The organism is Nocardiopsis sp. ATB16-24, from assembly GCF_030271535.1.
In the GTDB taxonomy this organism is placed as follows: Bacteria; Actinomycetota; Actinomycetes; order Streptosporangiales; family Streptosporangiaceae; genus Nocardiopsis.
Window position 1 is genome coordinate 1 of sequence record NZ_JASCXJ010000011.1, and the last position, 57,671, is coordinate 57,671.

45 protein-coding genes, 1 pseudogene and 2 CRISPR repeat arrays (1 of these 48 running past the window's edge) are annotated in these 57,671 nt (G+C 70.3%); of the genes and pseudogenes, 20 read left to right on the forward strand and 26 right to left on the reverse strand.

The window, feature by feature from the left end; genetic code table 11:
- Positions 1–1,055 precede the first annotated feature (1,055 nt).
- From PFX91_RS23140 to PFX91_RS13510, 5 genes are all read left to right on the forward strand, one after another.
- A complete protein-coding gene (locus PFX91_RS23140) occupies positions 1,056–1,217 on the forward strand; it encodes a hypothetical protein (protein ID WP_352231675.1) in 162 nt (53 codons plus the stop codon).
- 255 nt (positions 1,218–1,472) lie between these two features.
- Positions 1,473–3,029 carry a TIGR02677 family protein gene (locus tag PFX91_RS13495; RefSeq protein WP_285731866.1) on the forward strand — a complete coding sequence of 519 codons (1,557 nt, stop codon included), beginning with the start codon at positions 1,473–1,475 and terminating at the stop codon, positions 3,027–3,029.
- Between the two features lie 35 nt (positions 3,030–3,064).
- Positions 3,065–4,378, forward strand: coding sequence for a TIGR02678 family protein (locus PFX91_RS13500; protein WP_285731867.1), 1,314 nt, complete (start codon positions 3,065–3,067; stop codon positions 4,376–4,378).
- A complete protein-coding gene (locus PFX91_RS13505; protein WP_285731868.1) occupies positions 4,375–8,532 on the forward strand; it encodes a TIGR02680 family protein in 4,158 nt (1,385 codons plus the stop codon). Before PFX91_RS13500 ends, PFX91_RS13505 begins: the two co-directional genes overlap by 4 nt.
- On the forward strand, positions 8,529–9,794 hold the full coding sequence (locus PFX91_RS13510; protein WP_285731869.1) for a TIGR02679 family protein: 1,266 nt from the start codon (positions 8,529–8,531) through the stop codon (positions 9,792–9,794). The genes PFX91_RS13505 and PFX91_RS13510 overlap by 4 nt, the downstream gene beginning before the upstream one ends.
- Before the next feature lie 121 nt (positions 9,795–9,915).
- Positions 9,916–10,310: direct repeats of the CRISPR family, unit length 29 nt; unit sequence GGGACCATCCCCGCGTGCGCGGGGAGCAC.
- 209 nt (positions 10,311–10,519) lie between these two features.
- Here the strand turns inward: PFX91_RS13510 and PFX91_RS13515 are convergent.
- The 6 genes and pseudogenes from PFX91_RS13515 to PFX91_RS13535 all read right to left on the reverse strand — a co-directional run bounded on the left by PFX91_RS13515 (position 10,520) and on the right by PFX91_RS13535 (position 18,226).
- A complete protein-coding gene (locus PFX91_RS13515; protein ID WP_285731870.1) occupies positions 10,520–11,707 on the reverse strand; it encodes an FUSC family protein in 1,188 nt (395 codons plus the stop codon).
- Positions 11,708–12,031: 324 nt separating this feature from the next.
- Positions 12,032–14,698: an aconitate hydratase AcnA gene (acnA, locus tag PFX91_RS13520; RefSeq protein ID WP_285731871.1), complete on the reverse strand. Its 2,667-nt coding sequence runs from the start codon at positions 14,696–14,698 to the stop codon at positions 12,032–12,034.
- 49 nt (positions 14,699–14,747) lie between these two features.
- A complete protein-coding gene (locus PFX91_RS13525; RefSeq protein WP_285731872.1) occupies positions 14,748–15,872 on the reverse strand; it encodes an MFS transporter in 1,125 nt (374 codons plus the stop codon).
- A 19-nt stretch (positions 15,873–15,891) separates the two neighbouring features.
- A pseudogene (locus tag PFX91_RS23145) lies at positions 15,892–15,951 on the reverse strand (hypothetical protein); the annotation flags it as partial.
- A gap of 52 nt (positions 15,952–16,003) precedes the next feature.
- On the reverse strand, positions 16,004–16,903 hold the full coding sequence (locus tag PFX91_RS13530) for a macrolide 2'-phosphotransferase (protein WP_285731873.1): 900 nt from the start codon (positions 16,901–16,903) through the stop codon (positions 16,004–16,006).
- A gap of 146 nt (positions 16,904–17,049) precedes the next feature.
- Positions 17,050–17,322: direct repeats of the CRISPR family, unit length 29 nt; unit sequence GGGACCATCCCCGCGTGCGCGGGGAGCAC.
- 421 nt (positions 17,323–17,743) lie between these two features.
- Entirely contained in the window at positions 17,744–18,226 is a 483-nt protein-coding gene (locus tag PFX91_RS13535; protein ID WP_285731874.1) for a MarR family winged helix-turn-helix transcriptional regulator, read from the reverse strand.
- A gap of 236 nt (positions 18,227–18,462) precedes the next feature.
- Here PFX91_RS13535 and PFX91_RS13540 point away from each other — a divergent pair, with 236 nt between their 5' ends.
- The 4 genes from PFX91_RS13540 to PFX91_RS13555 all read left to right on the forward strand — a co-directional run bounded on the left by PFX91_RS13540 (position 18,463) and on the right by PFX91_RS13555 (position 23,247).
- Positions 18,463–20,280, forward strand: coding sequence for a flavin-containing monooxygenase (locus tag PFX91_RS13540; RefSeq protein WP_285731875.1), 1,818 nt, complete (start codon positions 18,463–18,465; stop codon positions 20,278–20,280).
- A 95-nt stretch (positions 20,281–20,375) separates the two neighbouring features.
- Complete coding sequence (locus PFX91_RS13545) at positions 20,376–21,413, forward strand: SMP-30/gluconolactonase/LRE family protein (protein ID WP_285731876.1); 1,038 nt, start codon at positions 20,376–20,378, stop codon at positions 21,411–21,413.
- Positions 21,414–21,539: 126 nt separating this feature from the next.
- Positions 21,540–22,214 (forward strand): HEAT repeat domain-containing protein, encoded by a 675-nt coding sequence (locus PFX91_RS13550; RefSeq protein ID WP_352231676.1) that lies wholly within the window; start codon positions 21,540–21,542, stop codon positions 22,212–22,214.
- A 1-nt stretch (position 22,215) separates the two neighbouring features.
- Positions 22,216–23,247 carry a HEAT repeat domain-containing protein gene (locus PFX91_RS13555; RefSeq protein WP_285731877.1) on the forward strand — a complete coding sequence of 344 codons (1,032 nt, stop codon included), beginning with the start codon at positions 22,216–22,218 and terminating at the stop codon, positions 23,245–23,247.
- Positions 23,248–23,488: 241 nt separating this feature from the next.
- Here PFX91_RS13555 and hsaA read toward each other — a convergent pair whose 3' ends face one another.
- Complete coding sequence (gene hsaA / locus PFX91_RS13560; protein WP_285731878.1) at positions 23,489–24,673, reverse strand: 3-hydroxy-9,10-secoandrosta-1,3,5(10)-triene-9,17-dione monooxygenase oxygenase subunit; 1,185 nt, start codon at positions 24,671–24,673, stop codon at positions 23,489–23,491.
- Between the two features lie 782 nt (positions 24,674–25,455).
- On the opposite strand from hsaA, the gene PFX91_RS13565 reads away from it, so the two are divergent.
- Complete coding sequence (locus PFX91_RS13565) at positions 25,456–25,908, forward strand: hypothetical protein (RefSeq protein ID WP_285731879.1); 453 nt, start codon at positions 25,456–25,458, stop codon at positions 25,906–25,908.
- Positions 25,909–26,745: 837 nt separating this feature from the next.
- On the opposite strand, the gene PFX91_RS13570 is transcribed toward PFX91_RS13565, so the two are convergent.
- The 8 genes from PFX91_RS13570 to PFX91_RS13605 all read right to left on the reverse strand — a co-directional run bounded on the left by PFX91_RS13570 (position 26,746) and on the right by PFX91_RS13605 (position 34,633).
- Positions 26,746–27,624, reverse strand: a complete 879-nt coding sequence (locus PFX91_RS13570) for a sulfite exporter TauE/SafE family protein (protein ID WP_285731880.1) — start codon at positions 27,622–27,624, stop codon at positions 26,746–26,748.
- A 196-nt stretch (positions 27,625–27,820) separates the two neighbouring features.
- On the reverse strand, positions 27,821–29,236 hold the full coding sequence (locus PFX91_RS13575; RefSeq protein WP_285731881.1) for an MBL fold metallo-hydrolase: 1,416 nt from the start codon (positions 29,234–29,236) through the stop codon (positions 27,821–27,823).
- Between the two features lie 172 nt (positions 29,237–29,408).
- Entirely contained in the window at positions 29,409–29,981 is a 573-nt protein-coding gene (locus PFX91_RS13580; RefSeq protein ID WP_285731882.1) for a rhodanese-like domain-containing protein, read from the reverse strand.
- 280 nt (positions 29,982–30,261) lie between these two features.
- Positions 30,262–30,513 carry a metal-sensitive transcriptional regulator gene (locus tag PFX91_RS13585; RefSeq protein ID WP_285732017.1) on the reverse strand — a complete coding sequence of 84 codons (252 nt, stop codon included), beginning with the start codon at positions 30,511–30,513 and terminating at the stop codon, positions 30,262–30,264.
- A 287-nt stretch (positions 30,514–30,800) separates the two neighbouring features.
- Positions 30,801–31,802 (reverse strand): SEC-C metal-binding domain-containing protein, encoded by a 1,002-nt coding sequence (locus PFX91_RS13590; protein ID WP_285731883.1) that lies wholly within the window; start codon positions 31,800–31,802, stop codon positions 30,801–30,803.
- A 217-nt stretch (positions 31,803–32,019) separates the two neighbouring features.
- Positions 32,020–32,640 (reverse strand): TetR/AcrR family transcriptional regulator, encoded by a 621-nt coding sequence (locus PFX91_RS13595; RefSeq protein ID WP_285731884.1) that lies wholly within the window; start codon positions 32,638–32,640, stop codon positions 32,020–32,022.
- 776 nt (positions 32,641–33,416) lie between these two features.
- Complete coding sequence (locus tag PFX91_RS13600) at positions 33,417–33,785, reverse strand: cupin domain-containing protein (protein ID WP_285731885.1); 369 nt, start codon at positions 33,783–33,785, stop codon at positions 33,417–33,419.
- Between the two features lie 143 nt (positions 33,786–33,928).
- Positions 33,929–34,633, reverse strand: a complete 705-nt coding sequence (locus PFX91_RS13605) for an MgtC/SapB family protein (RefSeq protein WP_285731886.1) — start codon at positions 34,631–34,633, stop codon at positions 33,929–33,931.
- 204 nt (positions 34,634–34,837) lie between these two features.
- Between PFX91_RS13605 and PFX91_RS13610 the strand changes: the two genes are divergently transcribed.
- On the forward strand, positions 34,838–36,904 hold the full coding sequence (locus PFX91_RS13610; RefSeq protein ID WP_285731887.1) for an N-6 DNA methylase: 2,067 nt from the start codon (positions 34,838–34,840) through the stop codon (positions 36,902–36,904).
- 48 nt (positions 36,905–36,952) lie between these two features.
- Here PFX91_RS13610 and PFX91_RS13615 read toward each other — a convergent pair whose 3' ends face one another.
- The 3 genes from PFX91_RS13615 to PFX91_RS13625 form a co-directional block, all read right to left on the reverse strand.
- Entirely contained in the window at positions 36,953–38,230 is a 1,278-nt protein-coding gene (locus tag PFX91_RS13615; protein WP_285731888.1) for a purple acid phosphatase family protein, read from the reverse strand.
- 193 nt (positions 38,231–38,423) lie between these two features.
- The gene (locus tag PFX91_RS13620; protein ID WP_285731889.1) at positions 38,424–40,013 is read right to left on the reverse strand and encodes a hypothetical protein; all 1,590 of its coding nucleotides are present in this window, start codon (positions 40,011–40,013) and stop codon (positions 38,424–38,426) included.
- A 146-nt stretch (positions 40,014–40,159) separates the two neighbouring features.
- Complete coding sequence (locus PFX91_RS13625) at positions 40,160–40,618, reverse strand: YchJ family protein (protein ID WP_285731890.1); 459 nt, start codon at positions 40,616–40,618, stop codon at positions 40,160–40,162.
- Between the two features lie 137 nt (positions 40,619–40,755).
- Between PFX91_RS13625 and PFX91_RS13630 the strand changes: the two genes are divergently transcribed.
- Positions 40,756–41,547: an SAM-dependent methyltransferase gene (locus PFX91_RS13630; protein WP_285731891.1), complete on the forward strand. Its 792-nt coding sequence runs from the start codon at positions 40,756–40,758 to the stop codon at positions 41,545–41,547.
- Positions 41,548–41,679: 132 nt separating this feature from the next.
- Here PFX91_RS13630 and PFX91_RS13635 read toward each other — a convergent pair whose 3' ends face one another.
- The 4 genes from PFX91_RS13635 to PFX91_RS13650 are packed head-to-tail and all read right to left on the reverse strand — an operon-like array spanning position 41,680 to position 45,987.
- Positions 41,680–43,083 carry an MmgE/PrpD family protein gene (locus PFX91_RS13635; protein WP_285731892.1) on the reverse strand — a complete coding sequence of 468 codons (1,404 nt, stop codon included), beginning with the start codon at positions 43,081–43,083 and terminating at the stop codon, positions 41,680–41,682.
- A complete protein-coding gene (locus tag PFX91_RS13640; RefSeq protein WP_285731893.1) occupies positions 43,080–43,892 on the reverse strand; it encodes a cyclase family protein in 813 nt (270 codons plus the stop codon). Before PFX91_RS13640 ends, PFX91_RS13635 begins: the two co-directional genes overlap by 4 nt.
- Positions 43,889–44,761 (reverse strand): HpcH/HpaI aldolase/citrate lyase family protein, encoded by an 873-nt coding sequence (locus tag PFX91_RS13645; RefSeq protein WP_285731894.1) that lies wholly within the window; start codon positions 44,759–44,761, stop codon positions 43,889–43,891. Before PFX91_RS13645 ends, PFX91_RS13640 begins: the two co-directional genes overlap by 4 nt.
- Entirely contained in the window at positions 44,758–45,987 is a 1,230-nt protein-coding gene (locus PFX91_RS13650; RefSeq protein WP_285731895.1) for a CaiB/BaiF CoA transferase family protein, read from the reverse strand. The genes PFX91_RS13645 and PFX91_RS13650 overlap by 4 nt, the downstream gene beginning before the upstream one ends.
- A gap of 393 nt (positions 45,988–46,380) precedes the next feature.
- Between PFX91_RS13650 and PFX91_RS13655 the strand changes: the two genes are divergently transcribed.
- A complete protein-coding gene (locus PFX91_RS13655; RefSeq protein ID WP_285731896.1) occupies positions 46,381–47,790 on the forward strand; it encodes an FAD-dependent oxidoreductase in 1,410 nt (469 codons plus the stop codon).
- A 12-nt stretch (positions 47,791–47,802) separates the two neighbouring features.
- Positions 47,803–49,266: a dihydroorotase gene (locus PFX91_RS13660; RefSeq protein WP_285731897.1), complete on the forward strand. Its 1,464-nt coding sequence runs from the start codon at positions 47,803–47,805 to the stop codon at positions 49,264–49,266.
- 169 nt (positions 49,267–49,435) lie between these two features.
- Here the strand turns inward: PFX91_RS13660 and PFX91_RS13665 are convergent, their stop codons facing one another.
- Together PFX91_RS13665 and PFX91_RS13670 are read right to left on the reverse strand one after the other, a co-directional pair.
- Entirely contained in the window at positions 49,436–50,641 is a 1,206-nt protein-coding gene (locus tag PFX91_RS13665; protein WP_285731898.1) for an FAD-dependent oxidoreductase, read from the reverse strand.
- Between the two features lie 80 nt (positions 50,642–50,721).
- Positions 50,722–51,498, reverse strand: coding sequence for an IclR family transcriptional regulator (locus tag PFX91_RS13670; protein WP_285731899.1), 777 nt, complete (start codon positions 51,496–51,498; stop codon positions 50,722–50,724).
- Positions 51,499–51,637: 139 nt separating this feature from the next.
- On the opposite strand from PFX91_RS13670, the gene PFX91_RS13675 reads away from it, so the two are divergent.
- The 6 genes from PFX91_RS13675 to PFX91_RS13700 all read left to right on the forward strand — a co-directional run bounded on the left by PFX91_RS13675 (position 51,638) and on the right by PFX91_RS13700 (position 57,126).
- Positions 51,638–51,934: a Dabb family protein gene (locus tag PFX91_RS13675; protein ID WP_285731900.1), complete on the forward strand. Its 297-nt coding sequence runs from the start codon at positions 51,638–51,640 to the stop codon at positions 51,932–51,934.
- Entirely contained in the window at positions 51,931–52,590 is a 660-nt protein-coding gene (locus PFX91_RS13680; RefSeq protein ID WP_285731901.1) for an isochorismatase family protein, read from the forward strand. Before PFX91_RS13675 ends, PFX91_RS13680 begins: the two co-directional genes overlap by 4 nt.
- Positions 52,587–53,498, forward strand: coding sequence for an isocitrate lyase/PEP mutase family protein (locus PFX91_RS13685; RefSeq protein WP_285731902.1), 912 nt, complete (start codon positions 52,587–52,589; stop codon positions 53,496–53,498). Before PFX91_RS13680 ends, PFX91_RS13685 begins: the two co-directional genes overlap by 4 nt.
- A 1-nt stretch (position 53,499) precedes the next feature.
- On the forward strand, positions 53,500–54,243 hold the full coding sequence (locus tag PFX91_RS13690; protein WP_285731903.1) for a maleate cis-trans isomerase family protein: 744 nt from the start codon (positions 53,500–53,502) through the stop codon (positions 54,241–54,243).
- A 53-nt stretch (positions 54,244–54,296) separates the two neighbouring features.
- The gene (locus PFX91_RS13695; RefSeq protein WP_285731904.1) at positions 54,297–55,982 is read left to right on the forward strand and encodes a carbon-nitrogen hydrolase family protein; all 1,686 of its coding nucleotides are present in this window, start codon (positions 54,297–54,299) and stop codon (positions 55,980–55,982) included.
- A gap of 331 nt (positions 55,983–56,313) precedes the next feature.
- Positions 56,314–57,126 carry an IclR family transcriptional regulator gene (locus PFX91_RS13700; RefSeq protein ID WP_285731905.1) on the forward strand — a complete coding sequence of 271 codons (813 nt, stop codon included), beginning with the start codon at positions 56,314–56,316 and terminating at the stop codon, positions 57,124–57,126.
- Positions 57,127–57,180: 54 nt separating this feature from the next.
- Here the strand turns inward: PFX91_RS13700 and PFX91_RS13705 are convergent, their stop codons facing one another.
- Both PFX91_RS13705 and PFX91_RS13710 read right to left on the reverse strand, forming a co-directional pair.
- Positions 57,181–57,465: a hypothetical protein gene (locus PFX91_RS13705; RefSeq protein ID WP_285731906.1), complete on the reverse strand. Its 285-nt coding sequence runs from the start codon at positions 57,463–57,465 to the stop codon at positions 57,181–57,183.
- Positions 57,466–57,517: 52 nt separating this feature from the next.
- On the reverse strand, positions 57,518–57,671 hold the final stretch of the coding sequence (locus tag PFX91_RS13710; RefSeq protein ID WP_285731907.1) for a class I SAM-dependent methyltransferase. The gene runs 902 nt beyond the window's last position; the window shows 154 of its 1,056 coding nt (coding positions 903–1,056); its start codon lies beyond the right edge, outside the window; it ends in the stop codon at positions 57,518–57,520.

Consider the following 57,671-nt stretch of genomic DNA (forward strand, 5'->3'; position numbering starts at 1 on the left):
GGCCTTTGACACCCCGCTCGGCCGGGCGGGTCTCCCCGCACGGCTGGGGCCTGCTACCGGGCGCTCCGGCGCTTACCCGGACGGGACTTACACCCGCTGGCCTGACACAGCTTTCAGGACGCACCATGCGCCCACGCTACGGGAGAGGGATCCGAGCGGGGCGTTGCCGGTGGAGAAGCGCGCCCTTTCCCCGTGATCTTGCTCTTGGTGGCACTGCCGGGCGCCCCCAGTGACGCTGGGAGCAAGATCCACTGGTTGATCATGGTGGTGTCAAGGAGGGTTTCGACAGCGGCGCCGGGGTGACTCCAGCAAGATCTGTCGGCGATGACCTAGCGGTGACCTGTCCACCAGCGCTCGCGTGCCCGGACGGCGGAAGCGCCGGCCACTGGGAGGGGCCCGAGGGCTCGCCGCCTCCAGTTCCGGTCGCCCGGCCTTCTCCCGGTTCCGGTCGTCACCGTGGCCCGCTCGCCTGGCGGCCCCTCCCGGTTCCCCGTCGGGAATCGCAGACGGGCTTCCTCTACGCCACCCGGGTGGAGAAGCGCGCCCTTTCCCCGTGATCTTGCTCTTGGTGGCACTGCCGAGCACTCCCAGTGACGCTGGGAGCAAGATCACGGGGGATGCGACAGGCCGAGGAGGCTCACCGGCCCGCCGCCTGACAGAGAGGCGTCACCGGGTCGATCAGCGTGGAGGACCTCGACGGCGCCGTCTTGGCAGCACTGGAACGCCTGCGCGGGTAGACGCCCAGAAGGGGATCGGTTCCGAGGAAGAGGTACGTGCGCCGGCGTTCGCTGGTCTCCACCGGCAGGAGGAAGGGAGCGGGGGAACCGGTGGGGCCGGAACACGAAACCCATCGGTCATAGGGGACGTACATGATGGATCCCATGGAACGCTGCGATTTCTGCGAACTCCCCCTCGGCGGCGGATGTGCGTGCTCTCTCGACCGGAACGACCGGAGCGCCCGCGTTCAGGAGACCGGCGCCGCGTCCGGGGACGCGCTTTTTCCGAACGACGCCATCCTCATCTCACCCCGGGGCGTGGCCCACCGTCCGGGTTGCATGCACCAGTCCGAATCCGAGATCAAGGCGCCACGGTGGGGGTGGATCCCCGCCCCCGACCCACAACTGTGGCGCCGTCTCGGTGAGTCCTCCCCCGCACGGGCCACGCACGGCAACACCGAGCGGGTCGCCACACGCCGCTGCCAGAGCTGCGACACCTGAGCGCACCGAAAGTCCGGGAACCGGCTCCGACTTTCCTTCGTGGCCGGTTCCCACCACCTCTGATGGCGTCCGTCCCGCTCCGTCCAGGGCGGCGGCCATGGCGGCGAAAGAGCCGATCGAGACCCGAGTCGAACCGGTGGGGGGCCTCACCCCTTCACTGGCACCGCCGGCCGGAACCGGTCGGGGTACCGTGGCGGCCTTCACCCGTGGGTACCGTGGTCGAAGACCGCCGGTAGGAAGAGGAGGCGTCCAAGGGTGCACGGCTTCGAACGGCTGCCGGCGCGGATCTTCGACTTCACCTCCGGGAACCGCCGCGACCTGTACTTCGCGATCCTGCACGTGTTCAACGACGCCAACGAACGTCTTGAGACGGCTCTGCCCCTTGAACAGGTGCACACCCGCCTGCCGGAGACCGGGTACGCCGAGCCCACCGGGGAGGACGAGGTGGAGGCGGCGCTGCGCCACCTGGAGTCGCTCGGCCTGGTGGAGTCCTCCCAGAGCTACACCGCGGCCTACGCCACCGCCGCCGAGTTCGAGCGCAAGAACGTCCAGTACACCCTGACCGCGCGGGGAGAGGCGGAGTTCGCGGGTGTGCGGCTGGTGTTGGAGCGGCTGAGAGAGCGAGGCGCCCTGCAAACGGCGGTGTTGGACGCCATCGCCGACCGTTTGGACGCCTTGTACGTTCTTGCGGCCGACGAGGACCCGGGGGCGGACAGCCGGGTCTTCACCACCCTCCAGGAACTGGAGGGCCACCTGGACTCACTACGGGACAACACCAAGCGCTTCAACAACGAACTCCAGCGGCTGCTGCGTGCGGAGGGCACCGATCTGGGCACCTTCCACGAGGTCAAGCGGGCCACGGTGGGATACCTGGACGCGTTCGTGGACCACCTGGAGGAGCGGGCCCGCACCATCGCCGACGCGTTGGCCCGGGTGGAGGGCCGGGGTGTGGAACGCCTGCTGGAGCGGGCGTTGTCGGGGGCCAATCTTCCTCCGAGCGCGACCGAGCGTGTGCGTGCGGACTGGTTGGAGAGCAGACGCGCCAGGTGGTCGGGGCTGCGGTTGTGGTTCGAGCCCACGGCCGAGGGCCAGGAGGGGGTCCGCCGGTTGCACGAGGTGGCGCGGCGGGCCATCGGTGCGTTGTTGGAGGCGTTGGAGCGCATCACCGAGTCGCGGCGGCGGTCCTTCAGCACCGTCGAGGACCTGCGGACGGCGGCCCGTTGGTTCGCGGGGGCCGGATCCGAGGAGGAGCTGCACCGGCTGTGGTCGGCGTTGACGGGCCTGTCCCCCGCACGACACGCGGTTTCGGGGCACGCCGACGACGAGCTGGTCGCCCCAGGGACACCATGGGCACAGGCCGAACCGGTTCCGGTGTCGCCCAATCTGCGCTCCTCGGGCAGGTCGGGGCGCGTCGCCCGGACCGCACGGGTACGCGACGTCGAGGAGACGGCCAGGCGCCGCAGGGAACATGCGCTCGCCCAGCGGGCGGAGGTGGAGAGGGCCCGGCGCCTGCTGGCCACCGACGGGCCAGTGCGGCTGTCGGCGTTCGGTGCTCTGGACCATGACCTGTTCGAACATCTGCTGACGCTGCTCGGTCAGGCGTTGTCCGAACCGGCGGGCGGCGACGGTACCCGGCGTGCTCTGACCTCGGACGGGCGGTTGGAGATCGTGCTGTACCCGCCGCCGGACGGCCGTGAGGCGAGGCTGCGCACCCCGCGCGGGGTCCTCACCGGTCCCGACCACGTGGTGTCGATTCACGTGCCCGGTGCCGGCGCGGCCGGTGTGGTGGCGGGGAAAGGCGGTGGGGTGTGAACGGCCGGCCCCCGACCCGGTCCGCCAACCGGCGGGTGACCCAGACCAGGGACGAGATGGCGTTGGGCATCCGGGCCTTGCTCGCCTCTCCCCTGCTGACCCGGGAGCACGACGAGGCGGCCTTCACGGCGGTGCGACGCAGGCGCACCGAGCTGACCGCCTGGTTCGACTACTTCTGCGGGTGGACCCTGACGGTGGAACCTCGCCAGGGCTACGCGCGACTGGCCAAGGTGCGCTCGGACGACTCCCATGTGGCGGTGCCGCGTCCGGCACGTCGCGTCCGTGGGTCGGGGATGGCCTTCGACCGGCGGCGTTACACACTGTTCTTCCTGGCCGCGGCGGAGTTGACCGTGTTGAGCCGGACCACCATCGGGTTGCTGGCCCAGAGGGTGGCGCACACGTGCGCGGTGGAGGAGGCCATCGCCGACTTCGACTCCTCGCTGCGGTCCGAGCGCGCCGCGTTGGTGGACGCGCTGCTGTTGTTGGAGGACCACGGTGCTCTGACCGCGGTGGACGGCAGCACCGAGTCCTATCTGGCCGGCGAGGACGCCTTGGTGCTGTACCGTGCCGACACCGCACGGCTGGCCCGGCTGATCAGCGCACCGGTGTCTCCCTCGCGCCTGGGCGGGACGCGCCCGAACCTGAGGGGGTTGGTGGCCGAGGAGCGATACGGCTTCCCGGTGGAGGGTCCCGTCGACCGGGGTGACGCCGAGGGCCGTGGTCAAGGCGAAGAGGAGACCGTGGGCCCCACCCACCACCAACGGCTGTTGCGCGCACGGCACTCGTTGATGCGGCGCCTGTTGGACGATCCGGTGGTGTACACGGCGGACCTGAGCACGGAGGAGGCCGAGTACGCGGCGACCCTGACCGGGCGGGGGCTGTTGCGGCGAGCGGCCGAGGAGGCCGGGTTCCGGTTGGAGGAAAGGGCCGAGGGGTACCTGCTGGTGGATCCTGAGAGCCGGGCCACCGACGACGTGTTCCCAGGCGAGGGCAACGTGAAGCAGACCGCCCTGCTGCTGCTGGACGTGCTGCTCGACGCGGCCGAGCCCCTGCCCTGGCCCGCCCTGGTGGGGAAGGTGGAAGGGTTGTTGGCCCGCAGACCGGCGTGGGCGCGCAGTTTCCGAGCAGAGGGCGGGGCGGCGCAGCTGACCGGGGCGGCCCTGGACGTGCTGGTCGGGCACGGTCTGGCCAGGGCCGTGCCGGACGAGGACACCGTGGAGACCGGGGTCGGCTGGGGCGGCCCCCGCTACCGGCCGCTGCCCGCGGCCCACCGCTACGCCGTCGACCGGGCCGCCTTCGACGGCCCGGCATCCGAACGGGATCAGGGACAGGAGACGGGAAAGGCATGACCGGAACCCCTGCGGAGGACGGCATCGACCGGTGGCGCCCCGCTCGTGCGGGCATTCTCAACGTCTGGCGGTACTACCGGGAGGTCTTCACCTTCCATCGGGGTCGTCTGCTGCTGCGCGGTCGCAACGGCACCGGCAAGTCCAAGGCCCTGGAGCTGCTGCTGCCCTTCCTGCTGGACGCGAGCCTGCGTCCCAACCGGCTGTCGACCTTCGGCGGCAACGAACGGGCCATGCACTGGAACATGATCGGGCACGGCTACCCCGGGGCGACTCGGGTGGGGTACGTGTGGTTGGAGTTCGAACGCCCCGCCGGTGAGGGCACCGAGTATCTGACACTGGGCGCCCGGTTGCAGGCCACACGCGACGTCTCCTCGGTGAAGCCGACCTACTTCACCTCGACCTCACGGGTGGACGAGGACTTGTCCCTGCTCACCCCCGAACAGCAGCCGCTGACGGTCAAACAGCTCAAGACGGCGATCCAGGAGCCGGGGCACGGGACCGTCTACTCGGGACCGGAGGAGTACCGGTCGGCCGTACGCGCTCTGCTCTATCCCCGCCTGGACCAGGCTCGCTACGACGCGCTCATCACCGCACTGCTGCAATTGCGCACACCCAAACTGTCCGAGCGTTTGGACCCGGGACTGCTGTCCTCCCTTCTGTCCAGCGCGCTGCCCCCACTGGGCCAGGGGGAGCTGGCCGACATCGCAGGTGGGTTCGAGCGGTTGGACCGACACCGCGAACGGCTGCGGAAGCTGACCAAGGAGGTGGAGTCCGCCAAGGACCTGGCCGCCCGGCAGCGTGTGTACGCCTCACGGGTGCTCCGGGGCGCCGCCGCCGAGCTCACCGCCGCCACAGCCGAGATGGGCCGGTGCGCTGAGCGGCTTCGGACGGGCCGGGCCCGGGCGCACGAGACCGAGGAGGAGCTCTTCCGACTGGGTGAGCGGGAGGTGGAGCTGGAGGAACTGCTCGACGCGGTCTCCAGCGAGCGACAAGGACTCAAGGACAGCGAGGCCTACCGGGCGGGGTCGGGGATCGACCTCCTGCGGGAGCAGGCCGGTCGGGCCGCGGAGGAGTCCGCCGGACTGGCCCGCGAGAGTGAACGGCGTCGGGCCGCGGCCGAGAAGGGGACGGACCGGGCACGGGAAGCGGCGGACGTGGTGGCTCGGAGCGAGCAGAGCGTGTCCCGGGCCCGTTCTCGGGCCGAGCACGCCGCGCTGCGGGCGGACCTGGCCGGGGCGTTCGAGGAGACGGAGCGGGCGCTGGCGGCCGAGGGTCGCACGGGGGTGACCCAGGCGCGCCGGCTGATGCGCGCCGCCGTCTCCCACCGAGAAGAGCTGATCCGCGAGGTCCACACGGCCTGGAACACCCACCGGGAAAGGTTGCGGCGCCGCCAGGAGCTGGAGTCGGACCTGGGTGAGGCGGGTGAGGAGTTCGCCGAGGCGAAGGAGGGCGAGGCACGGGCGGAGTCCGCCCACGAGGCCCGAACGGCCGCTCTGGCCGAGGCGTTGACGACCTGGGCCCGCGCGTGTGTCGAGCTTCCCGTGGGAGATCCCGAAAGGCTGATCGCGGCGATCGACCCCGAGACGGGGGCCGGTCCCCACGCCGGGGTGACCGCCGCACGGCAGCGGGCCGGGGAGGAGCTGGCGATGTCGCGACAGCGGGTCCGCCAGCGCGCCGAGGAGTGGGAGAAGCAGCGGAAGGAGGTGACCGGGCGGATCTTCGCCCTGAACGAGACGACCGTGGTCGCCCCTCCGACTCCGCACACCCGCACCGCCGACCGCGTGGGGCGCTCGGGCGCGCCGCTGTGGCGGTTGGTGGGCTTCGCCGACGGGGTCCCCGAAGGTGTCCGTGCCGGAGTGGAGGGAGCACTGGAGGCCTCGGGCCTGTTGGACGCCTGGGTCATGCCCGACGGGTCGGTGCCCGAGGTGGTCGGTGACACCGCCCTGGCGGCCCCGGCACACTCGGGCACCGGCCCCGACCTCATGGAGGTGCTGGTGGTGGAGGAGGACACCCCGGTCCCGGCCGAGCATGTGCGTGCGGTGCTGGCGGGAGTGTCCTACGAGGCGGACGGGGCCACCGTGGCGGGGCTCGGCCACGGCGGGGTACACGGCACCGACGCTCCCGTGGTGGTGTGCGCGGACGGCCGGTGGCGGTTGGGGCACCTGCACGGCCATGCGGCCAAGGAGGCGCCGACCCTCATCGGAGCACTGGCCCGGGAGCGCAACCGTGCCCGGCTGGTCGCCGAGCTCACCGCGAAGCTGGCTGAGATCGAGGCCGCGCAAGAGGCCGTGGAGGAGGAGGGCCGTGCCCTGGACGAGCGGCGCCGGCGACTGGACGCCGAGGTGTCCGCCCTGCCCTCCGACGCGCACGCACGGCGGTCGGCGCGCGAACTGAGGTCGGCCCAGGAACTGGTGGCCCTTCGACGCGCGGAGACGGAACGGCGACGCGAACGCCTGGCCGACCACGAATCCCGGGTGGCGTCGGCCGAACGGGAACTGCAAGCGGTCACGGCGCGGCACCGCCTGCCCGCGGACCCCGACGCTCTGGAGAGCGCGCGTTCGGCCCTGGGGTCCCTCAGTGAGGCGGTGGAGACCTGGTTGGACGGCCGTGCGGAACTGTTCGTGCGGACCGAACGCCTACGACAGGCCCAAGGAGACGCCACCGCCGCGAAGGAGGAGGCGGTTCGGGCGGTGAGGGCCGCCACGGCCGCCGAACGCAACGCCAAAGACCTGGGGGCCCGCCTGGCCGCGGTGGAGGCCACCGTGGGTGTGGAGCACCGCAGGGTCCAGGAGCGGGTGGCTCTGGCCGAGCGACGGTTGAAGGTCCTGCGTGAGGACCTGGACGCGGTCCGGTCGGAGCAACGGGCGCTGCAAGGCCGACACGGTGAACTGGTCGCCGAGGTGCGTGTGCTGGACGAACGCAATACCGCGGCGATCGCGGCCCGGGACACGGCGGCCGACCGTTTTCGAGAACTGCTGGACACCTCCCTGTTCGAGGACTCAGGGCTGGACGTGCCCGTGGACGAGGTGTCCACGGTGCGAGGTGTGCTGGACACGGCACGGGCGGTCTCGGCCACCTCCCAGCGGGCCGACCACTCCCCCGAACGGCTCAGCGGAGCGCGGGCCAGGGTGGTGGAGGCCGTGCACGGCGCCCGGGACGTCCTGGCCGGACGCACCTACCTGGAATTGGTCACCGTGGGCGAGACGCAGCGGGTCAGCGCCCTGTTGGACGGGGTGCGCATGGGCGCGCGAGGCCTGTACGAGGCGTTGGCCGAGGAGCACAGGGTCCGGTCCGCCGACCTGACCGAGGAGGAACACGGATTGTTCGACCGGGTGTTGACCGGGGACACCCGGCGTCATCTGGCCGAACGGATCCGCCGGGCGACCGGTCTGGTCGAGGGGATGAACGAGCGCCTGGGGCGGGTGCGGACCGCCTCGCGGATCTCGGTGCGCCTGCGATGGGAGGTGGCCCCCGACGCACCCCACGGCACCGAGCGTGCGCGCGCCCTCCTGGTCCGAGATCCGCGCAACCTGGACGACACCGAGCGGGAGGTACTGCACGCCTTCTTCCGGGAGCGGATCGATGACGCACGCGCGGAGGACTCGGCCGCCGGGTGGGAGGAGCACTTGACACAGGTGCTGGACTACACCTCCTGGCATCGGTTCACCGTGGAGTTGGACCGTGACGACGGCCGGGGGTGGCAGCGGCTGACCCGGCGCGAACACGGCGGGCTCTCCGGCGGGGAGAAGGCGATCGCGCTGCATCTGCCGTTGTTCGCGGCGGTGGCCGCGCACTACGCCACCGATCCCGGAGCCCCCCGGTTCATCCTGCTGGACGAGGTGTTCGTGGGGGTGGACACCGCCAACCGGGGACAGATCTTCGCCCTGCTGGTCGACCTTGGACTGGACCTGGTGTTGACCAGCGACCACGAGTGGTGCACCTACGCGGAACTGGACGGCATCGCCGTCCACCAGCTGATCCCCGCGGGCCCCGACGAGACGGACGACGCGGTGACCACCGCCCGGTGGGTGTGGACCGGCTCCGCATTGGCCGAGGCCGAGCCCGCCGGGGAGGGCGGGAGCGCATGGGAGGGTTCCGTCGATGGTGCCGCAGAGGCGCCGGGGACGGCCTCCCTGGCCGGGGAGGAACGATGAGCGGAACGGAAGAGGCCGTACCCGGCCCGGCCGGGGTTCCGCCGGTGCCCTCGCATGTGGTGGAGGAGCCTCTGCTGCCGTTGTGGCGCGCGGTGCACGACCGGCTGTCGTCGGGGCGTCCGGTACGTTCGGTGACCCTGCGGGGGTTGGACGAGACCGCGCAGGCCGCGCTCGCGGACCTGCTGGGACTGACCGCCTATCCCGGCCCGCGGACCACCGTCCGCATGGACCGGTTGGACGCGGCCCTGGCCCCGCTCGGAGTGGACGGCCGGACCGTGGCGGAGTCGGTGGTCGGACCGCTCGGGGACCGTGCGGCGGAACGGGCACGGGCCGCCATGGAGCGTTCCGAGCTGTGGTCGTGGTTGGAGGCGCATCCGGTGGTCGCCCATCAGCCCGCCCTGTCGGAGTGGGTGGCGCGGGTGCGCACTGACGGGATTCCCCGGGATGGCGCGGAGCGGCTGCGGCGGCGGTTGGCTCAGGCTCTGGAGATATTGGCGTTGTTGCCGCTGGCCGACAGCCGACCCCTGCCGGCGTTGGCCGCCGAGGTCACCGGTGATCCGCATGCCCTGGACGGAACCGGAGCACTGCCCTCCTTGGTGCTACGGGCCCTGGCGACCCTGCGGGACGCACCGTTCCCCCAGGACGCACGGGGCAGGCGCGACCTGTGGGCCGGATTCGGGGTGGACTGTGACTCCCATTCCACCTCCGTGTTGGTACTGGGCCTGCGTCCGGAAGGGGAAGGCCCCTTGGCCACGACCCTGCGAGTGTGGGCGGGGGCCGGACGCGCGGCGTCGGTGACCCTGGATCAACTGTCCGACGCCATGGAGATGAGGGTGCCCGGCCCGGTGGTGCACGTAGTGGAGAACCCATCGGTACTGGCGATCGCCCAGCGTCGTCTGGGGGAACACTGCCCTCCCTTGGTCTGCGGCTCCGGGTGGCCCAACAGCGCCGTCGTGGCCCTGCTGCACCGGTTGGCTCAAGCGGGCGTCGAGCTGCGTTATCACGGGGACTTCGATGGGGAGGGGTTGCGGATCGCCGCCCACCTGATGGCTCGGACCGGTGCCGTCCCTTGGCGGATGGGGACCCAGGACTATCTGGACGCGGTCGAGGACGGCGTTGCTGGATCCGATCCGGGAAGGATGAGCCCCGTGCCTTGGGACGCGGAACTGGCCGGGACCATCGCCGAGCGAGGGGTGGCCGTCCCCGAGGAGAGGGTCGCCGACCTATTGATCGACGACTTGGCGACCATGGTCGACCACTGACCTCACGGACCCGACATCGGATTCCCCTGTGGGTCGGTACGGAGGACCGGGGATGGGGTTCTTGGTCTTCTCACCCCCACCGAACCTCATCTAGGTGTGTGGCTCTCGGCTTTCCTGCCATCGCATCATCCCCGCGTGCGCGGGGAGTATGCGGCCTTGAGCCGCTCGTTGAGGTCGGCCAGGGGACCATCCCCGCGTGCGCGGGGAGCACCCGGAGACGGTGGAGGCGATGGACAGCACCGCGGGACCATCCCCGCGTGCGCGGGGAGCATACGGTCGCTCTGGCCCCGGTGTTCTGGCTGGGGGGACCATCCCCGCGTGCGCGGGGAGCACGGGGTGACCTTCTGGGGACGCAACGAGCCGATGGGACCATCCCCGCGTGCGCGGGGAGCACGGCGTGGATCAACCCGCGAAGGTCGCCGAGGCGGGACCATCCCCGCGTGCGCGGGGAGCACGAAGACCCGGCGATCCGCCACGTCGCGATCCGGGGACCATCCCCGCGTGCGCGGGGAGCACACTTCTTGACTTGCACCTTTACCTCAGGCAGCGGCCCGTTTTTACAACTTCCCGAAGAACAGACAAAACAGACAACGTCTGCGCTCCCTGAAAACCCATGGTCCGAGGTTACCGACAAACGACGGAACACCTCTCCCCGGTGAGCCTCGGACCGACCGGCCGACGGCGTCGAGCCCCTCTCCCACCACGGAACACACTTCACCCCCGTGTCAACGGCGACGGCGTCGGAACGCCCGGCGGAGCCCGGAGACGGAGGGCTTTCGGTGCAGCCACGGAGGCCACGCCTCCGTGCGCGGGTGGGGGACCCACAGTTCCTCGTCCTCGCCCGACAGTGCCTGTACCACGCTCTCGGTCTCCTCCACTCCCGCGAAAAGCATGATGTCGGTGGCGACCATCTGCACGGACAGGTGGGCCGCAGCGGTCACCGGGTCATCGACCGAACTCTCGCTGAAGGGCTGGGCCGCGTTGAGCGCCAGGTCGACCGCGCGCTGACGCGCCTCGCGGTCGGTGAGGTCACCGGCGAGTACTGCGAGGACCGCTGCCATCTCCCACACCACCGAGGCGATGCGCTGACGCTCCTCCTTGTCCATGGCGGCCGTCGTCCGCGCCAGGGACAGGCAGCTCTCGCTGAGGATGATGAGCCGGTCCACCCTCTCGTCCTCGTACTCCAGCGGTTCGGAGCTGGCCCAGCGTGCGGTGGTCCACCGCACGCTGCGGTGGCTGGTCTCCTTCGCGCGGCTGAGGTCGGCCATCGGTCGGCTCAGCGCGCTCAGGCGGTCCACCGTGCTCAACGAGGGGTCCTCGTCCTCCTTCAGCGCATGACCGGTCGCGTTGAGCAGACGCACGATCTCCTGCAGGGTCTCGGTCTCGATGCGCCGCAATCGGGCAGCCGGACGCGCGGGGAAGAGCACCTGGCTCATCGTCAACGCCACACCCGCCCCGATCAGCGCGTCGGTGAGCCGACTCATCCCCACCTGGCCGTCGGCGAAGGCCAGGGTGAGGATCGCCCCGGACGCGGCCTGGGCGATCACCAGGCGTGCGGCGCCGAAGGCGACCCCGACCGTCATCGCCACCGCGATGGCGACCACCATGGTCCCGTAACCTCCGCCGGTGAGGGCGATCGATAACTCACCGACGACGATCCCGATGACCACGCCCAACAGCATCCGCACCGCGTTGGTCCCGCGCTCACCGCCCACGGTGTTGAGTGCGATGACAGCGGCGATCGGCGCGAAGAACGGCGCGTGGTCCTTGACCAACCCGCCCGCGATGATCCACGCCAAGGTGGCGGCGATGGCGCACTGCAACACCAACCACATGTTGTCGCTCAGGTGCTCCAGGACCACCGAACCCTTGCGGAACAGCCACCGCCCTGCGGCGTGGAGGTGGTTCAGCATCCGCTCGCCTCTTCACCGGCTCTGCGTTCGGCGGACCACCGCATACCCCGGTGGCGACCACCACTGTCACCGTCATTACGCATACAGACAGATATGTTACTCTCCGCACCCGAAAATTCGCTGGTCCGGGCGGAGCACGCCCTGCCTTCTGCGGAACCGAGCCGCCCGGTGGGATCTCGGTCGGATCCGGAACCCGCCTACCCGAACCGAAGGGGGTCACGCGGTCGGCGCCCCCTCCCGGATTGCCGACGCACCCCCTCTTCGCGGCCGTTTCCGGCGCCGAAAATGGCTCTGAGGAGGGGGTGCGTCGCTTTCGGGCCTCCCCTACCGAAGGCCGGCACGCAGAACGTACGGGAGGATGCCTCCGTGGCGGATGTAGTCGGCCTCCACCGGGGTGTCCACCCGGACCTCGACGGTGAACGACACCGTCCGCCCGTCGGCTCGGCGGGCCTGGACGCGGGCCGTCTCGGGATGGCCGCCGTCGGTGAACTCCGCCAGTCCGGTGATCGAGAACTCCTCGGTCCCGTCCAGGCCGAGCCCCTCCGCCGACTCGCCTTCGAGGTACTGCAGGGGCACCACGCCCATGCCCACCAGGTTCGACCGGTGGATCCGCTCGAAGGACTCGGCCAGCACCGCGCGGACCCCCAGGAGCCGGGTGCCCTTGGCTGCGTAGTCGCGGGCGGAGCCGGTGCCGTACTCCCGGCCCGCCAGCACCAGCAAGGGAACGTCGTGCTCGGCGTAGCGGGTGGCGGCGTCGAAGACGGTCATCTCCTCTCCCCCCGGCAGCAGCCGGGTGAACCCGCCCTCGGTCCCCTTGACGAGGTCGTTGCGCAGCCGGACGTTGGCGAAGGTCCCGCGCACCATGACCTCGTGGTTGCCCCGCCGCGAGCCGTAGGTGTTGAAGTCCCGGCGCGCCACACCCCGGTCCAGCAGGTAGTGCCCGGCCGGGCTGTCGGCACGGATCTGTCCCACTGGACTGATGTGATCCGTGGTGACGGAGTCCCCGAGCTTGACCAGGACCCGCGCCCCCTTCAGATCCTGGACGGGTTCCGGTTCGAGTCCGACCCCTTCCAGGAAGGGGGAGCCACGCATGTAGGTGGACTCCGGATCGAAGTCGTAGGTGGGGCCGGAGGGGACCTCCAGATCCTCCCACTGTCTCGATCCGGTGTGGGCGTCGCCGTAGTTGTCCAGGTACATCCGGCGGGTGACGACCTGGGCGAGCTCTCGGTCGACCTCCTCCGGGGAGGGCCACAGGTCGTCCAGGTGGACCTCGTCGCCGTCGCCGTCCCGTCCGAGCGGGTCCTTCCGGATGTCGATGTCCATCGTGCCGGCCAGCGCGTAGGCGACGACGAGCGGCGGGGAGGCCAGGTAGTTCATGCGCACGTCGGGGCTGATCCTGCCCTCGAAGTTCCGGTTCCCCGAAAGGATCGAGGCGAGGGTGAGGCCCTTCTTCCTGACGGCGTCCGAGACGGGGGCGGGCAAGGGTCCGGAGTTGCCCATGCAGGTGGTGCACCCGTAACCGACGACGTGGAAGCCCAGCTTCTCCAGGTACGGCAGGAGTCCGGCCTTCTCCAAGTACCGGGTGACCACCTGGGATCCCGGGGCCATCGAGGTCTTCACCCACGGTGGGACCGCCAGGCCGCGTCGCACGGCGTTCTTCGCCACCAGGGCCGCCGTCATCATCACCTGGGGGTTGGAGGTATTGGTGCAGCTGGTGATCGTGGCGATGGCCAACGCGCCGTGGTCCAGGGCCACCGGTCCCTCGTCCAGTTCCACCTGGACGGGATCGTCGGCGGAGCGGTACGAGTTCACGACCGCCAGGTCGGCGTGGAACCGCTCCTGGGCCCGGTCCAGTTCGATCCGGTCCTGGGGCCGGTAGGGGCCGGCGATGGACGGCACCACGGTGGACAGGTCCAGTCGGAGGTACTCCGAGTAGCGCGCCGGCGCACCGGTGCCGCCATTCCACAGTCCTTGGGCCCGGGCATAGCCCTCGATCAGTTCGACCTGCTCCGGGGAGCGGCCGGTCAACCGGTAGTAGTCGATCGTGGCCGCGTCCACCGGGAACATGGCCGCGGTGGAGCCGAACTCCGGGGACATGTTGGCGATGGCGGCCCGGCCGGCCACCGGCATCTCGGCCAGCCCGGGGCCGTGGAACTCGACGATCTTGCCGACCACCCCGTGCTCGCGGAGCATCTCCGTCACGGTCAGCACCACGTCGGTCGCGGTCGCCCCGGCCGGCAGGGCACCGACAATCTCGACCCCGACCACCGGGGGGATGAGCGTGGACAGCGGCTGACCGAGCAGCGCGGCGGCGGCCTCGATGCCCCCGACGCCCCAGCCGAGCACGCCGAGGCCGTTGACCATGGTGGTGTGGTTGTCCGTCCCGATGCACGTGTCGGGGTAGGCGAGGGTCTCCCCGTCCTGCTCCACGGTCATCACGCCCCGGGTCAGGTGTTCGATGTTGACCTGGTGGATGATGCCGACGCCGGGAGGGATGACGCGGAGATCGTCGAAGGCGCCCTGGGCCCACCGCAGGAAGCGGAACCTCTCCCGGTTGCGCTCGAACTCCAGTTCCGCGTTGCGTTGGAACGCCGACCGGCTCCCGGAGCTGTCCACGATCACGGAGTGGTCGATGACCAGGTCCCCCGGGATCAGGGGCTTGATCCGTGAGGCGTCACCTCCGAGTTCCTCCATCTTCTCCCTGAGGGTCACCAGGTCGTGGACGACCGGCGCACCGGCCATGTCCTGCATGACCACCCGGGCGGGACTGAACGGGATCTCCACGTCCGACCGCCGGTCCTGTTCGTCTCGGCTCAGCAGCGCCTGGACGGTGTCGGTCCCGCCGCCGTGGCGGATGACGTTCTCCAACAGCACCTTGAGACTGAACGGCAGGGAGTCGGCGCCGTCGATGGCCGACAGGTCGATGTACCGGATCTCCCGGCCGCCCACGGTGAGGGTGGACGTGATCGCGCCGTCAACGGTGGATGTCATGGTCTTCCTTTCCTTCTCCCTGCCGTACGGTCTCCTCGCGCGGACCGCTCTACCTGGTGGAGGGCTCGGCCCGTGCCCCTTCCGACTCCCCGTCCTGCGGAGCCGACTCCGTCCGTGTGGACAGGCGGGGCACCATGCCGGCGGTGGCGAGGATGATGAGGGCCAGCAGGATGTACAGCGCGATGGGCGTCCACCCGACGTCCAGCAGTCCGCCGACGACGATCGGCGCGAGGATGCTGCCGATCCGCCCGAATCCCATGGCCGCGCCCACACCGGTCGAGCGCAGGTCCGCGGAGTAGGTCATCGGCGCGAGGGCGTAGAGGGAGGCCATGCAGCCGTTGATGAACACGCCCAGCAGCAGGCCGAGGGCCAGTGCCAGGAACAGCGTCGACGTGGTGCCGGCGAAGGCCACCATCAGTACCGCGCTGATGAGGGCGAACCACGCCATCACCCGGCGGGCGCCCCAGCGGGCCGAACACGTCCCGTAGAGCACGTTGCCGACCAGACCGCCGGCCATGATCACCAGGCCGCCGAAGATCCCTTCCTCGGTGCTCAGTCCCGCTTCCGTCAGGAGCTTGGGAGTCCAGGAGCTGACGAAGTAGAAGGTGGACATGACCATGAAGTAGACGGCCCACAGCACCATGGTGTTCTTCCGGTTCTCACGGGAGAACAGGGTGGCGTAGACGTTCCTGCCGCGCTCCGGTGCGGCACCGCCGACCTCGCCGAGGGTGACCGACTCCTGGATCCCCAGTCGCCGGGCGATCCTCTCGGCCCGGTTCAGGGCCTGTTCCCTGCCCGAGCGCAGCCGTGCGGCCAGGTGGTCGATCGACTCCGGGATGAAGAGGGTGACGGCGACGATGGCCCCGAGGGTCACGAAGCCGCCGACGGCGAAGACCCCCTGCCAGCCGAAGGTGTTGATGAGGGGAACCGCGGCCAGCCCGCCGAAGGTGGCGCCGAGCGGGAAGCCGGCGGAGTAGATGCTCAACGCCAGGGCCCGGTACTTGGCGTTGGCGTACTCCGAGACCAGCACGATGCCGGAGGTCATGATGCCGCCGATGCCGAGTCCGGTGATGAGGCGCCAGACCAGGATCTCGGGCATGGACGAGGCCAAGGCCGTCATGAACATCCCCAGGGCGTTGGGGGTCCGTGGCCAGTTCCGGACGGCCGATGACACGGCACAGCTTCTCGAACTGCTCCTGCTTGTTGGCGGAGATGTCGAACTCGCCGTCGGCCGTGGTGAAGGTCCCCGACAGCGCGGCCGTCCCGCCCCGAGGAAGGTGCGCCGCCTGGCGACCCGGCGGGTCGTCAGGCCTCGGGGTTCAGCATCGACGCCGCGGTGACCAGGTCGGTCTCGGCGCCGGTGATCAGCGCGTACAGGGCGTACCCGATCGGGGAGGCGTCCCACAGGTGCTTCGCCTGAGCCGCCAGCCCGGAGTGCACATGCCCGCCCGCCTGCTCGTACGCGGTGAGGGTGGCCCGCAGCATCTCCTCACCCGCGGCGCCGTACTGGGCCGACAGGTCGCGGGCGGGATCGTCCACACGAGCGGTAGTCCAGTCCAGGACCCCGGTGATCGTGCCCTCCTCGTCGAACAGCACGTGCGCGGGATAGATCTCGCCGTGGGTCATCACGGTCCGCTCGGGCCAGCAGGTGTCGTCTTCGAGCCAGGCCCGCCAGGCCTCGGCCAGAACCGGGGAGACGGTGAAGGCCTCGCTCACGCGAGCGACGTCGTCCCTCCACGCCTGGCGTACCCCGGCCGGGGTGCGGACCTCGACGCCCGCGGCCCCAGCCTGCTCCGGAGTGATGGAGTGCAGACGGGCCAGCAGGCGCCCCAGGCGTTCGGCATAGTCCGGACTGGCGGGGTCCATGTGCCACTCGGGCTCTCCGGCGCCGGTCAGCGTCAAGCCAGGGGCACCGGGCAGGGCCGGGTAGGCGATCAGCTCGGGGGACCGGACCTGCCAGTCGGGGACCGCGACGCCGTCCTCGGCCAGGACGGGGGCGACCAGGTCGAGGACGCGTGTCTCGGCGGCCATGCCCTCGGAGACGTCGGCGCGACGTGGTACGCGCAGCACCCATTTCCGACCGGTCGCGTCGGAGGCCATGACCACGCGGTAGTCCAGACCCGCCTCGTTCACGGTGGCGCCCCGCGCGGACAGGTGTCGACCATGGGCGGCGGCCAAGGCGATGGCGTCATCGATCGTGCTCATGGGGCCACGCTCCCACCCACACCCGCGTCGCCTCCACTTCTTTTGGCCGCCGGCCCCACAGAAACGCGCGCCCCACCCGAGGTGAGGCCCCGATCCCGGGTGCGCGGGGAGCACCTGGAGCAGCTGCCCGGCGGCCCGTGGCAGATGGGATCATCCCCGCGTGCGCGGGGAGCACGCCCTGACGTGTCAAGATTCCGACGGACCAAAGGGACCATCCCCGCGTGCGCGGGGAGCACAGGGCCTTGCGGACTTTGTCTCGGCCTCCGAGGGGACCATCCCCGCGTGCGCGGGGAGCACGGTCGAGCAGTAGGGCGGGGTGTGCGCACACCGGGACCATCCCCGCGTGCGCGGGGAGCACACCTGGATCGCGGTGTCGACGTTGGTCTCGACGGGACCATCCCCGCGTGCGCGGGGAGCACACTTCCTGACCTGCGCTTTCATCTGGGCCGACAGCCCGTTTTTCCAACTTCTTGAAAAACAGACAAACCAGACAATACGCACATCCCAGAAAAAGCCACGGTTCGAGAATACCGGCAAGGGACCGACCGCCTCTCACCGATGATCTCCAGCACACCCGACTACGGCCACCTTCCCCTCCCCGAGCAACCTTCTTCCGCCCTTTCCCTATGGCCCATAAAACGGTGATCTTGCTCTGGGCGTCACTTTCGACCGCCGACAGTGACACCCAGAGCAAGATCACGCGGAAATCCGCACGGCTCTCTCCGCACAGGGCACCTCGCCCACGCCCTTACCTCCGCACAGGGCACGCCACTCCTACAGGGCACCTCACCCATACAGGGCACATCTCTCATGCGGAGCATCCCCACTCACACAGCAGGCTCAGCCCTGCTCCCCCATTCTGGAGATCTGTGTGCTCACGGCCCGGAAACCCTGCTCGAGCGCGCGCAGGTCCTCCATCGGCAGGCTCATGAGGATGTCGCGACGAAAAGGCCGGGCCACCATCAGACGCCGCACGACCGAGGTGCCCAAAGGGGTGGCGTGAACGCGGCGGACGCGCTGGTCGTCGGCGTCGGCCGACCGTGTGGCGAGGCCCTGGGCCACGAGCCGGTCGAGCACACCGGACATCGAGGCCATGGAGACGCCGAAAGAGGTGGCCAGGCCGCTGCCCGTCGCTCCCTCCTTCGTAGTGACCAGGACTATCAGCACCCTGAGCTGCTGGATGGTGAGGTTCATCGAGAGCAGGTGCTGAAAGAGGGCGGCCAGCACCTCCTCCTCCAGAGCCCCGTTGAGGGTCTGGATCTCGTGCACGATGCGCTCGCGTTCGCGCTCGTGTTCACCCTGGTCGATCGCCTCTTGCCGCATGGCGCAATGATAGGTCGCCGCGGCCGAGGCACCTCACGGAGAAAATGCTTAGGGTGATGCTAACCTTTCGCGTGCACGGTTCATCGACACCTCATCGACACCGCCGCCGCATCGGGACGGTGGTCGCCCAGAGCCGGTCCCCTTGCGGGGCTCGCCACGGCGCCACGCCCGCCCTCGCACGGGTTCGGGCACCGCGTCCGCGTCGCGATGCACCGGCCAGGAAATGGGAACGGCACATGAGCACACCCCCCGACACGAGCCCGAACCCCGACGACCGCACCGAGGAGATCGACCTCGAAGCGCTGAGGGCCAGGTACGCCCGCGAACGCGACCGCCGTATCCGCCCCGACGGCCTGGCCCAGTACCGCTCCGCCGCGGGCGAGTTCGGCTACTACGCCAAGGACCCCTACACACCCCGCACCGAGCGCGAGCCCAAGACCGACACCGTGGAGGTGCTCGTGATCGGCGGCGGGTTCGGCGGCCTGCTGACCGGCGCCCGACTGCGACAGGCCGGCGTCGAGTCGATCCGGATGTTGGACGAGGCCGGCGACTTCGGCGGGACCTGGTACTGGAACCGCTACCCGGGCATCCACTGCGACATCGAGTCCTACTCCTACATGCCCCTCCTGGAGGAGGTCGGCTACGTGCCCGAGTGGCGTTATGCGCCTGGCGAGGAGATCCGTCGGCACGCCATCGCGATCGCCGAGACCTTCGGCTTGTACCGCGACACCTTGTTCCATACCCGGGTCACCGCTCTGACCTGGGACGAACAGACCGACGAGTGGGTGGTCGAGACCGACCGCGGCGACCGGATGCGCGCCCGGTTCGTCATCACCTCGTCCGGCACGCTGACCCAGCCCAAGCTGCCGGGCATCCCCGGCATCGAGACGTTCCGCGGGCACACCTTCCACACGAGCCGGTGGGACTACGGCTACACCGGCGGTGACCAGAACGGCGGCCTCGAAGGTCTCGCCGACAAGAGGGTCGCGGTCGTGGGCACCGGGGCGACCGGTGTGCAGGTCATCCCGCACGTGGGGCGCGACGCTCGGCACCTGTACGTGTTCCAGCGCACTCCGTCCACGGTGGACGTGCGCGACAACCGGCCCACCGATCCAGAGTGGGCGGCCTCCCTACGGCCCGGCTGGCAGCGCGAACGCATGCGGAACTTCCTGGAGATCATCGCCGGTGAGGAGGTCGAGAACGACCTGATCCGTGACGGGTGGACCTCCACCGCACGGCTCCAGCGCAAGATGATCACCGGGGCGGTGGACACCAGCGTGTCCCCGGAGGAGCGCGAGCGGATCGAGGAACTCGTCGACGCGCGAAAGATGAACGCCATCCGGGCGCGTGTGGACGAGGTCGTGGAGGACCCGGCCACGGCCGAACTCCTCAAACCCTGGTACCGCTACATGTGCAAGCGGCCCTGCTTCAGCGACCACTACCTCCAGACGTTCAACAGGCCGAACGTCACCCTGGTCGACACCGCCGACCACGGCGGTATCACGCGCATGACCGAGGACGCGATCGTCGTCGGTGAGACCGAGTACCCCGTCGACTGCGTCATCTTCGCCACCGGGTTCGACCTCGGTGTCTCGGGGGTGCTGTCCGGCACGATGCCGGTCCGCGGCCGTGGCGGGCGGGAACTGCTCCAGGCCTGGGGCATGGGACCTCGCACGCTGCACGGTTTCTACAGCGACGGGTTCCCCAACCTCTTCCACCTGGGTGCGCTGCAGAACGCCAACTCGGTGAACTTCACGCACATCCTGTCGGAGCAGGCCGAGCACATCGCCGCCGTCATCGCGCGGGGCCGCAAGGCCGGTGTCCGCGCGATCGAACCCTCCACGGAGGCGGTCGACGCCTGGATCCGGACCGTGCGGGAGACCGCGCACGACACCTCCGCATTCCAGGCCGAATGCACACCCGGCTACTACAACCTGGAGGGCGCCGGCCTTCCCGCAGGTGTCACCTACAGCCCCGGGCCCGTGGCCTTCCACCGGCTGCTCGCGGACTGGCGTGAGAACCACATGCACGAGGTCCTGGGCACCGAGGGGTAGCCCGAGGCGTCCACCTTTCGTCCGGAGCGCGGGGCGCTCCGTGCCCCGCGCCCCGGACCTCCCTTCCCCACTCCCCTCCGACCCGAGGATCCCTCATGGAACAGCCTGGCCACAGGCCACCACGTAACGCCACCATCCATGTGCTCGCGGCGCTCACCCTGGTGGGGGTGACGGCCGGATGCTCCGCCACGGCCGACGCCGACCCGGAGCCGGAACAGTCCGCGGACCTGACCGCGCGACTCCTGACGCGGGTGAGCCCCGTCCATGAGGAGATCGGGATGGCCCTGCTCGAAGGCCCGACCTTCGACGCCGACGGTCGCCTCGTCGTCGTCGACGTCACCGCCCCCGCCGGCGAGCCCAAGGTGTGGCGGGTGGACACCGACTCCCAGGAGGTGGAGCCGGTGTTCACCGACGACGCCGGCGTGTACACCTCAGCGCAGTTCAGCCCGTTCGACGACCGGCTGTACCTGACGGACTTCGCCGGCGGAAGGATCGTCAGCATCACCCCGGAGGGGGAGGACGAGACCGTGTTCTTCTCCGAGGAGGTCGACGGAACACGGATGCACCCGGACGACCTGGCCTTCGACGAGGCCGGGAACATGTACGTCAGCGACTCCCTCGGCTTCGACGCCCCCGCATGGGAGGCCCGGGGCCGAGTGGTCAGGATCGATCGGGAGAGCGCGGAGGCCACCGTCCTGGCCGAGGAGTTGCCCGCGCCGAACGGCATCTCCTTCGACGAGGACTTCGCCGGCCTGTGGGTCGGCCAGTACGCCGCGAACCGTGTCGACTACTACGCGCTCAACGAGGAGGGGACCGAGGTGGAGAGCTCGCACACCGCCCTCCACTTCGACGGCGGCAGGAGCCGGATCGACTCCATCGCGGTCGACGCCGGCGGGAACCTCTACCAGGCGGTGCACGGTCAGCCGAGCATCTTCGTGTACAGCTCGACCGGGGAGCACCTGGGGACGGTCACGGTGCCCTCCGAGGCCGCCGAGGGACTGGACACGGCGACCAACGTCGCCATCAAGCCGGGGACGACCGACGCCTACATGACCGTCAGCGGGAACGACGGCGGGTTCGTCTACACCTTCGACGCGCTCGACGAGGGGATCCGCCAGTCCAACGGCGGGTAGAAGGTTCCTCCCTCCCCGGCGACCGTGCTCCTGTGGTCACTTTCGGCTCCGAAACCGACCGCAGGAGCACGGTCGTCCTCGTGGAGCGCACATTTGACATTGACACTGTGACAAGGTCTTGGCTGGGTGTCGGAGGTGGTTCCCATCAACACGTCGCACACGAACCCACAGCACACTCACCTGGTCGAGGCCCTGTCCGCCGACGCCTCGTCGACGCGCCTGAAGGCGGCCCTCGCGGTCGGTTCCGCCCCCGACCCCGCTCTGGTCGACGTCCTTCTGGCACGGTGCGCGGTCGAACCCGACTTCTTCGTGCGGGACATGCTCACGTGGGCGTTGACCCGTCTGCCCTCGGACGTCACCGTTCCCGGGCTGCTCGCGCAACTGTCTTCGGAGAACCCGCAGGCCCGTGCCCAGGCGCTGCACACACTGTCCAAGGTCGGGGACGCCGGCGCATGGCCCGCGATCACGCGTTCCCTGCTGCGCGACCCCGACGACGAGGTCGCCCGGAGCGCATGGCGTGCCGCCGTCACCCTCGTGCCCGACGGGCGGGAGAAGGACTTGGCCGAGGAACTGGTCACCCAGCTCGCTCGTGGCGACCGGGAGGTGCGGTCGAGCCTGAGCCGTGCCCTCGTCGCGCTCGGGGAGGCGATCGAGCCGATGCTCGAAGCGGCGAAGGAGAGCGATGACCCGGACGTGCGCGCGCACGCGAGCGCCACGGAGCGGCTTCTGCACGATCCCGACGCCGGTTTCGAGCTCTCCGTCGAAGAGGCGAAACGGTCCTACGCGCTCGGTGGGCGTTAGCGTGCTGATCGGTGAGGTGGCGCGCCGCTCGGGTGTGAGCACCAGGATGCTCAGGCACTACGACGCCCTCGGTCTGGTGCGGCCGACCGGCCGCACCGTGGGCGGTTACCGCGAGTACTCCGAGGAGGACATCCGGCGGCTCTTCCACGTGGAGAGCCTGCGGACCCTGGGCCTGTCGCTGCGCCGGATAGGACGCGTCCTGGAGGATCCCGACTTCACCCCGTCCGCGCTCATCGGTGATCTCGTGCGAGAGACCGAGGAGCGGTTGAGCCGGGAGCGGGAACTGCTCAAGAGGCTTCGCGCGGTCGACGCCTCGGACCCCTCCCGATGGGAGGACGTCCTGCGCATCGTCGAACTCCTGCGCGGGCTCGGCTCACCGAACGCCGCGCGGCGGCAGCGGGCCGTGTTGGGCCCGAAGGCGAACGTGCCCGCCCAGGTGCTGGCCGAGAAGCTCTTGGCCGAGTCCGATCCGAACGTCGCCGGGGCTCTGCGGTGGGCGTTGGCACGGGCAGGCCATGACGCCGTGGCGAGCCTGGCACCGGGCCTTGCCTCGGAGAACGTCGATGTTCGGCGACGTGCGGTGACGGCGCTCGCCGAGATCCCCGGTGAGGAGTCGACCGCGGCGCTCGCGGACGCGCTCCAGGATCCGGACGCGACGGTCCGCGGGCACGCCGCCTTGGCGTTGGGAACGCGTGGTGTGCCCGCAACGGTGCCCGTGCTCGTCGGCATGGTGGTGGCCGGCGCCAACGACGTCGATGCGGCCGAGATCCTGGGGACGTTGGCACGGGACGCGGAGAGGACCGACACGGTCAGAAAGGCGCTGGTCGACGCTCTCGCCGCCTCCGGCGCGGATTCCGCGGTGCGGATGCGTCTGGTCCAGGCGCTCGCGGAGATGCCGGGTACCGTCGCGCTGGACGTTCTGCGGTCCTTGGCCCACGACGACGACCGGGTCGTGGCCCGGACCGCGTCGTTCTTCGCGGACAGGATCGAGGAGCGGGAACGCGACCGCGCCGCAGACGGCACAGAGTGGTGACCCCGGCCCGGGAGGCGCGCTCCAGAACCGGGCATGGGCCGTTCAACGTGGGCGAGGGTGTCCTGGCCTTCCCATCTCGAAAACGGCACGGGTGGATTCTTGAATTCCGCTCCGAGAATCCCGAAAGGGAAAAGGGGTGCGAGGAGCCTCTTTCCCGGGCGCCGCGATGCTTGCGCTCCACCGCCCTCTTTTCGGCGGGCACCGAGAGGAGAGCGGTGGAATCCCGGTCAACGACCCCGACTCACAACATGGGGTCCTGGACGCTCAGACCGAGTTCGAGCTTTCCGAACAGCCTCAGAACCCGCTCGTAGTCGTTGAGAGCGTGCGCCCCGCCCGCGTGGACGTCGCGCCACAGACGCTGCACGACGCCGGAGGAGTCGAGCACACGCCCTCCGGATCCGTCGAACACCCGGTCGGCGGCGCGCACCGCGCGTCTGACGGAGGCGGCCAGATCCCGTCGAACGACCGTGCGCAGGGACATCGGTACGGGCTTGGCCTGTTCGACCAGGGAGAGCATCTCTCGGAGGTTGTGCTCGATCAGCACCCGGGCGGCGTCCAGGTCGTGGGCCGTCTCGGCCACCCTCACCTGGACGAGGGGGTCGTCGACCGCGCTCAGGCCCTTGCCCGTGGTCTCACGGTGCGCGGCACGGACGCGGGTGCGCGCGTACTTCACGTGTTCTCGGTAGGCGCCCATGGTCATCCCCACCAGGGGGACCGTGACCGCGTGGGGGAGGAACGTACCGAAGGGCAGACGGTAGAGGGGTGCGTCGTTCACTTGGTGTCCGGGGACCCTGCCCACCACGGTGAGCCTGCTGCTGAGCACCCGGTGGGAGGGCACGAAGGCGTCCTCGACCACCAGGTCGTGGCTGCCCGTGCCGTTCAGCCCGACCGCGTCCCACACCGCGTCCACCTTGTAGTCCCCCAGGGGGACCAGGAAGGTGCACATCTCCGGGGACTTCCTCGAGGCGTGGTGGACGAGCCCGCCCAGCAGGGCCCAGGAGGAGTGCAGACAACCGCTGGAGAAGCTCCAGCGCCCACTGATCCGGTAGCCGCCCTCGACGGTTTCCACCTTGCCCGTCGGCGCGTAGGAGGAGCAAACCCTCGTGTCGGGGTCCTCGCCCCACACCTCGTCCTGGGCCTGTGCCGAGAACAGGGCGACGTGCCAGGGGTGCACCCCCAGGATGGAGGCGACCCACCCGGTCGAACCGCACGCGCCGGACAGCTCCCGCACCGCGGTGAAGAAGTCCAGGGGCGAGGCCTCCAGCCCCCCGTACCGTGCGGGTTGCAGCATCCGGAACAGACCCGCCTCGGCGAGGTCGTCGATGGTGCTGTCGGGGACGACGCCCTTCTCCTCCGTCGACGCGGCCAGGCCGCTCACCGTGGAAAGCAGTTCGCGGACCGCACCCAAAGCTTCGGTCGACATCATGTCCCTTCTCTCGGCCTGGGCTTCGGAGTCCGACACCGACCGGTGATCACAACTGCGCGAACCCTGTCTGCGGAGAGGTCGCACCCCATGCCTGTGGGCGTGGATCGCCGGCCCCCACCACAGGACCGACACGGGCGATCCATGACCGCCCCGCGCCCGCACAGGAGGTTCTTACGGCTTGGAGGCGATCCGGCGACCACTTCGGGTCGTGCCCCAGCACGCCCCGGCCACACGAGGGCCCCGCCCCTATTCCGGTGACCTCCCCGCACCTCGACGCCGCGGTGGGAGGAGGACACGGCACCCATGTGAAGAGCCCCGGCGCACGTCACCATGAGCGGCATGAAGTCTCCTTGCCTCTCCTTTTCACAGATGATCGCACAGGAAACGGCCCCCGTTCCACCGGCAGAGGCGTTCTTTATTCGTTCTCCCGAACTGCCCGTGAAACTACCGCATCACACGGGAATTCTTCTGTATCCTGCCCTGGCAACATAGGTATTCGTCATTGCTTCACAGTGGCACGGATACGATTTCTTTCTTCCATGATCCCAGGGCTGCCCATCCACGGTGGAGGGTGTCTGGCAAGGTCCAGGGCGGCGCCCCGTCAGTTGACACAGCAGGATCGGCCTCACCGTGAGGCGGGGCTGCTTCAGGCACGAACCTCCAGCAGGCAGGAGGACCGAAAGGAAGAATTAAGCTATTCATAAACGCTCCGTGATGTGGTGTCCCGGGCAACGTAGATGCACAGTTCCTCGAACGGCGTAGCCCGACCGCAAAGGAGCGCTATGGGCATCACGAAGAAGATAGTGACGGTGGTAACGGTATTCGGGATGGCAATGGGCCTGAGCATCGCCACTGCCTCTCCTGCGTCCGCAGACCCGTGGATCGAACAACCCCAGATCCTGGAAATCAGCAACCGAAAAACCGCATATTCGGTGAAAACGCCGATCGGAACCGTCCAGGTCCGCTACGGTACCCATCAAGGACGCCAGTACGGCTGGGGGCGGACCTTGAACGTATCGCCACCGACAGGCGGACGCCATCTGCTCTTCGAGGTGGACACCAATGGCGACAGGATCCCCGATGATCAGGTCCTTGTCCTTGCCGGAAAAAACGGATCCAATTGGACCAAAGGTTACCGTACCTCCGCCAGCAGCGCCCGGGCCTTTCGCGCCTGTATTCTGGATTTCCTTGAGAGCGCCTGCGCGGACACGAGCAACCGTACTCCGTGGTGGTAGATCCATCTCCCCTTGAGAAGCCGCCTTCGCATGAAGGTTGCAGATATCGCTGATGATCGCCCTTGTAGGTACCGCCCGTATCTCGTCTGGGGGTCACGTCAGGATGAATCTCTTAGCACGACCCTTTGTGGGGGTGAGGTGGTGAGCGGCTACAGCAGATTGGCGACCAGCTGGTGGGCCAGTGCCCCGATCTGGACGGCCAGGGTGTGGCCGCCCAGATGCCAGGCCGTGCGGCTCGGGCGGCTGGGTTTGCGGTGGCTGCGCGGGCGGCCCGGGCTGCGGCGCGGCAGCGGTGGAAGCTCCCGGCGAGGACGGGGTAGGAACGGGCCGTCATCCGGGGCGGGACGGGTCGCGGAGCCACGGGTAGGGGCCGACGTTCCGGTGCGGGTGCGGACTTGCGCGGACCTTCGGGGGTGAGGGCGTCGCGTTCGGCCAATCGAGCGGCGTGCAGGCGCGTCCACAGCGGCAGTGGGCCGTGGGCTTGGCGGTAGGCCACCCGGGGGTCGCCCTGCATCTGGGCCGGCAAGCGCTGTTCGCGGGTGCGTCCAGCACCGTACGTATCCCGGTCGAGACCGGTGCGGCGCTCATCGCGCGGTCTCGTCACCGGCTCCGCATTCGGCGGACCACCGCATACCCGGCTGGAGACCACCACTGCCACCGTCATTACGCATACAGACAGAGATACTACTTTCCGCATCCGAAAATTCGCTGGTCCGAGCGGAGCACGCCTTGGCGTCCCGAGGTCGATCCGCGCTCGCCTTCGCCCCCTCTACCCGGGAACGAGGGATCTTTCGTCCCACCCCGCTGAAAGGAGCGGTGTCCGGATTCTCCGTCCCGTCATGTCCGCGGCCGCAGAAGCGGCATCAGCGGACAGTACGCACCGGCCAGGAGGCAGACGCCGGCCAGGCCCGCGAGGACGGCCGTGACCGCCACGGCGACCAGTCCGAACGGCGAGGGAAGCTCCTGGGTGAGCACGAGAACGCCCATGAGCAGCACGAAAACACCGAAGCCCTTGCGCAGGGCGGTTTCGGGAACCCGAGAGGCCAGGCGTACACCGACGAGCGAACCGGCGACGGCGGCGCTGGTGACCATGGCCACCAGCGCCCAGTCCAGGCTCACGGTCGTCAGATACCCGACGAGTCCGGCGAAGGACTTCATGGTGATCACGAGCAGGGACGTCCCCACGGCGGCCGGCATGGCGAGGCCGCCGAGCAGCACGAGGGCCGGCACGACGAGAAACCCGCCCCCGGCTCCGACCAGCCCGGTGACCGCTCCGACCACCAGGCCGTCGAGGACGATGCGTTTCAGGGGGAGTCCTTCGCCCTGCGCCTCCCCACCCCCGGTGGAGGGCTTCTTCCTCCCCCGGATCATGGTCGCGGCGGTGGCGACCATCATGAGGGCGAAGGCGATCATCAGGAGGGTGCCGGGAAGATGGCCGCCCGCCAGGCCGCCGATGAAGGCGCCCACCATGCCCGCCGCTCCGAAGATCAGGCCGGTGCGCCACCGGACGTTCCCCGCGCGTGCGTGCGTGAGCGCGCCGGTCAGCGAGGTGACGCCGACGACGAGCAGGGAGGCTGCTATGGCCTCTTTCGGCTGCATACCGGCGACGTAGGTCAGCAGCGGCACCATGAGAATGGAACCACCGCCTCCGAGCAGTCCCAGCGCGATCCCCACCACCACGGCGAGGACCACGACGAGGATGAGCTGGAACTCCATGCTTGCCTCTTTCCGTGGCTTGTATCTGGGTGCGGGCCCGGTCGGCGGCCCGGCCCCCGGGTCAGGACCGGTACGGGGCCGTCCATGGATGCCGCCGGCGCCCTTCGGCCGGGCGGGCGCCAGGGGCGGTGGACCGTCCCCGGCACCCTCGGTGGGACCGGGGTGCGCCCGGCCGAGCGCACCCCGATCTGCGTGCTCAGCCAGCGACGTCCGCCACGGCGCCCTGGCTCTGCCTCCACTGCGTCCAGCCCGCGTAGTTGCCGTCGAGTTCGACGACGTCGTATCCGGCGCGGCGCAGGGCGCTGGCCGCGACGGAGTTGCGGGCGCCGGACTGGCAGTAGCTCACGATGGGACCGTCGGCCGGCAGTGCGTCGAGGTGCCACAGGACCCGGCCGGCGCTGAGCTGTCGGGAACCGGGGATGTGCCCCTCGGAGTGTTCGGTCTTGTTGCGCACGTCCAGCACGAGTGCGGCGCCGAAGCCCTCCAGGTCCTCCGGGGCGATGACGGGCGGCACGGTCACCGGCAGGCCGTCCATGGTCGTGGTGTAGCCGGCGACGTGGTCGATGCCGACGCGCAACAGGTGGTCGCGCACCACCTGGGCGGTGTCCCCGTCGGGTGTGAGGAGCACCAAGGGGCGGCTCTCGTCCTCGGGATCGTAGGCCCAGGCTCCGAAGCTCGCGGCCTTGGCCGGGCCGGGGATGTTCAGCGCCCCGGCCACGGTGCCCCCGTGCACGTCGGTGTGGGGCCGGGTGTCGACGAAGACGATCTCCTCCTTGCGCAGGGATTCGCCGATCTCCTCGTTGGTGAGTTCGGGCACCGGGGCCAGCGGCCCCAGGACCCGAGGCCCCTCCTTGTTCTGGCGCTTCATCCGGGCGAAATAGGCGTGGGCGTCGGGCTGCCCGTCGAGCAGTTCGGCGATGAAACCCTCCTCGTCGTCCTCGCGCAGGTACGGAGCCCACCAGGCGTTGAGGCGCTCGTATCCGACCGTGGTGGCCGGGAGTGCGCCGAGGGCCTTGCCGCACGCGCTGCCGGACCCGTGCCCGGGGTAGACCTGGACATGGTCGGGCAGTGTCAGGAAAACCTCGCGCAGGCTGGCGAACAGCCGGCGCGCGCCCTCGAAGCGGGTGTCCACCCCTCCGGCGGCCTCGTCGAGCAGGTCGGGGCGGCCCAGGTCCCCGGCGAAGACGAAGTCCCCGGAGAGCATGTAGCCCGGGTCTGCGCTGAACGCGCCGTCGGTGACCAGGAACGACAGGTGCTCGGGGGTGTGCCCGGGAGTGTGGCGTGCCCGGACCTCGATGTTGCCGATGGTGATGGCATCGCCGTCGAGGAGCCGCTCGGCGTCGAAGCCGTACTGCCAGTCCTCGCCGCCCTCGCCGGAGACGTACACCGTGGCGCCCGTCGCCGCGGCGAGCTCTCGGGTACCGGAGAGGTAGTCGGCGTGGATGTGGGTCTCGGTCACGGCCACGATCCGCATGCCGTGCGCGCGTGCCAGGTCGAGGTACCCGCCGAGGTCCCGGCGGGCGTCGACCACGATGGCCTCCCCCGTGGCCTGGCAGCCGATGAGGTAGCTGGCCTGGGCCAGGTCGTCGTCGTAGAAGCGTTCCAGCAACATGACATCTCCTTGTGGGTGCTGTGTTTCCGCCGCTTCGCCTTATACTCCGGGGAGTATCCGGCGGAGAGAGTGCGGCCATGGTCGTCGGGTGGTGGGGACCGCCTCCGGCCCGGAGGGGCGCGCCGATGCGACGCGCACCCCCCAAGGCCGACCGGTGATCAGCCGAGGGCGGTCATCGGCGGCCGCCGATCCGGGTGAGTGCGCCCTCGATATCGGTGTGGTTGCGGGGCTGGTTGTAGGGCAGTCGGGACAGGGCCATGCCCATGGCGCAGGTGTCGGTGATCGCGGCGAAGGTCAATCCGGCACCGATGAGTCCGGCGACCACCACCGCCGGGGGCCACAGCAGTGAGGCCAGCACAGAGGTGAAGACGATCCCTCCGGCCACCAGACGGACCTGGCGTTCCAGGGACCACCGTTGCCGTCCGCGTACGAGGGGGGCTCCCTGGGCCTCCCAGGCGTTCATGCCGCCGTTCATCACCGCCGTCTCCCGCAGACCGGCCGCGGCCAGCCTGTCCTGGCACTGGCGGGCTCGGTTCCCCGACTGGCAGACGAGGACGAGGCGGCCACCGGCATCGGCGACGATGCGCTCCAGATGGGTGTCCACCTGCTGCAGCGGCAGGTTGACCGCGCCGGGGATATGGGAGTTCTCGTACTCGGCGGGAGTACGCACGTCCACCAGCAGGGTGTCGGGATCGGTCTCGACCAGGCTGCGCACGGCATGTACGTCGAGGCTGTTGTCGGTCATGTCTCTCCTTGGACGACATCGGACTCCGATACCCCGGGGAGTATCGGGAGGGCAGTCGGGGCCCTCGGATACGGAAGAGCAGGTGGGCGAGCGGCGCAGCGGCTCACCGCCGCATCCCCTCACACGGTGCCGGGCTTCGCGCGCCTTGGCGCCCGAGAGCCCTCACCATACTGGGGGGAGTATATGGAATTCACAGATGCGCCCTTGCGTCGAGCAACGAGGCATCCGTTGGAGCTGAAAACGTAGGGCGTCCGACACCACGGTCGGAGCCCGCAGGACCCTAGGCCAAGGCCAGGAAGAGCTTCTCCAGCTCCTCCTCGGTGAGCTCGGGGTCCTCCCCCCGCTCGCGGGCCGTGTTGCAGTGCCGCATACCGCTCGCGACGATCTTGAACCCGGCCCGGTCGAGGGCGCGGGACACCGCGGCCAACTGCTGGAGGACGGCTGCGCAGTCCTCGCCCTCCTCGATCATCGAGATCACACCGGAGAGCTGCCCCTGAGCGCGCTTGAGTCTCGTGAGGGCGTCACCCACCATCTCAGGCTTCATGTGGCTCCTTTCCACCTACCCGCCTCAACATACCCCCGGGTGTATCTGTTCCGCCAGTCGCGTGAGACGCACCACACCATCCGGATCGACCGGCACGCCTTCCTCTCCACCTCGGGTACCGCGCGAACTCCCGGCCTCGGCCGCGGTCTCGGGGGGACACAAGGAGGCCGGGGTGTCCACAAGGCCGGGGTACATGGCCCGCGGCTTTCCGCGGCCCCGCACCGCCCTCGCCCTGGGGGGCCGAAAGCGCGACAACGCCGAGGTGGACAGGCTCCTCAGCGTCCGGCCGGCGAGCCGCAGCACTTCTTGTACTTGCGGCCCGAGCCGCACCAGCAGGCCTCGTTACGGGCGGGCGGCCACGGCCGGAATCGGGGGTCCTCGGGGGTGACCTCCTCCTGCGCCCAGGCCGCGACGGTGTCGCCGTCCGCCGGGTCCAGGTCGAAGCGCCGAGCGAACTCCTCGATCTCCTCCACCCCGTGCAGCACCACGCCCCGCCGCGCTCCGGGTTCCTCGCGGTCCCGCTCGCGCAGGGCCGTCTCGGAGGCACGGTAGTAGGCGTCGGCCCCCTGCTCCGCAGACTCCTCGGTGAGCAGTTTCCGAGCGCGGGCCTGCTCGAAGGCGTCCCGGGAGTAGAGCGCCTCCACGTCGGTGCGCTCCCGCCCCGGGTCCTGGGCACCCGGGAACTCCATGAGGCTCTTCACCTGCCGTTGGGCCACGGCCAAGGCCACCTCGTCGTGCGCGTCCATCGACAGCCCCGACTTCATCCGTGCCAGCAGGCGGTTGACGATCGGCGCCAGAAGAAGGTCGTCCTCCTCCTCGGCGAGCTCTTCGGGCGGCACGGCCAGCAACCGCCAGGCGGAGATGTTGTAGCAGTGCAGCGCGTCCTCCCAGCGCTCCAGCTCCTGCAGGTGCTCGCCCAGGACCTGGGCGGGCCCCTCCTCCAGGGCACCGGGGGCCAACAGTGCGGAGGTGATCCGCTCCGCCTCGTCCCTGTCCGCCGCGTCCTGGCTCTCGCGCAGGGCCCTGACCAGTTCGACCGAGGCGTACTGACCGTCCTCGAAGGTGGGCGCGTGGTCGCGCAGGGTCCGCAGCACACGGCGGGCCTGGTCTTCGTGTCCCGCCTCCCCCAGGTTCGCGGCGAAGCCCATGAGGATCCCGCCCGCGTCGCCGGGGCGGGCGTCCAGGCCGTTGCGGATGTGGTCGGGCAGGTCCAGTTCCCCGAGCGCGCTCATCAGTGAGGCGGTGGCGGGGGTCGTTGCGGCTCCGTGGTCGGTCATGGTCCCCAGCCTAGGGTCGACGGGCACGCGGGGTGGCCCCCTCGTCGGAACCGGTGGTGTGACCTGACCCCGTTCCCCGCCGTCGAAGGTCGGCAGTGCCTCTGGCGTCACCGTCGACGGCCGGCGGTGACGCCGGGAGCAAGATCGGCCCAGGTCGGAATCGGTCGGTTCGCACGTGGGCCCGGCGGGGGCCGTGGGGCTCGTGCCCAGGTGCCCCTCAGTCCGCTCCGACCGCCTGGCGCGCGAGTTCGACCAGGGCCTCGGCGATCTCGTCGGTGGTGAAGGTGCGGGCCGATCCCGGTCTGCTGGGCCAAAAGCGCACGTTGTTCACCATGCCGATGAGGAAGCGGGCGATAAGCCGCACGTCGAGGTCGGCGCGGATGTCGCCGTTGTCCTGGGCCACCGTGACGAGGCTCTGGACGTGCGTCTCGAAGGCGCGTCTCCAGCCGTTGGCCGTGGCGAGGCACTCGCCGGTCAGATGGCGGCGCTCGGTGAAGAGGATGTGGGCCCGTTCGATGTTCTCCAGGTACCACGTCGTGGAACGACGCAGGTACTCCATCAGCTCCTCCAGAGGTTCCAGACCCAGCCGGGAGACCTCCGAGGCGATCTCGGTGGTCTCCTCGTGGGAGGATTCCACGATCCGGAAGAGCAGCTCCTCCTTGGAGCTGAAGTAGTGGTAGAGGCTGCCTTTGAGCACTCCCACCCGGTCGGCGACCTCCTGGATGGAGGTCGCCGCGTAGCCGCGCTCGGACATCACCGCGATGGCCGCCTCCATGACGTCGGCGTCGCGCTTGCGCGGCGCACGCCGACGTCGGGGGGTCGAGGCACTCCGTGGCACCCTGCGCTCCTTCTGTGCCCGGTCCGCGGAACGGCGCGATCCAGGCCCCACCGTCCCACGGGTTCATCGATCACACGTCCGTTCGACATTAGCATTCCGCCACCACGCGACGACTGCGAGGAATGCGGGCCGTAGCGACGTGGTGGACGACCGGGGGCCACCGCCGCCCCCTGTTCGAAGGAGGTCCCCGTGACCGAACCGACCACGTCCTCCGTGTCCTGAGGAGGCGCCGTCCGGGAGGGGGCCCTCACTCGGCCCTCGGCCACCTCGCACGCCTGCGACCTGGCGGTCCGACCGGGACACGGCATGAGCCACCGCGCGGCGCACCCGCCCTTCTCCCACGTGCCGGTCAAGAAACACGGGGAGGGCCCTACCCGGTCAGCGTCTCCTCGGCGATGGAGCCGCTGACCATGGGGCCCATGGCTGCCGCTTGGGGGGACCCGGCCGCCCGGTGGACGGGGAGGTCCTCCTCTGTCGACCCATGACGCCGGCCGACGGTTTCGATGCCCAGGAACTGTGGTCGGTCGACCGGCCGTGTCCCACCCGGGGATCGATCGTGCCGTTCCGCACGGGGACGGCAAAGGCACGGCTCCGACCGCTGTCTCTGTGTGGGCGTGGGACCGCCGGTGTCCCGCCTCAGGCGGGACACCGGGGAGACCACGCGTGATGGCCGCATGACCCGGACTCCCCATGATCGACCGGACCGTTCGGCGGATCGTGTGTCACGGTCCTCGGCCGCCCATGCGACGAACCCTGGGCCCCGCCCCGATCGCCCGCTACCGCTGGTGAATCTGGCTGCGAGGGTCCAACAACATCACCAGGATCTGGGCGGGCCCGACGGGGGTGACCGCGTGGGGCATGGACCGGGCCACGTGGATCATTCCGCCCGGCCCCAGGTCGTGGCTGTGTCCCTCGACGTCGAACCGGACCCGTCCCTCGATGACCTGCACCAGGATCGGCGAGGGGGCGGAGTGCTCGGTGAGCTCGGAGTCGGCGTCGAAGACCATGTGCACGACCCTGACGTCGTCGTTGGAGAACAACCGCGCGGGCGCGACCCTGCCCTCCTTGCCGGGATTGCGTTCCCTGATCTGGTCGAACCCCGTGGTGATGAGCGTGGCCGTCACACCGTCGTCACTCGTGTGCACGTTCTTCCTCCCGTCCTTGGGCGGGCACCGGACGCTCCGGCGCACCCGCGTACGGCCCAGCCTGGCACGCGCGGTCCTGGGCCGCACCGGTTCCGCGCCACGGGAGTTTCCGGATCAGGCCGACTCCGAGAGGGCGACCGCACTCATTCGGACCGCTCCTCCAATTCCCGCCAGTGCACCGAGAACACCTCCGGTTCCAGGCTGAGCCTTCTGACCAACTGCTCCAGCGCCTCCTCCCGCTGCCCGTTGGTGGAGATCTCCACCAGCACCGACACCGATTCCCGGTCCTCCACCAGACGACCGCTGTCCACGGAGCGCAGTGTGAAGTCGGCGTCGGACAGCGCCTGCAACAACAGGGCCCTGACGTGGGCGTCCTGGGAGTCCCTGCACACGACCCGGACCTGGTAGGCGGTCTCCACCTCGGAGGAGGACGAGGGACGCTTCTGCAGCTTCCGGGCGATCGGCCGCAGCAGGATGTTGGCGGCCATCACCGCCGCCGCGCCCATCGTCGCCCCCAGGTACAGACCACTGCCCGCCAGGACCCCCACGGCCGCGGCACACCAGATGGTCGCGGCCGTGTTGATACCGCGGACGTTGACACCGTCGCGCAGGATGACGCCCGCGCCGAGGAAGCCGATACCCGACACCACCTGGGCCGCGATACGGGTGGGGCTGACCTCCTCCACGGTGTTGGCGGCCAAGAGCACGAAGAGCGCCGATCCCACCGAGACCAGCACGTTGGTCCGCAGACCCGCCATGCGCGCCCGCCACTGGCGTTCGACACCGACCAGCGCGCCCAAGGCGAAGGCGCAACCGAGCCGGAGCGCGAACTCCCACCATTCCAACATCCACGGCCCTCCCGGTACATGCGCCGTCGTGTACGGCCCATCGGTACTGCCCGGCTACCCCGAGGCGGCCTCACATACACCCCCATGGATGTGAACCAGCCCAACCACATCTCATTCTCCGGCGTTCATCGCGCCACAGGTGCGGAGGAAAGGGCGGTGTGTATAGTCATGACCGGTCGGCTGTCGGCGCGGAGGGAGGGGCCCATGGGCACCGGTGACGTGGAGGTGAGCTCGGCCGACATCGCCAGGATCGCGGGGGTCAAGCCCACAGCGGTGAGCAACTGGCGGCGGCGTCACGACGACTTCCCCGAACCGGTGGGAGGTACCGACCGCAGTCCCCGTTTCGACCTGGGCCAGGTGGAGGAGTGGCTGGCCACCCACCGTCGGGTGCCGGCCATCGACCCCGACCAGCGGCTGTGGCAGGCACTGGACTCCCTGCGCTCCGCGGTGTCCGCCGACGCGGTACTGGTCTGGACGGGGGTCCTGCTGCTGTACCTGCGGCACGAACCCGACCTGCTGGAGTCCGACCACGACCCCGCCGTACTGCTCACCCGGGCCGGGCGGGCCTTCGAGGAATCCCTGCGCCAGGCGGGACTGACCGCGTTGGCCGAGCGACCGCCCGAAAGCCTGCCCGACACCCAGGTGGCGCCGCTGGTGGACGCGGCCGTGCGCGCCGCGCGCCAGAGCGGCCCCCAGACCTCCTTCGGACGTCTTCTGAGTCGCCTGGACCAGCGCTCCCCCTCCGGTTCGCACACGCTCCCACCCGAGCTGGCCGACCTCATGGTGCGCCTTTCCGGTGACGGGGACGGTGTAGTGGATCCGGCCTGCGGACGTGGGGAACTGTTGCTCGCCGCCGCGCGCGGGGGCCGCCGCGTGCTTTTGGGACAGGACGGCGACACCGCGTCGGTGTGGCTGAGCGCCCTGCGCCTGGCCTTCGCCGACGTCCTCTCCCCCCAGGTGGACCTACGTGTGGCCGACGCCCTGCGTTCTCCGTCCTTCTCCGAGGAGAGCGCGGACGCCGTCCTGTGCGCCCCGCCGTTCAGCGAGCGCAACTGGGGCGCCGAGGAACTCGCCGACGATCCCCGGTGGAGGTACGGGGTGCCTCCGCGGCTGGAGTCGGATCTGGCCTGGGTCCAGCACTGCCTGTCCCAGGTACGCCCCGGTGGGTCGGTGGTCATGCTCATGCCTCCAGGCGCCGCCCAGCGCCCGTCGGGGCGGCGTATCCGCCGGTCCCTGTTGCGTGCGGGCGCCTTTCGCGCGGTGATCTCCCTACCGCCCGGGTTCGCCGCCCACTACGCCGTGCCCCTGCAGTTGTGGGTCCTGCGCCGTCCCGGACGCGATGAGGCACCCGCTCCCCTGCTGTTCGTGGACACCGCGGCGCACGAGACGGCCCAGACGCCCCCCGCATCCCAGGTCATCGCCGTGGTCGACCGGTCGTGGGATGGCTATCTCGCCGATCCCGTGGGTTTCGCCGAGCAGCCGGGGACGGCGCGTGTCCTGGACGTGGCCGACCTGCTGGACGAGGACGTCGACCTGACACCCCGTGCCCATCTGCCGGTACCGCGTGCCTCGGCCGAAGACCTGGATGTGTTCGCCGAGCGCCGTGGCAGCTGGGAGAGCATGCTGAGCGCACTGCGCACATTGGTGCCCGAGGTCCCGCGGATCGAACCCGACGGTGAGACCAGCGGGTTCGTCACCCTGGGGGAACTGGCCCGGGCCGGTTCGGTGACGATCCGGCGGCCCCTCCCACGACGTTCGCCGGAGGAGGAGGGCGTCCGTATCAACGCCAGGGTGGTCACCGGCGAGGACGTGGTGCGGGGGACCTCCCCCTCCCGTACGGAGGAGGTGGACGCCGACCCGATGCGCAATCCGCCCATCCAGGAGGGTGACGTGCTCATCCCCTCCCTGGCCCGCAGACCCATCGCCCGCGTGGCGACCGCCGAGGACGCGGGCGCTCACCCGGGCAGTGGCCTGTACGTGGTGCGCACCAACCCGGCCGCCGTCGACCCGTGGTTCCTGGCGGGCCTGATCACCAGTTCGGCGGAGGCGCGCAACATCGCCCGGGTGGGCAGCAGCATGCGCGGCCACCTGCGGGTGGATCCGTCCCGGGTGCGGCTCCCGGTGCTGACGGTGGAGGAACAACGACGCCACGGGGAGCTCTTCCGTCAGGTGGCGCGGTTCCGTGAGGCTCTGGTCGAGCTCCAGGAGCTGGGCGGGGAGCTGGCCGACCAGGCCGTCGACCTCATCGCCGGACAGTGGCGGGCCCCCTGATCCGGTGCGGGCCGCGCGATCCCGGCCCGCCCTCCCACGCGCACGTGCTCAGAAGGTGTCGGTGACACGTTTGCCGTCGTCGTCCTTGACGATGGTGAAGGAGTCCACGGTCCGGCCGTCCTGGGTACGGGCGCTGTACTCCAGGCGCCCGCCGTCCACCTCGACCACCTGGAAGGTCGAGGCCCCCTCGTCTTGCGCACGGACCTCGGCGCCGTGCTCGGTCCACCCCTCCTCCCGGGCCTCGTAGGCCTTGGGGCCGGTCACCGCGACCACGTAGACCGGCCCGGTGTGCCGGTCGGGGTCCTCGGTCCGGTGTTCGACCAGGTTGCCGCGACCGTAGGAGTGGTCGTGCCCCTGCAGGACCAGGTCCACGTCGAACTCCTCCAGGACCGGCAGCCACTCCCGACGCAGGAGTGCGTTGTCGTGGTCGGGGTGGTTGGAGAAGACCGGGTGGTGGAAGGTGACCACGGTCCACCGGTGGGGGTTGTCGGACAGCACCCGTTCCAACCACTGACGTTGTGCCCGCAACCACTCCTCGGCGCTGTGCGGGGTGGCGTCGCGGTAGTTGGAGTTGAGCACCACGAAGCGCACACCTTGGTAGTCGGTGTGGTGGACGGTCCGGGACAGGCCGCCGGATCGGTCGGGGCCGTCGGCCGAGCCGGGGAACTGTCTGGTCCAGCGTCCGCTCAGCCCCTCGTCGGTGTACTCGTGGTTGCCGGGAGCGGCCAGGTGGTTCATGTTCGCGGTGGCCGGGCCGAAGGCCTCGAACCACTCGTCCCAGTCCGTGTCGCTGTCGGCGGAATCGACCAGGTCGCCGGAGTGCAGGGCCAGCGCGGCGTCGGGTTCGGTCTCCAGTCCGGCGCGGATGACGGGGGCCGCCCGGTCGGCGATGTCGTTCTGGACGTCGCCGAAGTGCAGGAACACGAAGGGTTCGGCCCCCTCCGCGGCGGTGGTGAAGGTGTGGTGGCCGCTGACCGCGCCACCGTCCCCGCTCTGGTCGCCGATCCGGTAGTGGTAGGCGGTGTTCGGTTCCAGCCCGGTGGCCGTGCCCACGTAGCCGGTCCGACCGCCCTCGTCTCCGGTGGCGTGCGCCTCGAACCGCGTGATCCGTTCGGGGTCCTTCTGTGGGGCGACCTCCAGGAAGAGGTCCATCTCGGCGTGCTCGGCCCACCAGGTCAGGGTCTGGGAGGTGGCGGGATCGGTGCCGGGCGACAGGACGAGGTGTTGGACCGGGTCCTCGTCAGGGCTCTGAGGGCCGCAGGCGCCCAGACCCACGGTGATGACGGCGGCGCCCACCAGGGCCGAGACCCGGCGTCGGACGGGCACGCCCTCCGTTGCGGTGATGCGATCAGCCTCTTCTCATCCACTCCGTCCTCGGCGGCGCGAAACGGGACGCCTGTGGCGACCGCGTCGCTGGTGCGCTTCCTACCCCGACCAGGAGCGGGAAACGTGACGTGGGCGGGAAGGGGGGCCGTGTCCCCGGTGGTGGAGACCACCGGGGACACTCCGACAGGACCCGTCAGCGGTTCAGGGAAGCGAGCACGGCCTCGAACTCCTGGTCGGAGGTGGTCAACGACACCGACCGCGTCTCGTGGTCGATGTCGGCTCCCACGGGTCGCAGTTCGGGGGGCGTTCCCTGAGCCAGGGAGCGTGACCGCGGGTGCCACCAGTACAGCTGCGCGCTGATCGGCTTGTCCCCGTCGGCGACGAAGCGTTCGGCGATCTGGCGCATGTTGTCCATGGCCACGATCGGGTGCCCCTGGCCCAAGGGGTGGGCGATGAGCACCTCGGGCACGGGGAAGACCACCAGGGCGCCATGCGGGGCCTCCCCCAGATAACGCTCCAGGGCGTGCGCGTGCGCCGCGACGTAGGGGTGCCGGCCACCGACGTGCACCAGACGGACTCCGTCGATCTCGTGCTCGCTGACCTCGACCGTCTCGTTCACGGAGGCGGCCACGGCCTCCTCGAAGACCTCTGCGTCGGGGCGGCCGGAGCGCTCGTGCGTGCTACGGGGCAACGGCTGCAAGGAGTCGGGGGAGTCCGCGACGAGAGTCTGCCACAGGCCCGGGGCGATCTCGCGGGCCACCAGGGAGTCCAAGACCCCCTCGGGGAAGGCCGAGACGGGATAGAGACGGACCCGTAGCCCGCCGGTCCGGTCACCGTCGGGTCGGACGGCCTGTTGTAGCTGTCGGACGGCGGCGCGGGCGAACTCGGTGGCGTTGTGCGCGATCTGTTCGGGGGTGGCTCCGCTCAGCGCCGACCGGAACCGGCCGATGTCGGTGTCGGCCTCATGCCCGTCGGGCAGGACCACCGAGAGGGTGTTCGCGTCCTGGAAGGAGGCCCGTACCCCGGCTTCGGCGAAGGCCTCCACCAGTGCGGTGGCCACCGTGTCCCCGGTGTCCGTGGTGTTCCCCTGCGCCGCCGTCGCACGCTCCCTGGCGGCACGGGCGACGAAGCCCGCGAAATGGGCGGCCAGGTCGGCCCTCTGTTCCGGTGAGGAGATGACCGCCTGGTCGAAGGTCTCCTCGAGGTCACTGTCCAGGATGTCCGTACCGTCGGGGTCGGACACGCGCAGGCCGGTGGGCGGCAGGTACTCGGCCCTCAGCCCCTCGCGGTCACAGGCCCGCACCAGCGCCCGGCCGAACTCCTCGACCAGCTCGTCGGGGCGCAGCCGCCCTGCCTGGTCGAGCTCGTCGGCGAGCCAGTCCGGAACCAGCTCCCGGTCACGGGGGAAGCGCTCCAGCTCCTGGGCGTAGGCCAGCGGGCTCAACTCCCAGGGTGTTTCGGGCTTGGTGTCGTGGTTGTACTCGACGTTGAGCCGAAGGGAGTGGTGGACCGAGACGATCATGGAGAGCCAGGTCCCCCTGCCCTGTTGGAAGCAGGCGTGTTTGAGCGCGTCGACGATGTCGGCGACGCCGTCGGGGACCTCCAGCTGCCGGACCTGGCCGTCGGCCTCTTGGACGGCGAGCATGTCACTGCGGTGGGCGCCGATCACCCTTGCCAGGTAGGTGAGCTGCCGCCAGTCTTCCGGGGTGACCTCGACCAGTCTCCTGGCGAGGTCCTGGATGAGGTCTCCCTGTTCCAGCGGGCCTGGGGGTGGGGTGGCCATGGTGTGCTCCGTGTCCATGTGGGCGTGTGCTTCGGGCGACGAGCTCGCCGAAAGCGACGTGTTCTGCGCCCTCATTCCTATCGTGTCGCGGGAACGCAACGTGTTCGAGCCCACACTTAACGCTGTTCTGCCCAGGTCAGAAGGTCTTACGGGGCGTGTCCGGAAAGCCCTTCGATTCCGTCGGCGAGGGCGTCGAGGTAGACCCACTCCCCTTCATGGCGCACGAACCGGCTGTGCTCGGCGAGCACCTCCTCACACCCTCCTTGGCGGTGCACCGCCCGGAAGTCGACCGTGCCCTCCTGGTGGAAGGGGGTGCCCCCGGTGGAGGACAGGACCTCCAGACGCAGCCACTCGATCCCCGGATCCAGTTCCAGGTGCCGGGGTCGGGTACGCGGATGCCAGCTGCGCATCAGGTGGTCGCGGTCACCGACGGCGAAGGCGCTGTAACGCGAACGCATGAGCTGTTCGGCGGTGGCGGCCCTTCCCTGGCCCCGGTGCAGGCGCCCACAGCAGTCCCGGTAGGCGGCGGGAAGACCACAGGGGCAGGGGGTGGCGTCCATGTTCTGAGGTGTGGGACGACGGTGGCGTGGATTGCGCTGCGACATGTTCCCATTGTGGGGCCCGGTGACGCAGATCGGTCCGGGGAACCCCCGAACCCCGTCCCCGCAAGGCTTTTCGGCTTGTGCGCGGAGTCGACCGACGCCACAATACGAACGGCATCCCACTGACCGAAAGGCCCCCTGTGTCGGATATTCCTTCCATCGACATCACCGTCGCCCACTCCGCGAGGGTCTGGAACTACTGGCTCGGCGGCAAGGACAACTACCCCGTCGACCGCGAGCTCGGTGACCAGATCCTGCGCACCTACCCGGGCATCGCCACCGACGCGCGCGCCGGCCGGGCCTTCCTGGTCCGGGGGATCACGCACCTGGCCGGGAAGGAGGGCGTCCGACAGTTCCTGGACATCGGCACGGGCCTGCCCACCGCCGACAACACCCACGAGGTGGCCCAGTCCGTGGCCCCCGAGTCCCGGGTGGTCTACGTCGACGACGACCCGATGGTGCTGGCTCACGCCAGGGCGCTGCTGGTGGGCACCGAGGAGGGCGCCACCCGCTTCGTGGACAACGACCTGTGCGAGGTCGACAAGGTCCTGGCGGAGGCGGGCGAGCTGCTGGACTTCGACCGCCCCGTGGCGCTCAGCGTCGTGGGCACGCTCGGGCACCTCCCCGACCTGGAGCGGGCCCGTGCCGTCATGGAGCGCTACAAGGAGGCCCTCGCCCCGGGGAGCTTCGTGCTCGTGGGCGACCACGTGATGCCCGACGACCCCGCGGCGGTCGAGGCGCTGGATCAGTGGAACGACGGCGCCGCCCTGGCCTACCGCACGCACACCGAGCAGGAGTTCGCCTCCTACTTCGACGGCCTGGAACTGTTGGAGCCCGGGGTGGTCCCCTCCACGCGCTGGCGCACGGAGGAGCCCGAGATCGGAAAAGCGCCCCACACCGACATGTACGGCGCGGTCGGCCGCAAGCCCTGACATGGCCTGGGGCCCGAACGCCCCGGGGGCCGCGCGTGCACGCGCGGCCCCCGGTCCTCGGCCGAAGGTCACTCCGGCCGAAGGTCCCTTCGGTCGAAGGTCACTCCGGCCGAAGGTCCCTTCGGTCGAGGGTCACTCCTGCGAAGCGGCGGCCTCCTCGCACAGGGCGTCCACCGACGACGCCTCGGGCAGCTCCCGCACCAGTGCCACGATCCGGTCGGGGTCCGTGACGCGCTGGAGCGCGTTGAGACGGAACTTGACCGCCAGTTCCTCGGCGGACAGGGGGTTGTCCGGCCCACCACGGTTGACCGAGACCCGTGCCTGCCTTCGGGTGCCGTCCCGCAGTGTCGCGGTGAGGACCGCGGGGAACTGGTCGGGGAAGATCCGGTCGCATTCGGGGTCGGGCACGCACCTGACCTTGGCGGCCAAGGCCAGGCGCTCGGGGTCGGAGGCCGCCTCGTCGGTGAAGTCCTCGTGGAACAGACCCAGCCCGCCGCCGCCCAGCAGCGCCGCGGCCACCGTGTAGGGGCCGCTGAAGGCGGCGTGGTAGCCCGAGCGCGGCTTGGCCTTCTCCTCTGCGGGTTCACCGATGGTGCGCAGCACCGCCGTGGGCACGCCCAGTTCCAGGTCGGTGATGTCCTCCGGCTTCAACCCCTCGGCGCGCAGCTTCAGCGCGGCGTCGATCCCCGCGTGGGTGAAGTGGTTGCAGGGGTAGGGCTTGAAGAAGATCCCGGGCAGTTCCCACTCGGTGGTGAACCCCTTCACGACGTCCTGGGCGCGGCTCGCGTCACCGCAGAACGCCTCCAAGAACCCGAAACGGCCCTCGACGACGGTGGGCGGGCCGGTCAGGCCGTGTCGGGCCAGGTCCGCGGCCGAGACTCCGGCGTGCGCGGCCCATCCGCAGTGCACCCGCTTGATGGTGCCGCCGGTGCGGTTGGCCTCGATGATGCCCGAACCCATGCTGGCCGCGACGCCGGCGGCGTGGGCGACTCCGGCGGCGTCCAGCCCCTGGAGCAGGGCGGAGGCCACCGCGGCTCCCACCGCTCCGCAGATGGCGGTGGCGTGCAGGCCGCGTTCGAAGAAGATCGAGTTACCGAGCTCCTTGTCGTATCCGGCCATGCCGAGACGGACCGCGAGTTCGATGCCCAGACCGGCGGCGTCCAACAGTTGGGCGCCTGAGCGGCCGTGCGCCTGCGCCGTGGCCAGGGCCGCGGGCAGGACCGGGGCCGAGGGGTGCAGGACCGAGGGCAGGTGGGTGTCGTCGAAGTCCAACGCGTGGGCCAGGGTGCCGTTGACCAGGGCCGCGGAGGCCGCGGGGTAGCGCGCGCCGCTACCGAAGGCCGTCGCTCCGGTGGTGCCGCCCCATTCGGCGGCCACCGCCTCGGCGATGCGGGCGGGCTCCTGGTCGGCCGCGGCCAGACTGTTGCCCAGCACGTCCAGGACCCGGCGGGAGACGTCGGTGCGCAGTTCCTCGGAGAGTCCTCGGGTGTAGGCGGCGTGCGCGAGCTCCGCCGCCGTGACGATCACGCCGCTCATGAGCTCACCACCGCCAGGGGACGCACGGGCGAGCCGGTGCCGCCGACGATCTTCAACGGGGCCATGAGGAACACGAACTCCCCCACTCTCTCTCGGGAAAGGTCCTCCAGCATCATGTGCTCGATGATGTGGATGCCGTTCTCCACCAGAAGGATCCGGTGTACGGGCAGGACGCTGTGTCCCTTGCCCGCCGGAATCTGTTCGAAGGCCGTGGTGTCGGCTCCCACCGCCGCGACCTGACGCTCGGCCAGCCAGTGCCCCGCCTCCTCCGTCGGGCCCGGGACTCCGTCGGCCTGGCCCAGGTAGGCGTCGGCGTCGTCGAAGCGGGTGGCCCAGCCGGTGCGCACGAGGGCGACGTCGCCCGGTCCGGGTTCGGCGCCTCCGTGGGCGGCGGCCTTCTCCAGGTCCGCCGCGCTCACCCCGTAGCCGGGTTCCAGACAGTCGACGCCGTGGGCGGCGGCCACGTCCAGCAGGACGCCCCGGCGGACGAGCGGTTCCATCTGATCGATGCCGTGGTGTACGAAGCGCCCGTTGACGGTGGCCTCGGTCGCGTCGATCCCGCCGTTGAGGCAACCCAGGTGGGACACGTGGGAGAGCGCGTCGACGTGGGTGCCGACGTGTCCGCCGGTGATGATGAGCTCGTTGGCGGCCGAGCCGCCGTCGGGGCGCACCATGTCACCGTGCCTGCGGATCAGGGTCATCCGGAAGCCGGGGTGGTTGGGGGAGGAAGGCATGCCGGTGAACAACGGCTGCGCCAGGTCGATGGTCCGGACTCCGCCGCGGACCGCGGCCAGGAGTGGGTCTGTCATGGGATTCTCTCCTCGTTCTCGGGGACGGGGTCGAAGGCCAGGACGGCGCGGGCCGCCTCTACGACGGCGGGGTCGACGAATCGTCCGTCGGTGGTCAAAAAGGCGCTGGTCCCTTGTGCCCCGGCCTCCTCCAGGCCGGCCAGGAGCTCAGCGGCCTCACGCCGTTCGTCCGTGCCGGGGGTGTAGGCGGCGTGCACGGCGGGGATCTGTCGGGGGTGGATGACGGCCCGACCGAAGAAGCCCATAGCCCGACCGCGTTCGCTGGAGGCGCGCAGTCCCTCCTCGTCGGCGACGTCGGTGTAGACGCTCTGGGCCGGGCTGGGCAGCCCGGCCGCCCGTGCGGCGTTGACCACCCGCGAGCGCGCCCAGTCCAGGGCGGTGTCGTCGCTGACGCGCAGGCTCGCGCGCAGGTCGGCCTCGCCCAGGGAGACACCGGCGACGTCGGGGTGTGCCGCCGCGATGGCGAAGGCGTTCTCGATCCCCAGGGCGCTCTCCAGCAGGACGTGGATCGGCACGGGTGCGCGCGCGTGGGCCAGGACGTCCGCCGCCCGGAGCACCTGGTCGGCGGACTCGGTCTTGGGCAGGCGCACTCCCGCCACGGGCGCGCCCGCCAGGGCCCTCAGGTCGTGTTCCCCCCAGGGGCCGGCCAGGTCGTTGACCCGCACGTGGAAGGGGCGCCGGGCACGCTCGGCCAGGTCCAGAACGGTGTCGCGCGCCGTTTCCTTGGCGTCGGCGGGAACGCTGTCCTCCAGGTCGACGATGACCGCCTCGGCCTCGCCCGCCAGGGCCTTCTCCACCCGGTCGGGTCGGGTGGCCGGTACGTAGAGCCAGCTGCGCGGCGCGCGCTCCTTCGGCCCCGAGCCGGTCACGACCGCCCCCCGGTCAGACGCGCGATCGTCTCGGAGTCGACCCCGAAGCGAGCCAGGACCTCGGCGGTGTCCGCGCCCTGGGCCGGTCCGGTGCTGCGGATCCGTCCGGGGGTCTCCGAGAGGCGGAAGAGCACGTTCTGCATCTTCAACGGACCCAACTCGGGGTCCTCCACGGTGGTGATGGTGTCCAGGGCCTGGAACTGGGGGTCCTGGAGCACGTCGCGCACGTCGTAGATGGGGGCCACCGCGGCCTGGGCCTCCTCGAAGGCGGCGACCACCTCGTCGCGGTCGCGCTGGGCGATCCACCCACCGACCGCCTCGTCCAGTTCGTCGGCGTGCTCGGCGCGCTCGGCGCCGGAGGCGAACCAGGGCTCGTCGATCAGGTCGGGCCGTCCCACCAGGCGCATCACCCGTTCGGCGATGCTCTGGGCGCTGGTGGAGATGGCCACCCAGCTGCCGTCCGCGGTGCGGTAGGTGTTGCGGGGCGCGTTGTTGGAGGAGCGGTTGCCCAGTCGTTCCTGGACGATGCCGAGCTGGTCGTAGACGGTCGGCTGGGGGCCCAGGACGGTGAGGATGGGCTCGGTGATGGCCAGGTCGATCACCTGGCCGCGCCCGGTGTGCGTGCGGGCGTGCACCGCGGTCATGACCGCGTAGGCCGTGGTGAGGGCGGCGATGCCGTCGGCGAGTCCGAAGGGCGGCAGGGTCGGCGGTCCGCCGGGCTCTCCGGTGATGGCGGCGAAGCCGCTCATCGCCTCGGCCAGGGTGCCGAACCCGGGCCGCTTGGCGTGGGGGCCGAACTGACCGAACCCGGTGACCCGGGCCAGGATGAGGCGCGGGTTGATCTCGGAGAGCACGTCGTAGCCCAGTCCCCAGCGCTCCAGGGTTCCGGGGCGGAAGTTCTCGATGACCACGTCGGCCCCGGCGACCATCTTCTTGAACGCCTCACGCCCCTCCTCCGAGCCGAGGTAGAGGTCGACCGACTTCTTGTTGCGTCCCAGCATCTTCCACCACAGGCCGATGCCGTTCTTGGAGGCGCCGTGGGTGCGTACGGGGTCGCCCCTGTCGGGGTGTTCGATCTTGACCACCTCGGCGCCGAAGTCGCCGAGCATGGTGGCCGCCATGGGCCCGGCGAACAGGGTGGCGATGTCCAGCACCACGAGGTCGTTCAGCGCCCCGGGGGCGGGCGAAGTGGTCGGTCCGGTGTGGCCGGTGTCGGAACTGTCCACCAGGGTGGTCCTTTCTGTGGGCGCCGGGGTCCGGCGTGGGGTCGACTCCCGCGTCGGTCGGGGGCGGGCAGGCGGGGTCCGTCGGGGTCGCTGAGCTCTCGGTCTCAGGGGTCGACACGAACACCCCGTGTTTCACTCACAGGAACATGATTCCACTTATAGAGGCACACCGCAATGGCCTACCTGCGGGGCGGGTGCCACATGGGCACATCTACCAGCTATTTTCTGTGACATCTTGACTCTCGAGGGTCGGTGGTGACATCTTCGACAAGCACAGAAGTGTTCCCATAGTCGAAACATCGATCCGATCGATGCCGGGAAGGTAGGCATGCGAGAACCCATCGGAGCGGCAACCGCCGCCAACACTCCGGCGCTGAGCACGGGAGCACGACCGTGAACCCGACAGAGGACTCCGCGCCCCCACAGGAGGCGGCGGTCGACCTGGTCGTGGCCGGCGCCGGCGGAGGACTCGCGGGTGCGTTGCGCGCCGCGGAGGCCGGACTGGACGTCCTGGTCATCGAGGTCAGTGAGACGTTCCGTCGCGGCAACAACACCTCCATGTCCACCGCGATGATCCCCGGAGCGGGAACACGCTGGCAGCGCGACGCGGGGGTCGACGACTCCGCCCGGACCTTCCTCTCCGACGTGATGGCCAAGACCGGCGGCGAGGCCGACCCCGTTGTGGCCGACGCCCTGACCGCCTTCAGCGCCGAGCTGGTCACCTGGCTCGCCGACGGCCTCGACCTGCCCCTGGAGCTGGCCACCGACATCAACTACCCCGGCCACTCGGTGACGCGCTGCCACACCGTCCCCTCCCGCACGGGGGCGGAGATGCTGGACCACCTGGTGACACGGGCGCGGCGACACCCGCGCATCGACTTCCTCATGCCGGCGCGTCTGGTGGGAGTGCGCACCCACCAGGGTCGGGTGTGCACGGCCATCGCCGAGTATCCCGACGGGAGCACGGAGGAGATCCCCACCCGGTCCCTGCTGCTGGCGTGCAACGGTTACGGGGCCGACGGCCACGCGGTCCGCGACCTCATGCCCGAGATCGCCGAGGCCACCTACCACGGCGGCGAGCACTCCCGCGGCGACGCCCTGCGCATCGGCGCCGAGCTCGGCGCGGCGACCGGCTATCTGGACGCCTACCAGGGACACGCGGCCCTGGCCCGTGGCGCCGGCACCCTCGTCGGTTGGGCCACGATCATGCACGGCGGTGTGCTGGTCAACACCGAAGGCCGCCGTTTCGGGGACGAGACTGTGGGCTACTCCGAGTACGCCGCGGCACTGGCCGCCCAGCCCGGGGCCAACGGGTGGATCGTCTTCGACGAGCGGGTGCACGAGCTGTGTCTGGCCTTCGGGGACTACCGCGACACCGTGGGCCAGGGGGTGGTCCTCTCCGCCGGCGACACGGCCGAGCTCGCCGCCGCCTGCGATCTGCCCGCCGAGACGCTCACCGACACCCTCGAACGCGCCGCCCACAGCGCCTCGGGGAAGGGCTCCGACGAGTTCGGCCGTCTGGCCTGGGAGGCTCCGCTGCGCGCCCCCTACCGGGCGGTACGCGTGGAACCCGCTCTCTTCCACACCCAGGGCGGCCTGGTCGTGGACGGTGACGCCCGGGTTCTGCGCGAGAACGGCTCACCCATCGCCGGTCTGTACGCCTCCGGCGGAGCGGCCATCGGCATCTCCGGCCACGGGGCGAGCGGCTACCTGGCGGGCAACGGCCTTCTTCCCGCCCTGGGCCTGGCCGTGCTCGCGGCCGACCACTGCCGGGGTGCCTCCCCGGTCCAGAAGAGTTCCTGAGAGGGGATCAACGTGTCCGAGTTCGAATTCGACTCGATCATCAAGAACGTCAAGGTCGTGCGCCCCGACACCGACACGGTGGAGGAGGGCGACATCGCCGTGGCCGGGGGCCAGGTGGCGCAGGTCGCGCCGAACCTGGACACCTCCCTGGCCCCCGAGGTCATCGACGGTCGCGGTCGTCTGGCCTTCCCCGGCGCGGTGGACGCCCACCAGCACTGGGGGATCTACAACCCCCTGGACGTGGACGTGCGCAACGAGAGCCGCGCCGCCGCCCAGGGCGGCGTGACCGCCGGCCTGACCTACATCCGCACCGGCCAGTACTACCTGAACAAGGGCGGCGCCTACGCCGACTTCTTCCCTGAGGTGCTCTCCTTGTCCCAGGGGCGCGCGCACATCGACTACGCGTACCACATCGCGCCGATGCAGAGCAGCCACCTGGACGAACTCGACGCTCTGGTCGACAAGTTCGGTGTCACCTCGTTCAAGATCTTCATGTTCTACGGCGGCTACGGGCTGCACGGACGCTCGGACGACCAGGCGTCGTTCCTGATGACGCCGCCCGGGGAGCGCTACGACATCGCCCACTTCGAGTTCGTCATGCGCGCGTTGCAGGGCGTGCGCGAGCGCCACCCCGAGATCGCCGACCGGCTCTCCCTGTCGCTGCACTGCGAGACGGCCGAGATCATGTCCGCCTACACCAAGATGGTGCAGGAGAAGGGCGAGCTGGACGGCCTGGCCGCCTACAGCGCTTCCCGTCCCCCGCACTCGGAGGGTCTGGCGATCACCATCGCCTCCTACCTGGCGCACGCCACGGACCTTCCCACCATCAACCTGCTGCACCTGACCTCGGCCCAGGCCATGGAGGCGGCCATGACCATGGCCAAGACCTTCCCCCACATCGACTTCCGGCGCGAGGTGACCCTGGCCCACCTGCTGGTCGACATCGACAACGGCGACCCCGTGGGCGGCAAGGTCAACCCGCCGCTGCGCTCGCGCTCCGACGTCGAGGCCCTGTGGGAGCACGTGCTGGCCGGCGACATCGACTGGGTGGTCAGTGACCACGCCTGCTGCAAGGAGGAGATGAAGTTCGGCGAGGACCGCGACGACATCTTCCTGTCCAAGTCCGGTTTCGGCGGCGCGGAGTACCTGCTTCCCGGTCTGTTCTCCGAGGGGCGCCGCCGCGGACTGTCCGAGCCCGCCATCGCACGGCTCGTCTCGTGGAACCCGGCGCAGCGCTACGGCTTCCGGGACAAGGGCACCATCGCCCCCGGTTACGACGCCGACATCGCGCTGCTGGACCCCGACGTCACCTGGACCGTGAACCCCGAGGACTCGGAGTCCCAGCAGGAGTACTCCCCCTTGGACGGCATCGAGATCAACGGCGCGGTCACCGACGTGTTCCTGCGCGGGTCGCGGATCGTGGAGGACGGCAAGGTCGTGGGCGAGCCCCGCGGCGTCTACGTCCACCGGGCCTGAACCGAGGTCGGCCCGGCCGCACGGTGGACTGTGCGGCCGGGCCGACGTGTACCCGGGGTTCCTTCGCTCCCCCGTCCCCGTGCGTCGCGTGACCTCCTGGAAAGGGTCGTGCCCCCGCGCGGACGGGAACCGTCGGCGCGGGGGGCACGGTTGGTGGGCGAGGGCGTCCTCAGGCGCGGGAGGCCAGCATCGAGCTCACCCGCAGGTAGTCCCGGGCGGTCTCGGGATCCGCGGCGGTGCGGCTCAGTTTCTCGTGGTTCTCCCGGCGCTGGGCCGCCGACTTCTGCTGGAGGTTCTCCCAGTTGCGGTGGGTGGCCGCGCGCACCAGGTTGAGGGCGACGTCGCGACGGCGTTCGGAGTAGCCCTCCAGCGGTTCGGTGTCTCCGTCGATGGCCGCCAGGATGGCGTTCGCGGCGTCCACGGCGTCGTGGATACCGCTGTTCATCCCCATGCCGCCGAGCGGGTTGTTCAGGTGCGCGGCGTCCCCGGCCAGGAGGAAGGGTCCGTGGCGGAAGTCCTCGGCCACGCGCTGGTGCACGTGGTAGAGCGAGGTGTGGGCCACCGCGTAACCACCGGGGTTGGGGGCCAGTTCCTGTAGGCGCCCCTGGATGGAGGCGGGGTCGGTCACGGAGGCGGCGTCGGCGTCCTCGGGGACCGGGAAGAGCACGCGCCAGTGCCGCGGGGTGCGCAGCAGGACCAGCCACTCCTCGGGGTCGGAGACGTAGTTGACCTCGCAGATGCCGGGGATGAGCTCGGTCAGGTCGTCGTCGACCGAGACGATGAGGAAGCGCTCGGGATAGGTCATGCCGGGAAAGCCCACGTCCAGGCGCTTGCGGACGGTGCTGCTCGCGCCGTCGGCCGCGATGGCCCAGGGGGCACGCCACTCGCGCGCCCGGTCCCCGCCGGTGCGGACCACCGCCAGGTCGCCCTCACGGTGGGCCGACTCCACGCGCGCGCCCAGGACGACCTCGACGTTGGGCATGGCCTGTAGCCTGCGGTGGATGATGTCGACCAGGTTCTGCTGCTCGCTCTGCAAGCGGTAGGGGAAGGCCGTGTCCCCGTCGAGCACGGACAGGTCGAACTCGGCGACCAGCCCCTCGTGGCGGTCGCGGTACTGGTAGGAGCGCGAGATCAGACCGGTCCGGTGCAGTTCCTCCCCGACCCCGAGGTCCTGCAACATCTGCAGGGTGGGCGGGTGGAAGGTGGAGGCGCGGGACTCGGCGAGGTCGCGCTCCAGGGAGGCGTCCGCTTCGAGGACCGTGACCTCGCATCCGGCCTGGGCCAGGGTGAGCGCGGCGGTCGCCCCGACCGGGCCAAGGCCGATGACCAGGACGGGGGTGCCCTGCGCGCGGGAGGTGGGTGAGTCGGTGTCCACTCGGTTCCCTTCCTGTCTGTTCTCACAATGCAGGAACCGAATTTCACCTAACGGGAATGTACCTCCCTCGGGCTCCGGAGTCAAAGCATCCGGTCGACCGCCCCGCTCACCTCCTCGGCCCCCTGACGGACCAGGGTGATGATGCGTTCCCGCTCCCCCGCGTCCAGACGGAACAGGGGCCCCGCCACACCGATGGAGGCGACCAGGCGGCCCTGCTCGCGCACCGCCGCCGCGGCCCCCCAGATCCCCTCGTCCACCTCCTCGAAGCTCTGTGTCCACCCCTCCTCGGCCACCAGTGCGATCTCCTTCTCCGTGGGAAGGCGCCCGCCGGTCTCGGGCAGGTGGGAGACCTCCTCGGCCAGGCGCGCGAGGTAGTCGGCGCGTTCGCGCGCGGGCATGCCCGACAGCAGCACGCGCGCGGCCGATCCCCGGTGCAACGCCATCGGCTGGCCGGGATCGAACTGCAAGCGCACCGGGCGGGAGGACTCGACCCGGTCCACGCACACCGCCGCGGTGGTGCTCCTCTTGATCAGCAGCGCGGTCTCACCGGTCTGCGCCGCGAGCCGCTCCAGGACCGGGCGGGCCAGTCGCTCCACGCCACCCCACGCCGCGCGCGCGGCCCGGGCCATGCCCACGACCCGGAAGGACAGGCGGTAGCTGCCCGCGACCTCGGATTCCTCCAGCAGTCCACTGTCGCGCAGCACGGACAGGTAGCGGTACGTCGAACTCAGCGGGGCGTCGATCGCCTCGGCGAGTTGGGCGGTGGTCAGGGTGTGTCGTCTTTCGTCGAAGGCCAGGAGCAGTCCCAGCACCTTGCGCGAGCTCTCCGCCCCGCTACGACGTTCTGCTGCCGCCATCACCACTCCCTTGACGAGGGTTCCCTCTGCTGATTATCTTCTATCAACTATCAAAAAACATGTTCTCACAATGTAGGAATCAGCGCAATCCACGTGGATACGGCCGCACCTGGCCGTCCCCAGACCGAAGGAAAGCACAGTGATCCGCCACGTTCTGCTCCTGCGGTGGAAGCCCGAGGCGACCGCCACCGAGCGGGAGGCCGCCCTCCGCGGTTTTCGCGAGCTCAGCGGTGACGTTCCCCAGATCCAGGCGCTGACCGCGAGCCCTGACGCCTCCTTGGCCGAGGGGAACGCCGACCTGCTGGTCACCATGGACTTCGCCGACGCCGACGCCTGGCGTGCCTACCAGGAGCACCCGGCGCACCGCGCCCTGATCGCGACGGTCCTGCGTCCGATCCTGGCCCAGCGCACCGCCATCCAGGTGGAGTTGTCATGACCGGGACGCACGACACCCACGCCCAGGCTCCCCTGACCGCGGACTACACCCGCGCCGGGTTCTTCGGAGAGCTGGACCTGCCCCGCCGGCCCGCCCTGCTCGTGATCGACCTGGTCAACGCCTACCTCGATCCCGAGTCCCCCCTCTACGCCGGGGTCGAGGACATCGTCGACCGCGTCGCCGAACTCGCCGAGGCCACCCGCTCGGCCGGCCTGCCCGTGGTCTTCACCTACGTCGGCTACCGCTCCGACGGGCGCGACGGCGGTCTGTTCTACCGCAAGGTGCCCGCGCTCGAACTCTTCGCCGAGGGGGCCGACCCCCACTACGGGTCGCCGCCCGAACCGCTGCGTCCCCGCCCCGAGGACATCACCCTCACCAAGCAGTACCCCAGCGCCTTCTTCGGCACGACGTTGGCCTCCACGTTGCAGGCGCTGGGCGTCGACGGCGCGATGGTCACCGGGACCAGCACCAGCGGTTGCGTGCGCGCCACCGCCCTGGACGCGCTGTGCCACGGGCTGAGCCCGGTCGTGGTGACCGACGCCGTGGGCGACCGCGACCCCGGCCCGCACCAGGCCAACCTGTTCGACCTGGGCGCCAAGTACGCCGAACTGCTCACCACCCGACAGAGCATCACGTGGTTGAAGGACCTGCGATGACCTCCGGGGCCGTCTCGGCGGGGGCACGGCTGCGCACCCTTCTGCGCGACCACGAGGACAGCGGACCCCTCGTCGCACCGGGCTGCTTCGACGCGCTCTCCGCACGCTTGGTGGAGGAGACCGGTTTCGCACTCGCCCACGTGTCCGGAGCCGCGGTCTCCGCGGTGTCGCTGGGCCTGCCGGACCTCGGCTTCGTCGGTGCCACCGACATGGTCCAGACCCTGTCCCGGATCGCCGCGGCGGTGTCCGTGCCCCTCATCGTCGACGCCGACGCCGGCTATGGGGGACCGTTGCAGACCGCGCGCACCGTTCGCCGCTACGAGGCGGCCGGTGCCGCGGGCCTGCACATCGAGGACCAGGTACTGCCCAAACGCTGTGGACACATGGCGGGCAAGGCCGTCGTGCCCCTGGCCGAGGCGGTGGCCCGCGTCGAGGCCGCCGTCCAGACCCGGGACGACATCGTGGTCATCGCCCGCACCGACGCCCTCTCGGTGGCCGGGGCCGACGAGACGGTCCGCAGAGTGGCCGCCTTCGCCGCGTGCGGAGCCGACGCGGTCTTCGTCGAGGGCGACCTCGACGCCGTGACCGCCGAGAGGGTGCGCACCGCCGCGGCCGGCCTGCCCCTGGTGCTCAACGCCTCCGAGAGCGGCGCGTCCGATCCCGCCCCCGCCTCCTACCACGCCGACCTCGGCGCCCGGGTGGTCCTCTCCCCCGTCGCGCCTCTGTTGTCGGCGGCCCAGGCGATGCGCGCGACCCTGCGCGCCCTGCGCGCCACCGGTTCGTCCGCCGGGACCGACCGCATGCCCTGGGACGACCTCACCGACCTGCTGGGCCTGGCCGAGTGCACCTCGCTGGAGGAACGCTTCTCCACGCCCCGGCCCGCGCCCTCCGCCACGACCAGGAGTTGACATGACCACCGTTCTCGCCCACCGCGCCGCGTTCGGCGTCATCGTGCCCTCGACCAACACCGTCGTCGAGGACGAGTACAACCGCATCCGCCCCGAGGGGGTGTCCTACCACGCGGGCCGTATCCTTATCGAGAACGGCCGGCTCGACGACGACGACGTGTTCACGAGCTTCCTGGAGAACCTGCGCCTACAGATCGAGAGCGCCGTCGCGTCGGTGATGACCTGCCTGCCCGACCACCTGATCATGGGGATGTCCGCGGAGACCTTCTGGGGAGGGGCCGAGGGCAACGAACGCTTCGAACAGTGGATCCGGGACCTTTCCGGCCTGGAGGTCACCTCCGGCGCCGCGGCCTGCGACGCCGCGCTGAAGGCCGTGGGGGCCCGCCGCATCGGGGTGATCACCCCCTACCAGAGCGTCGCCGACGAGGAGGTCCGCCGCTTCTTCACCGAGATCGGCTACGACGTCGCCGCCGTCCACGGTCTCAAGTGCCCCTCGGCCACCGCCATCGCCGACGTCACGGCAGAGGAGGTGGAGGCCGCCTTCCGCACGGTGGACGTGGAGGGGGTGGACGCCCTGGTCCAGGCCGGCACGAACCTCCCGGTGATCGGGGTGGCCGACAGGCTGGAGCGGGAACTCGACAAACCCGTCATCCCGATCAACGCGGCCACGGTGTGGCACGCCCTGCGCACCCGCGGGATCACCGACCCCGTGGACGGGGCCGGTCGCCTGCTGCGCGACTTCTGAGCACCGAACACCCCACCGACACCGCTTCCAGACCCACCCAGGAAAACGAGACGATGACCCTTCACCGCGTGGCGGCGGCACAGTTCTTCTCCGGCACGGACGTGTCCGCCAACCTCCAGCTCTGCGTCGACCACATCCAACGCGCCGCCGAGGCGGGCGCCCGACTCGTGGTGCTTCCGGAGAACAGCAACCGGGTACGCGACTACGCCGACCGCGCACAGTGCTGGGAGCTCTCCGAGACGATCGACGGCGCCTTCGTCAACGGCCTGCGCGAGGCCGCCCGCGAACTGGGGGTGTACGTCGCGGCCGGGGTGGACCTGCGCGGTGAGAACGCCCCCGACGTCCACATCTGTTCGGTCCTCATCGGTCCCGACGGCCAGATCATCGGCGTCCACCGCAAGCACGTGCTGTGGGACTACGAGTACACCCTCTTCGTCCCCGGCGACGAGCCCTACCAGGTGTTCGACACCGAACTGGGCCGGCTCGGGCTGCTGCTGTGCGCCGACGGCATCGTGCCCGACACCCCCAGGGCCCTGGCCCTGATGGGCGCCCAGATCCTGTGCAACTCGCTGAACTCGCGTGGTCCCGACGAGTACCGCGTGCACGTGCCCCTCCGTGCGATGGAGAACCGGGTCTTCCACGTCGCGGCCAACACCGTCGGCGGCCCCGCCGACGGTTGGCCGTGGATGGGCGGCAGCCAGATCGTCGCGCCCGACGGCACGCGTCTGGCCGACGCCGGCGAGACCGAGCCGGGGATCATCGTCGCCGACGTCGACCCCGCCGAGGCCGACGACAAGGTCATGTCGGGGGTGGGAGACCTCTTCGCCTGGCGGCGCACCGACCTCTACCGGCCGCTGGTCCAGCCGCTGGAGACCCTTCCGGTCGCCTCGATGTGCGGTCCCGTGCCCGAGGACATGCCGTCTCGGCCGCTGCGGGTGGTCACGCTCCAGGTCAGCCACTTCCCCAACACCGAGTGGACGATCACCCGCGCGTTGGAGCAGATCGCCTACGCCGGGCGGCGCGGCGCCGACCTGGGCGTGCTGCCCTCCCTGTTCTGTTTCCGCCCGGGTGAGGAGGCCGCCGACCCGGCCGCCGCGGCGAAGCTGTCCGCGCAGGTGCTGGAGCGTCTGTCGAAGGCCTGCGTCGACGCGGGGCTGTGGGTGGTGGCCCACCTGGTCGAGGAGGAGGCGGGAAGGTACTACTCCACCGCCTACCTGCTGGATCGCGAGGGCGGGATCGCCCACGCCTACCGCAAGACCCACCTGAACTCCGCCGAGCGGGAGTGGGCGACGCCCGGAGACCGGATCGACGTGGCCCGCACCGAGATCGGGACGATCGGCCTGATGGTCGGGGACGAGGTGTGGGTGCCCGAGGTGGCGCGCCTGCTCACCCTGGCCGGGGCCGAGGTCATCGCCCACCCGACCGACTGGCGGGTGCCCGAGGCCGCGCACGTGGCCGCGACCGAGCGCACCGAGGAGAACCGGGTGCACCTGGTCTCGTGCACCCGGCTGGACAGTCCGGCCGACGTCGGCAGTCAGGTCGTACGGGCCGACGAGTTCGCCCCGGGCCAGCCCATCGCGCTGATGCGCTACCCGACCGGGTACTGGTCGCGGCCCGGGTTCGAGGAGCAGTTGCTGGTCGACCTGGACCTGCGGGAGTCCCACAGCAAGATGATGGGGCACCACCTGGACCCGGTGGCCACCCGTGCGCCCGAGCTGTACGGCATGTTCCTGGACTGAGTCCGAAGGGGACGAACATCGGCGGCCATTACCTCGCGTGATGGTCGCCGATGACTTTCACCGAACGGTGGGCGGGGTGCCCGAGCCGTGGAAAGAGAGGTATTCCCTTCGGCTCACATGGGTGTTCGGAAAGGGCATTCCCCGCTGTGGGCCCACCAGGGAGGCGGGGCCGTGCTGTTCCGTTTACTGAAATCGCGTTACGGGATAGAATCGACCCGACCCCAGCACACTTGTGACACTGTTCCCCTGACAGGAACACAGGTGGGGTACAGACTCCGCCCGCACCCCGCCGGCGGAGCACGTCCGCCCCCGTACTCGCGAGGAGCACGTCATGTCCACCCTTCCCGCTCCGGAACAGGCCCCGGTGGGTCGAAGCTCCTCCGGAAGTCAGACCGTGGCCACGGTCGAACGCGCCGCCGACATCCTGCTGCTGTTCACCGAGGCCGACTCCAGCACTCTCGGCGTCACCGAGATCGCCGAGAAGCTGAACACCTCCAAGGCCGCGGTCCACCGCATCCTGGCCTCCCTGCGCTCGCGCCACCTGATCCACCTGGACGAGGAGAGCCGTCGCTACTCGCTGGGGACCACCGCCATGAGGTTGGGCGCCGCCTACCAGGAGCGCATGGACATACGCCAGATCGTCGCCCCGGACCTGCGCTCGCTGTCCCGGCTGACGGGCGAGACCACCACCCTGTCCGTACGCACCGGCGACGCTCGGGTCTACATCGACCAGGTCACCCCCCAGCGCGAGGTCATCATGACCGTCCCCGTGGGGGTGCGCTACCCCCTGCACGCCGGCAGTTCGTCCAAGGCCTTCCTGGCCTTCCTGCCCGAGGACGAGCGCGAGGCCTACCTGGAGCGCGAACCCCTCGGTTCCCTGACCGGGGAGACCCTGGTCGACACCTACGAGCTGCGCCGGGAACTGGAGCGCATACGCGCCGCGGGCTACGCGACCTCCTTCGGCGAGCGCCAGGCGGGGGCGGCCTCCACCGCGGCGCCGATCCTGGACCACCGGGGCGAACCCGTGGCGGTCGTCAGCGTCTGCGGCCCTCGCGAACGCTTCCTGGAGGAGGCCGGACACTGCTCGCGCGCGCTGCTGGAGACCACCCGCAGGCTCTCCACGCGCATGGGCGCCCGCAACTGAAAAGCGGCGGTGCACCGGGGAACCCGGTGCACCGCCGCTCGGCGTCCGCGCGGATCAGCGGCGTTCGAGCGCCGCCTCCACACGCGAATCCTGGTCCAGGACCGCGCCGAAGACGCGCTGCACGAACTCGGTGCGCTCGGTCTGGATCCGCTCGCGCAGCTCCCCTTCGGGGTGCAGCTGCTCGAGTACCTCGGGGTCCAGCGCGCCCTTCTCCGCGAGCAGGTGCTCAAGGACCATGTTGCGGTCACGCAGGATCCACACTTCCGAGGCCAGCTCGGTCACCATGCGGGCGATGTCGTCCAGCCGCTTGGATCCCAGGTAGTTGTCGGTCTTGCTCATGGGACGTCCTCTTTCGTCTCCGGGCGCCGTCGGCGCCGGTCGGGCCCTTGGGTCAGGCCTGCTCTGGCTTGCGCGCCCGGTTGGCCCAGGGGTAGTTGCCCGGGCCCACGCCGTAGGCCTCGATGTCGGTGAAACCGATCTCCTTGAGCAGTCCCGGCACGTCGAGCTGCAAGGCCGAGCGCCAGTAGGGCTCGCCGCGGTTCTCG

Coding starts and splice junctions, on each gene's coding strand:
- PFX91_RS23140 (WP_352231675.1), top strand. CDS start 1,056: ATGCACCAGTCCGAATCCGAGATCAAGGCGCCACGGTGGGGGTGGATC.
- PFX91_RS13505 (WP_285731868.1), top strand. CDS start 4,375: ATGACCGGAACCCCTGCGGAGGACGGCATCGACCGGTGGCGCCCCGCT.
- PFX91_RS13510 (WP_285731869.1), top strand. CDS start 8,529: ATGAGCGGAACGGAAGAGGCCGTACCCGGCCCGGCCGGGGTTCCGCCG.
- PFX91_RS13515 (WP_285731870.1), bottom strand. CDS start 11,707: ATGCTGAACCACCTCCACGCCGCAGGGCGGTGGCTGTTCCGCAAGGGT.
- acnA (WP_285731871.1), bottom strand. CDS start 14,698: ATGACATCCACCGTTGACGGCGCGATCACGTCCACCCTCACCGTGGGC.
- PFX91_RS13530 (WP_285731873.1), bottom strand. CDS start 16,903: ATGAGCACGATCGATGACGCCATCGCCTTGGCCGCCGCCCATGGTCGA.
- PFX91_RS13535 (WP_285731874.1), bottom strand. CDS start 18,226: ATGCGGCAAGAGGCGATCGACCAGGGTGAACACGAGCGCGAACGCGAG.
- PFX91_RS13540 (WP_285731875.1), top strand. CDS start 18,463: ATGAGCACACCCCCCGACACGAGCCCGAACCCCGACGACCGCACCGAG.
- PFX91_RS13545 (WP_285731876.1), top strand. CDS start 20,376: ATGGAACAGCCTGGCCACAGGCCACCACGTAACGCCACCATCCATGTG.
- hsaA (WP_285731878.1), bottom strand. CDS start 24,673: ATGATGTCGACCGAAGCTTTGGGTGCGGTCCGCGAACTGCTTTCCACG.
- PFX91_RS13565 (WP_285731879.1), top strand. CDS start 25,456: ATGGGCATCACGAAGAAGATAGTGACGGTGGTAACGGTATTCGGGATG.
- PFX91_RS13570 (WP_285731880.1), bottom strand. CDS start 27,624: ATGGAGTTCCAGCTCATCCTCGTCGTGGTCCTCGCCGTGGTGGTGGGG.
- PFX91_RS13575 (WP_285731881.1), bottom strand. CDS start 29,236: ATGTTGCTGGAACGCTTCTACGACGACGACCTGGCCCAGGCCAGCTAC.
- PFX91_RS13580 (WP_285731882.1), bottom strand. CDS start 29,981: ATGACCGACAACAGCCTCGACGTACATGCCGTGCGCAGCCTGGTCGAG.
- PFX91_RS13585 (WP_285732017.1), bottom strand. CDS start 30,513: ATGGTGGGTGACGCCCTCACGAGACTCAAGCGCGCTCAGGGGCAGCTC.
- PFX91_RS13590 (WP_285731883.1), bottom strand. CDS start 31,802: ATGACCGACCACGGAGCCGCAACGACCCCCGCCACCGCCTCACTGATG.
- PFX91_RS13605 (WP_285731886.1), bottom strand. CDS start 34,633: ATGTTGGAATGGTGGGAGTTCGCGCTCCGGCTCGGTTGCGCCTTCGCC.
- PFX91_RS13610 (WP_285731887.1), top strand. CDS start 34,838: ATGGGCACCGGTGACGTGGAGGTGAGCTCGGCCGACATCGCCAGGATC.
- PFX91_RS13620 (WP_285731889.1), bottom strand. CDS start 40,013: ATGGCCACCCCACCCCCAGGCCCGCTGGAACAGGGAGACCTCATCCAG.
- PFX91_RS13625 (WP_285731890.1), bottom strand. CDS start 40,618: ATGTCGCAGCGCAATCCACGCCACCGTCGTCCCACACCTCAGAACATG.
- PFX91_RS13635 (WP_285731892.1), bottom strand. CDS start 43,083: ATGAGCGGCGTGATCGTCACGGCGGCGGAGCTCGCGCACGCCGCCTAC.
- PFX91_RS13640 (WP_285731893.1), bottom strand. CDS start 43,892: ATGACAGACCCACTCCTGGCCGCGGTCCGCGGCGGAGTCCGGACCATC.
- PFX91_RS13670 (WP_285731899.1), bottom strand. CDS start 51,498: ATGGCGGCAGCAGAACGTCGTAGCGGGGCGGAGAGCTCGCGCAAGGTG.
- PFX91_RS13680 (WP_285731901.1), top strand. CDS start 51,931: ATGACCGGGACGCACGACACCCACGCCCAGGCTCCCCTGACCGCGGAC.
- PFX91_RS13685 (WP_285731902.1), top strand. CDS start 52,587: ATGACCTCCGGGGCCGTCTCGGCGGGGGCACGGCTGCGCACCCTTCTG.
- PFX91_RS13690 (WP_285731903.1), top strand. CDS start 53,500: ATGACCACCGTTCTCGCCCACCGCGCCGCGTTCGGCGTCATCGTGCCC.
- PFX91_RS13695 (WP_285731904.1), top strand. CDS start 54,297: ATGACCCTTCACCGCGTGGCGGCGGCACAGTTCTTCTCCGGCACGGAC.
- PFX91_RS13700 (WP_285731905.1), top strand. CDS start 56,314: ATGTCCACCCTTCCCGCTCCGGAACAGGCCCCGGTGGGTCGAAGCTCC.
- PFX91_RS13705 (WP_285731906.1), bottom strand. CDS start 57,465: ATGAGCAAGACCGACAACTACCTGGGATCCAAGCGGCTGGACGACATC.